The organism is Streptomyces phaeoluteigriseus (genome assembly GCF_001896135.2).
Lineage (GTDB): Bacteria > Actinomycetota > Actinomycetes > Streptomycetales > Streptomycetaceae > Streptomyces > Streptomyces phaeoluteigriseus.
Map to the genome: position 1 here is coordinate 148,082 of NZ_MPOH02000009.1, position 57,671 is coordinate 205,752.

Genomic DNA, 57,671 nt, shown 5'->3' on the forward strand with positions numbered 1-57,671 from the left:
CCGCCCACGCCCACCGCCCACCGGGTGCAGCCGTGGCAGTCGGGCGCGCCCCCGCGCAGGAGACCTCGCAAGGGTCACCGCACCTGCTCGCCCGCAGGGGCGGCAGACCCGAGTTCCGCGCCGAGGGCGTGGCCCGCCCATCGGTGGGCCGGGAGCGTCGGACCGACGGGCCCCACACGATGTGAAGGGCGTGCGTCCTCTCGGCGGGTTTGCGTGGGGATGTGGAGTGTCTGCGAGCAATCCGCAGGTCTGGGGGACGACTTCGCGGGCATACGGCGGTGGATCGGGAGGGTACACCCCCGGCCGCAAAGAACGCCGCGAGGCGCCGACCTGTGGGAGACCTCGATGCCGACCGCCGTGCCGGAGAGACCCACTCACCTGCCCGGTGAATCACCCGGGGCCCTCAGGCCTTCCCGCACCCGCGCCCTGCCTCGCGGCACCGTCCGGACCGCCGCGCGGATCGGTGCTCTGACGCTCTGCCAGGCCGCGTTCATGGTGGGTATCGGGTTGCTGATCACCGGTCCCGCGCGCGACGTGTGGCCGATGACCGTCGAGGACGACGCGAGCGAGGCCCTGGAGCGCCGTCGCACCGGCGCCCTCGACGCCCTCTCGTGGTTCGTGTCGGAGGCCGGCAACACCCTCACGGTGATCGCCATCGCGTTTGCGGCGTGCCTGGGGCTGATCCTCGTCCCCCGGCTGCCGATGTGGCGCCAGGCCGTCTTCCTCGGCGGCGCCCTCGTCCTCCAGGCGCTGGTCTTCCTCGTCGTCACGGAGTCGGTGGACCGTCACCGGCCGGAGGTGGACCGCCTCGACGCGTCCCCGCCCACCTCCAGCTACACCTCAGGGCACACCGGAGCGGCCACCGCGCTGTATGCCGGGCTGGCCGCGATCGCCCTGTCCCGCATCCGTGGTCCCTTGCGCAAGGTCGTCTGCGGGCTGTTGCTGCTCGTGCCGTTGATGGTGGCTCTCGCCCGTCTCTACCGGGGCATGCACCACCCCACCGACCTCGTGGGCGGCCTCGTCAACGGAGGCCTGTCGCTGCTGATCGTCGGCCGTGCCCTGTTCACCGACGGTACGGTGGCCGCCGTTCCCGCCATGCGACCCGCCCCGGCTGCCGACGTCGGCCGCGGTGCACCGACGGCCGGCCGCACCGTCGTGGTCTTCAACCCCACCGTGACGGACGAGAGCGCCTGCGCCGCACTGCGGGCCGTGCTCCGCCAACACGGTCGCACCTCGGCGGAGTTCGTCGAGACCACGGTCGACGACCCCGGAGGGGGCCAGGCCGCCCGAGCGATCCGTGCGGGCGCGACACTGGTGGTGGTCTGCGGTGGGGACGGCACCGTGCGCGCGGCGGCCCACGCCATGGCCGGCAGCGGTGTGCCCCTCGTCCTGGTGCCCAGCGGCACCGGCAACCTGCTCGCCCGCAACCTCCACCTTCCGCTGTCCCCCGTCGCCGCGCTCGACGCCGCGCTGCGCGGCGCCGTGCGACACATCGACCTCGGCCACATCGAGGGCGACGGCCTTGAGGCCACCCACTTCGCCGCCATGTCCGGGGCCGGACTCGACGCCGCGATCATGGAGAACACCGACGACCGGGCCAAGTCCCTGCTTGGTTGGCCCGCCTACGTACTGGCCGGCATCACCACTCTGCGCTCACCCCGGATGCGCGTGACGATCCGGCTCGACGGCGCGCCGGCCCTGCGCCGTACCGCCCGCATGGTCCTCCTCGCCAACGTCGGCTCCGTGCAGGGCGGTCTCACGCTCGTGCCCGCCGCCCGGCCCGACGACGGACGGCTCGACCTGCTGGTCCTCGACCCGCGCGGACCCGGTGGCTGGATCCGCGCTCTCGGAGCGCTGCTGCGTGGCGGCGCGAGGACAGCGCGGTCCACGTCCGCGGACACCCTCGCCGCCGACGACACCGGTACCGGCGTCCCGGTGGAGTTCTTCACCTTCCGGCGCGCCGAGTTCACCTTCGAGACCCAGCAGTTGCGCGAACTCGACGGGGATCCGGTCGCTCCGGGCCGGCGCCTCACCGCGGAGGTCCGTCCGGGCGCGCTGACGATGCTGCTGCCGTCCGGGGACGGGTGATGGGTACGGCGACCGAGTTCCCCGAGGCCAGGGACATGACCGGCGAGGAACTCTGCCCCGGCGAGGCGCTGGTGGCCCTGTGCCGTTACGGCCGCCGGCCGCTGCCGCGCGACGTCTTCGTACGTTTGCGCCACGCCGACGGCTTCACACCCTCCCGCGCGCTCGCCCTGCACACTGTGCTCTCGGTGCTCTCGATGCTCTCGGTGACGCGGTACGGAGCCACACGGCATGCCGTCGACGGCCGCACGGTGCCGGCGGGGATCCCGCCGGCGATCGCCTTCGTCGGGCTGCCCACCGCCCCGCACCCCGAGGACATCGGCAGACTCGCCGAGTTGGCGATCCACCGGCCGACAACGTCGGCCCGCCGCTCGGCGCGGAGTTCATCGTGATGGCGGCCGGGGCCGATCTGGCCTCCGTCGCCCTGTTCCTCGGACTGTCCGCCTTCGAGCAGTTGAAAGCCGTGCGGGTCATGCGCCCCGGCCCGACCCGCACCGACCCGGGAGTCTGAATGCCCCTACGGTTCACCACGCGCCGTTCCCGCGAGCGTCGCCGCCGGGAGGCCGACCACAGGTTCGGCGTGCGTCTGCTCGGCGCGGCCGTCGTGGCCGCGCTCGCGGCGGTGGCGTTCGGCCTGCTGGTGGTCCTTGTCGAAGGCCGGTGGCAGCCGCTGCGCCGACTGGACGCGAGCGCGGCGCGGCGACTGAACGAGACCGCGCTGGACCACCCGGCCTGGACCGGCACGCTGCGTCTCCTGTCCGACTGGGTCTGGGATCCGGTGACCCTGCGCGTCGTGGTCGCGCTGCTCACCCTCTGGCTGCTGCGCCGCGGGGCGTGGCGGCTCGCCGCCTGGTCCGCCGTGACGGCGGTGGCCGGCGGGCTGATCGGGGTGCTCGTCAAGGTGGTCGTCGAGCGGGCCAGGCCCACCTTGGAGGACCCGGTGGCGCACGCGCCGGGCTACTCGTTCCCCTCGGGCCACGCCATGACGGCCACCACGTCGTTCGCGATCCTGCTGCTGGTCCTGCTGCCCATAGTGCCGCGCGCGTGGCGGGCGGGGTGCTGGTGTTTCGCGGTGCTCTCGGTGCTCGGTGTCGGCTTCACCCGCGTCGCGTTGGGCGTGCACTGGTTCAGCGACGTGGTGGGGGGCTGGCTCCTCGGTCTCGTCGTCGTCGCCCTCACGGCCGGGGCCTTCGAGGCGTGGCGCGCTGACATCGGCCGTCGCACCACCGAGCTGGCCGACGGCCTGGAACCCGAACTGTCCGGCCCGCACCCCGAGCCCTCCGTGTTGTCCGCGCCGACACGGAGGCGTTCCGCGCCCGTGCCTGGCGGTCACCGCGCAGGCGGTCCAGCCTCGGGCGCGAGGGTGTTCCGACGCCACAGGTGATCCGCGCGATCACCCGGCTGTCCTCGCCGCGGCGCACCTGAAGCGATCTCGACACCGTGGTGAGGGTGTCGACGGGCGAGGTCGATGTGCGGTTCCGCTCCTGGCACTCACGTCAGGAATTGCAGCCAAGGACTGCAACCCCGTGCGGTCGATCTCCGGAAGAGGTGGTGGCGTGGTGCTGACGGCTCCGCGCATGATCACGTGTAATATTACTCAATCATTAAGATACTTTGTCAGTGACTTAGTTGACCACGAGGATGCTCGGAGTACCCATGAGAACCACCCCGCGCTGGGCCCGGTGGCTCGTCCCGCTCGTACTGCTCGTCGCATGGCTCGGAGTCGGAGGCACTCTCGGGCCGTACGCCGGCAAGCTCGGCGAGGTGGCCACCAACGACCAGGCCGCCTTCCTGCCACAGAGCGCGGAGTCCACGAAGGTCCTCAAGGCCCGCGAGGCGTTCGACCAGTCCGAAACCCTGCCCGCCATCGTCGTATGGACGGCGGACGACGGCCGCGTCACCGAAGCGCAGCGGTCTTCGGCCACCCGCGCGATCGACGGCCTCGCCGGACGGTCCGGAGTGGTCGGCGCCCCCTCGCCCGCTCTTCCCTCCGAGGACGGCAAGGCGTTGCAGGCGGTCGTCCAGCTGGAGCCCGATCTCGGCGACGGACTACCGGACGTCTTGAGCGAGGTGCGTGAGGCCGCTCGGAGCGTGCCGGGCGCCACCGCGCAGATCGCCGGCCCGGCGGCGAGTCAGGCAGATCTGTCGGACGCCTTCGCGGGCATCGACGGACTGCTGCTCGGAGTGGCGCTCGCCGCCGTTCTGCTGATCCTGCTGCTGGTCTACCGGAGCATCCTGCTGCCGTTCCTGATCATCCTCGGGTCCGTGTTCGCTCTCGGTCTGGCGTGCGGAATCGTCTACGTCCTGGCCGATCACGACGTGGTCCGCGTGGACGGGCAGGTACAAGGCATCCTCTCCATCCTCGTCATCGGCGCCGCGACGGACTACGCGCTGCTCCTGGCCGCGCGGTTCCGTGAGGAACTGGTCCTGCGGGAGGACCCGTCATCGGCCGCGCTGGCCGCCGTACGCCGGTCGTTCGGCGCGATCGCCGCGAGCGCGGCCACCGTGGCCCTCGCGCTGCTGGCTCTCCTCGCGAGCGACCTCACGAACAACCGTGCGCTCGGACCGGTCGGTGCCATCGGCATCGTGTGCGCGGCGCTCTCCAGCCTGACCTTCCTGCCCGCCGTGCTGGCCCTGCTGGGCAGGTCGGCGTACTGGCCGTCCCGGCCGAAGGCTTCCGACGCGTCCGACCGGGGACACGGGGTGTGGCGTCGCGTCGCCGCGCTCGTCGCCTCCCGGCCGCGACGCATCTGGGTGGTGACCGCGCTCGGCCTCGCCGTCTTCGCCGCCTTCTCCCCCTCGCTGTCGGCGAAGGGTGTGCCTCTCGACGAGATCTTCGTGAACGACGCGCCCTCGGTCGCCGCCCAGCAGACGCTCGGGGAGCACTTCCCCGGCGGCTCAGGCAATCCCGCCGTCATCATCGCCGACGCCGACCGCACCGCCCAGGTGACGGCAGCCGCCAGGGAGACCGAGGGGGTGGCATCGGCCGACGCGGTCTCCGCGTCGGGACGGCCGGGGGCGCGCGAGCCACTGGTGGCCGATGGACGTGTCCGCATCGACGCCACCCTCGAGGCCTCGGCGGACAGCGACGGCGCCAAGCAGACCGTGGAGCGCCTGCGTGCGAACCTGCACGCGGTGCCCGGAGCCGACGCACTCGTCGGCGGGTACACGGCGCAGCAGTACGACACCCAGCAGACGGCTGCCCGGGACCGTACGCTCATCGTGCCGGTCGTGCTCGTCATCATCCTGGTGATCCTCGTACTGTTGCTGCGCTCCCTGCTCGTACCACTCCTGCTGGTAGCGACCGTCGCCCTCAACTTCCTGGCGACTCTCGGAGTGTCGGCCCTGGTCTTCGAGCACCTCCTCGGCTTCAGCGGCACGGACGCCTCCGTGCCCCTGTACGGCTTCGTGTTCCTGGTCGCCCTCGGCGTGGACTACAACATCTTCCTCATGTCCCGGGTACGGGAGGAGGCGCTCGCACACGGCAATCGGCAGGGCGTGCTGCGCGGACTGACCACGACCGGAGGAGTGATCACCTCGGCCGGCGTGGTACTCGCCGCAACCTTCGCGGCCCTGATGGTGATCCCGCTGGCCTTCCTCGTCCAGATCGCGTTCATCGTGGCGTTCGGAGTCCTGCTCGACACCCTCGTGGTCCGTTCACTCCTGGTCCCGGCGCTGGTGCTCGACATCGGTCCCAGGGCCTGGTGGCCCAGCCACCTGGCGCACGAGGACACCGGACACGCCACTGGGCAGCAGCCGTCGACGTGAGAGCTGCCGGCACACCCACGGCGTCGACGGTGCTCACGGTGAGCAGGACGACCGTCGCCGCGGGGAAGGGGCCGTCGGACGCGGGTCGGCGAGAGTCGTCGATGGTGGCGAGAGAACGGACAGGGCCCGTCGACCGACTCCCCGTCCCGGGTACGAGGTGACCTTCCTGAGGCCGGTCCTCGGTCCCCGGCTGTCGGCGGACCTTTCGCCTCGCCTGCGGCGCACGTCCGTGGTGCGATGAAACAGGGGGTCGGGAAGGAGAGAGCGATGATCCCACCGGCAGAGGAGCGCAAGAGGGGCACGGGCCCCGTGTCGGTCCGCCCGCTGGGTGAGGCGGACCTGGATCGGGCCGACGAGATCTTCAGGGTCGCCTTCGGGACGTTCCTCGGGGCTCCCGAGCCGAAGACGTTCTTCGGGACCGCCGACTACGTTCGCACTCGCTGGGCGGCCGATCCCCACGCGGCCTTCGCAGCGACGGTCGAGGGCGAGGTCGTCGCGTCGAACTTCGCCGTCAACTGGGGCAGCGTCGGGTACTTCGGCCCGCTGACCGTACATCCGGACCTGTGGGACCAGGGCATCGGCAGGCGCCTCATGGAGCCGGTCATGGAATGCTTCGGGACCTGGGGGAACCGACACCTGGGCCTGTTCACCTTCTCGCACAGTGCGAAGCACCTCGAGCTCTACCGCCGGTACGGCTTCTGGCCCCGGTTCCTCACAGCCATCATGAAGAAGCAGATCGCGGGCAGTACGGCGGTCCCCGGCCGAGCGCTGTACGGCGAACTTCCCGCCGCCGAGCGGCTCGACGCCCTGAGCCTCTGTCGCACACTGACCGGGGCCGTCTTCGAGGGCTTGGACGTGGAACGCGAGATCGTGGCCACGCACGCGCAGGGACTCGGTGACACCATCCTGCTCCAGGGGGCCGGCTCCGACCTCGACGGCCTGGCCGTCTGCCACTGCGGACCCGGGTCGGAGGCCGGAGAGGACGTGTGCTTCGTCAAGTTCGGCGCCGTGCGCCCGGGCCCGGAGGCGGCCGACCGGTTCGAACGACTGCTCACCGCGTGCGAGCGGCTCGCCGCCGAGCGCGGCCTGGGCCAACTGGACGCCGGAATGAACCTGGCCCGCCAGGATGCCTACCGGCGAATGGTCGACCGCGGTTTCCGCACCTGGTTGCAGGGCGTGGCCATGCACAGGCCCAACGAACCCGGCTACAGCCACCCCGACGCCTACGTGATCGACGACTGGCGCTGAGACCGCGCCGCACTCGTCCCACGAGGAAGGCCCGGTGCTGCCCGAACCCGTGCACCTTTCGCGTCGGCGCCGACGGCCGGACACCTCCCGGCCCACTGCCGAAGTGCTGTCCTCGCTCATGGACATAGCCGGCATGGACGTAGTCGGCATGGACGTAGTCGGCGGGTCAAGCGCTCGCCGCCGGCGGTCCGTGAGTGCTCGGAGGGTCGGCGTCACGGACGACCGGGGGCACCGCCGGGTAACGCGCGGACATCCGCGCGGAGCGGGCCGGCGTCCGTGGTGCTCGCCAACGCGGGTGCGGCCGAGGGCGGCCCGTTGGCCGAGTCCGATCCCGCGGTGTGGCGCCGCGTGCGAAGTGAACCAGGTGGTGCCAGTGGCCTCGCCTCGGGTCGTGCACGATGCGGTTCGCCCGTGCGGAGCAGTCGGATCCACGTTTGCGACCACGCGGTTGTCCCGCCTGCGCTCCGCCACCCAGCGGCAGCGGCAGTCCGTGCCGGCCCGAAACCCGAGGTCCCATAGGCGCGGGCACCGCAGGGACGTCCAGCTGGCGTACCACGCAACCCCTCGCACCCCGTTCTTCCGCCCGCCCGGTCACCCGTCCGGCCCGCCCGCTCCCGCGGTACCGAAGGCCGGGAGACGGACGGCCCTGGCCCTGCTGGACTGCGGACTCACAGCGGGCCCCCGTGGCCCGAGTCGGCGTCGGCCTCCCGGCGCCGGTACCGGCGCCGGGAACCCGACGGAAGGTGGCGGCCGAGCCGAACGGCCTCCGCCTCCCCGTCACGGTCGCCGACCACGAGGGCGCGACAGGCACGGTCGCACTGCAGCAGCCATGATCGGACGGACGAGCGGGTTGGACCGCCCACGCGGAAGGAGCACTCGTGGCAGCCACTGATGGACAGCGGAACGGCGAACGGCTGCGCTGCCTGGTCACCGGGGCCTCCGGGTACATCGGCGGACGGCTGGTGCCTGAACTGCTCCAGGCCGGTCACCGGGTCCGGTGTCTGGCCCGCTCCCCCGGCAAGCTCCGCGACCATCCCTGGGCCCAGGACGCCGAAACCGTCCGCGGCGACGTCACGGACGCCGCCTCCGTCGCCAAGGCCATGCGCGGTGTCGACGTCGCCTACTACCTCGTGCACGCACTCGGAACCGGCTCCACCTTCGAGGACACCGACCGCCGCGCCGCCCGGATCTTCGCCGAGCAGGCGCACGCCGCCGGAGTACGACGGATCGTCTACCTCGGCGGACTCACCCCGAAAGGGGTGTCCGAGCGCTCCCTTTCCCCTCATCTGCGCTCCAGGGCGGAGGTCGGGCGCATCTTCCTCGACGCCCCGGTGCCCGCCACGGTGCTGCGGGCGGCCATCGTCATCGGCTCCGGGTCGGCGTCGTTCGAGATGCTGCGCTATCTCACCGAGCGGCTGCCCGTGATGGTGACCCCCAGTTGGGTGCACACACGGACGCAGCCGATCGGGGTCCACGACGTCCTGCGCTACCTCGTCGGCTCGGCCACCATGCCGCCCGACGTCGACCGGGCCTTCGACGTCGGCGGACCGGACGTTCTGACCTACCGGGAGATGATGCGCCGCTACGCCGTCATCGCGGGACTGCGGCGGCGGCTCATCGTGCCGGTACCGGTCCTCACCCCGCGGCTGTCGAGCCACTGGGTCGGCCTCGTCACCCCGGTGCCCGCGTCCATCGCCCGGCCGCTGACCGAATCCCTGCGCCACGAGGTCGTGTGCCACGAACACGACATCGCCCGGTACCTGCCCGATCCTCCGGGCCGGCCGCTGCCCTTCGACGAGGCCCTCGCCCTGGCCCTGCGCAGGGTTCGGGACGTCCAGGTAGCCGCCCGCTGGTCGTCCGACGTCGCGCCCGGCGCCCCCAGCGACCCGCTGCCCACCGACCCCGACTGGGCCGGCGGCAGCCTCTACGAGGACGACCGGCACCTGCCGGTCGACGCGTCCCGCGCGTCGCTGTGGAAGGTCGTCGAAGGCATCGGCGGCGACAACGGCTGGTACTCCTTCCCTCTCGCCTGGGCGGTCCGGGGCTGGCTCGACCGGTTCGTCGGCGGAGTCGGTCCGCGCCGCGGACGACGCGACGCCGAGCGCCTGCGGGTCGGTGACCCGCTGGACTTCTGGCGGGTCGAGGAGATCGAGCCGGGCCGTCTGCTGCGGCTGCGTGCCGAGATGCGACTGCCCGGACTCGCCTGGCTGGAGATGTACGTCGAAACGGACACCGCCGGCCGAACCCGGTACCGCCAGCGCACACTGTTCCATCCACGCGGACTGCTCGGCCACGCCTATTGGTGGGGTGTCGCACCGTTCCACGCCGTCGTCTTCGGCGGTATGGCCCGCAACATCGCGCAGGCCGCCGCCAAAGGCACGAGGGCACCCGGACGTGCACCGCGCACCGACCGCACCGGGCACGCCCGGTTCGTCAGGATCATTCGTCGCTAGGCCGCACGCAACCGTCTCACCCTCTCAGGAGCGACGACATGACCCGCGCGGTCGTCCTGTTCACCTCGGATCTTCGCCCGCACGACCATCCGACGCCGCGCCCCGTACCCACGGCGGCCGACGCGGAGGTCGCCCCCCACGTCCGCGCCCCCGGCGTACACACCGCGGGCTTCGACGCACCCAGCCGCGACATCTTCCCCACCGACTGCCTGCTCGACCCGGCCGCCGCGCCGCGACGACACGGGATCCGCAACCCGGTCGTTCAGCGCAAACGCCGCGACCCGTACGGAACTTCGTGCGCAGTTGGGCACCCGAACCGCTCGTGGAGGACCGGTTCCTCCACGAGCCCCGGCGCGCCCGCCTCGACCACCCCCAACCTGTGCTCGACCTCTCCGACGGGCCGGCGCGCCCCGCGCACGCCCGCGGTCGCTACTGAGAAGGGACACGCCGTGCACTGGCTCTTCGGCGACCAGCTCGGTCCTCACTTCCTCACCCCCGGCGACGGCGGCCCCGGCCGCGACACCCCGCTGCTCATGATCGAGGCGCGTTCGGTGTTCCGCCGCCGCCGCTTCCACCGGGCCAAGGCACACCTGATCCTCTCCGCCATGCGCCACCGGGCGGCCGAACTGGGCGAACGGATGACCTACGTGCGGGCCGACACCTACCGGCAAGGGCTTGAAGAGGCCGCCGGCGACCGTCCGGTCACCGTGCACCACCCGACCTCGTACGCGGCACTGCGGCTGGTCCGCTCACTCCCCCAGGTCACCCTGAGTCCCGCACGGGGCTTCCTGGTGCCGATGGACGACTTCGCGGCGTGGGCCGACGGACAGGGCGGCGAGCGGCTGCGGCAGGAGGACTTCTACCGGTGGGTGCGCAAAGGCCACGACCTCCTGATGGACGGCGACGCCCCGGCCGGCGACCGGTGGAACCTGGACCACGACAACCGGCAGCCCCCACCGCGCGCAGCCTCCACGCTCCAGGTTCCCGCACCGTTCCGGCCGCGGGAGGACGAGATCGACGACGAGGTCCGCCACGACCTGGACCGCTGGGAGAGGGACGGGGACGTCGCCTTCGTCGGACGGGACGCACCGCGCGCGTTCCCGGCGAGTCGCGCCGAGGCTCGGGCCGCCCTCAAACGCTTCCTCACCCACCGCCTCCCCACGTTCGGCCCCTACGAGGACGCCGTGCTCGCCGCCGACCCGGTGATGAGCCACAGCCTGCTGTCGTCCTCGCTCAACCTCGGCCTGCTCGACCCGGCCGAGTGCGTCGAGCGCGCGGAGGCGGAGTGGCGCGCCGGCCGGGCTCCTCTCAACAGCGTGGAGGGGTTCGTCCGGCAGATCGCCGGCTGGCGCGAGTACGTGTGGCAGCTCTACTGGTACTTCGGCGAGGACTACCGGCGCTCCAACGTCCTGCGCCACACCGCCGCGCTGCCGCACTGGTGGAGCGAGCTGGACGCGGACGCGGTGGAGGCGCGGTGCCTGCGCACGGTGCTGTCCCAGGTGCGCGACACGGGCTGGACCCACCACATCCCTCGGCTGATGATCCTCGGCAGTTACGCACTTCAGCGCGGCTGGGACCCCGCCGCGGTCACGGACTGGTTCCACCGCTGCTTCGTGGACGGATACGACTGGGTGATGGTGCCCAACGTCGTCGGCATGTCCCAGTACGCCGACGGCGGCCGGATGACGACCAAGCCGTACACGTCGGGCGGCGCCTACGTACACCGTATGAGCGATCTGTGCGGACCGTGCCGCTACCGGCCGGGGGACCGGACCGGGGAGCAGGCCTGCCCCTACACGGCCGGTTACTGGGCCTTCCTCGACAGGCACCGGGACCGGCTCGGCCGCAACCATCGCACCGCCCGACCGGTGCACCAGCTCGGTCGGCTGACCGATCTCCCCGAGGTACGCCGCCAGGAGCGCGACAGAGGTGACGCACCGCCATGACGAGGCGGAGGTTGGGCCGATGGAGTGGGCGTCAGCGGGACGACCCGCCAACCGGGCAGGAATCAGCGCATCCGTACAGGGCCACTCCGCCGAAGCAACGGTGTGCAGATGACCGGGAGTGAGAAGGAGTTGCGCATGCTGGGACTGCGGCCCACGGTGGCCGAACCGGTCGGGCGGGCCGACGGTCCGCTCACGGCCCGCGAGGGGGCCCGGGCCGCCGAGGCGGAACTCGGGCGCGTCCTCGACGATGTGCTGGGACGCGCCCGCGAGGCGGACCCGGTGTTCGCCCGTGACATCGCCGACCGCGTCGCCTCGTTGGTCCTGCGCGGCGGGAAGCGGCTGCGCACGGCGTTCGCGTGGTGCGGATGGCGGGCCGCCGGCGGAACCGGGGATGCGACGCCGGTCCTGCGCACCGGTGCGGCCCTCGAACTCGTCCAGGCCTGCGCCCTCATCCACGACGACCTGATGGACGGATCACCACTGCGTCGCGGCGCGCCGGCGGTACACGTGGACCTCGCCCGCATGCATGAGACCGCACGCATGACGGGCTCACCCGAAACGTTCGCGACCTCCGCGGCGGTCCTCGCCGGCGACCTCGCCCTGGCCTGGGCGGACGACCTGATGACGGAGACGGTGCTCGGCTCGCCGCACGGCCCACAACTGCACCGCGAGTGGCAGGCCATGCGCACCGAGATGGTCGCCGGACAGTACCGGGACATCCACGCGCAGGCCACCGGCGCGTCCGGCGTCGACGAGGCGGTGACCATCGCCACCCTCAAGAGCGCCCTGTACACGGTGGAGCGTCCGCTGGCGCTGGGCGCGTCCCTGGCCGGCGCCGATGCCACCGTCCTGGACGCGCTGCGCTCCGCCGGACGGTGCGCCGGCCTCGCGTTCCAGCTCCGCGACGACATCCTCGGTGCCTTCGGCGACCCGGCCGAGACGGGCAAGTCGTCCGAGGACGACCTCCGCACGCGCAAGCTCACCTATCTGCTCGCCGTCGGCTCCCGGCTCGCCGAGGCCTCCGGTGACCGGGAAGCCGCGGACGTACTGGCCCCGGGTGCGCCGTCCGTGTCCGACGACACCGTGCGCCGCATGCGGGCGGCACTGGAGCGCACGGGGGCGCGGGCCGTCGTCGAGTCGAAGGTCACCGAGCTGGCCGCGACGAGCCTGCGGCACTTCGACCGGACCGGCGCGGAGCCATCGGTGCGGCGCGAGTTCGCCGCGCTGGTCGGACGAGCGTCCGGAATGGCGCCCCACCGCACGGGGGAGGCCGCGTGAGGACGGTAGCGGGTCCCACGGACCACGTGGTCGTGGTGGGCGCCGGCCTGTCCGGCCTCGCCTGCGCGCTGCACCTTCTGGGCGCCGGTCGCCGAGTGACGGTCGTCGAACGGGACGACGGCCCCGGCGGCCGGGCGGGCCGCGTACGCCTGGGCGGCTACGAGATCGACACCGGACCCACCGTCCTCACCATGCCGCACCTGGCCGACGAAGCCTTCGCCGCCGTGGGCGACAGCCTCGACCGCCACGTCGAGCTGACGGCCCTGCACCCCGCGTACCGGGCCTGTTTCGCAGACGGCAGCTCCCTCGACGTGCACACCGACGGCGAGGCGATGGAGGCCGAGGTCAGACGGTTCGCGGGCCCGGCGGAGGCAGCCGGCTACCGCGAACTGCGGGACTGGCTGGAGCGGTTGTACCGGGCCCAGATGCGGCGGTTCATCGACACGAACTTCGACTCTCCCTTCCAACTGCTGCACCCGGACCTGGCACGTCTGGCGGCGCTGGGCGGATTCGGCCGGCTGGACCGTCGTATCGGCCGTTTCCTCGCCGACCCCCGGCTGCGCCGGGTCTTCTCCTTCCAGGCCCTGTACGCCGGTGTGGCCCCGGCCAGAGCCCTCGCGGCCTACGCGGTGATCGCCTACATGGACACCGTGGCCGGCGTCTGGTTCCCCAAGGGCGGCATGCACGCGCTGCCGCGCGGGATGGCGAACGCGGCGGCACAGACGGGCGCCGAGTTCCGCTGGTCGGCCGAGGCGACCATGCTGGAACGGTCGGGGGACCGGGTCCGTGCCGTGCGTCTGGCGTCGGGCGAGAGCATCCGTTGTGACGCCGTGGTGCTGACGTGCGAGCTGCCCGCCGCGCACCGGCTCCTGGGACGCGCTCCGAAGCGGCCGGTGCGGTTGCGTCACTCACCGTCCTCGGTCGTCCTGCACGCCGGAACCGACCGCACGTGGCCCGGTCTGGCCCACCACACGCTGTCTTTCGGCGCCGCCTGGGAACGCACCTTCGACCAGCTCACCCGCACGGGAGAGTTGATGAGCGACCCGTCCCTGCTGATCACCCGGCCGACCACGCACGACCCCGGCCTGGCTCCACCAGGCAGGCACCTGCACTACGTCCTGGCGCCCTGCCCGAACACCGACGTGGGACCTTCCGGGGCCGAGTGGCGTGATCTGGGGCCGCGCTACCGCGACTGCCTGGTCGCCGAGTTGGAGCGCCGGGGACTCGACGGGTTCGCGGACAGCGTCCAGGAGGAGCTGCTGGTGACGCCGCTGGACTGGACGGCGCAGGGACATGCCGCGGGCAGCCCCTTCTCGGTCTCGCACACCTTCGCCCAGACCGGCCCGTTCCGTCCACGCAACCTGGTGCGCGGCCTGGAGAACGTCGTGCTCGCGGGCTGCGGCACCACCCCCGGCGTCGGGGTGCCGACCGTGCTCATCAGCGGCAAGCTCGCCGCCGGCCGCGTGACCGGCGGACGTACCGGCATCCGTCACGTGCACACGCGTCCGGCACGGCGTGGCACCCGAGCCGTCGCACCGACCGCGGAAGGCGCCCATGACCCGTCGTGAGCTGGACGCCGCGGGCATCACCGACCCCGCCCTGCGTGCCGCCTACACCGAGTGCCGACGACTCAACGCCCGTCACGGCAAGAGCTACTTCCTGGCCACCCGCCTGCTGCCGGTGGAGCGGCGGTCCGCCGTGCACGCCCTGTACGGTTTCGCCCGCTGGGCGGACGACATCGTGGACGACCTCGACCGGCACCGGACACCCCGGGAACGCGACCGTCGGCTGATGCGTCTGGAGGACGACCTCGCACGCGGGCTGCGCACCGGGACGGGGGACGAGCCGGTGGTGCGGGCCGTCGCCGACACCGCTGAACGGTACGACATCGAGCACACGCTGTTCGCCGACTTCCTGGCCTCGATGCGCAGCGACCTGCACGTCACGGACTATCCCACCTACGCCGACCTGCGGACCTACATGCACGGCTCCGCCGCGGTGATGGGGCTGCAGATGCTGCCGGTACTCGGCACGGTCGTCCCCCGTGAGGAGGCGGCGCCGCACGCGGCGGCCCTCGGGGTGGCCTTCCAGCTCACCAACTTCCTGCGCGATGTCGGCGAGGACCTGGACCGGGGGCGCGTCTACCTGCCGGCCGACCTGCTCGCCGCCCACGGCGTGGACCGGCCCATGCTCGAGTGGAGCCGCCGCACGGGCCGCACCGACCCGCGCATCCGCGCGGCACTCGTCGCCGCCGAAGACCTGACGCGGAAGGTCTACCGGGCGGCGGAACCCGGCATCGCCATGCTCGACCCGCGGACCCGCCCCTGCATCCGGACCGCGTTCGCCCTCTACGGCGGCATCCTCGACGCGATCGCGGACCAGGGGTACACGGTGCTGCAGCGTCGTGCGGTGGTCTCCCGAGTCCGCCGCGCGGCCACGGCGACGGCCGGAGTCGTACAGATCGCCGGCGCGCGATGGCGTGCCGTCCGCACCGACCGTCGGGCGCCCCAGCCGGGCGTCACTCCGCTGCCGTGGAAGGGACCCGTGAAGTGAGTGACCGAGCGGACCGGACCCGTTGGACACCGCCGTTGCGGCGCGCCGCCGGTCGGACTGGGCGACCCAGACACCGACGTGGCGCGAGGCCCGCCCGGCTCTGATCGCCGACGCGCTCGAGCGGGCCTCCGCCCGTCCCTCCGGGAACTGGTTCGTCGTCGGGGCCTCCCGTGACGTTCGCGCCGGCGGCCGCCCCTACGGCAGGACGGTGGGCGGTGTGGAGGTCGTGCTGTGGCGGTCGGACACCGGTGACCTGCGCGCGGGCCCGGGCAGCTGCCCGCACCTCGGTGCGCCCCTGCGGGACAGCCGGGTGGTGTGCGGAACGCTGGTGTGCCACTGGCACGGACTGGCCCTGGACGACGGGGCGTTCGCAGGATGGCGTCCGTACCCGGTTCATGACGACGGCGTGCTGGTGTGGGTCCGGTTGGACGCGGTCGGCGGCGAGGAGCCGTCCGAGCGCCCCGTGGTGCCGGTGCGGCCGGCGGCGCGCAGCGGGGTGGACGCCGTCTTCACGGCCGTAGGGCGGTGCGAACCCCAGGACGTGGTCGCCAATCGGCTCGACCCGTGGCACGGGTCGTGGTTCCACCCGTACTCGTTCGTCGACCTGACGGTGGCCCGGCCACCACAGGGACCGGAGGACGACGTCTTCGTCGTCGACGTCTCCTTCCGGGTGACCGACCGTCTGGTGGTGCCGGTGCGGGCGGAGTTCACCGCTCCCGGGCCTCGTACGGTGGTCATGCGCATCACGGAGGGGGAAGGGTCCACGTCCGTGGTCGAGACCCATGCCACGCCGGTGACGGGCAAGTCGGCCCAACGGCCGCGGACGGCCGTCGTCGAGGCGGTCGTCGCCGCCTCGGACCGGCGCGGCTTCGCCCTGGCGCGGGCGGCGGCGCCCATGCTGCGCCCGTTGATGCGCCGGACAGCAGGCAGGCTGTGGCGCGACGACCTCGCGTACGCGGAGCGGCGCTGGGAGCTGCGCAGCAGCGGTCAGTTCCCGGGGTGATCACCAGAGCGGCGGAGAGAGGGCTCCGGCCTGCCCGGTCGGGGGCCGGCTCTCGTTGTGGGCCGGGATCTGTGCCCGAGCGTGAGGGGTGGCCCGCCCTCCCCCGCTTCGGCTGGAGAAGCCTGTTCGCCGGCGGCGGCATGCCGTCGGCGGGCAGTTCCTTGCCGGTGTCACTCCGCTCCCCGGCCGTCGGTGTTCGGCCCGGGTCTCCCCGGTTTCCGCGCGAACGGGGCGGAGCCGTCTGCGGGCCCTGCGAGCTGTTCGCCCCTGAGCGGGAGAACGGCGCTCAGCGGTTTCCCACGCGGCTGAGGGCGCGCAGCACCGTCGAACGGCCGGCGCGGGGAACCGTCCACAGCGTCTGTCCGCGTACTCCCCAGTCCGCGAGCAGGGCTCCGGCCGCCAGGAACCCGGTGGTGGCCGCGCGTTCCATCAAGGCCACGGGCAGGTCGCTGCGGATCGCGTCCCCGGCCAGTGTCACCCTCGGGTGAGGAGTGAGCACGGTGGGCCGTCGGGTGTGGGACCCGACCGGGAAGAAGGGACAGTCGGAGCGCCATGCGTGCCGGGCGTCCAGGATCCGTGCTTGCCGTGTCTCCGGGTACACGCGGTGGAGGCTGTCGATGAGGCGGTTCTGCACCGTCTGCGGTGCGGACCCCGCGGCGACGGCGTAAGCGTGCAGTTCCACCACGGAACCGCCGCTGCGGGCGGCCCAGCGTGCGGCCTCCCCCTCGTAGCGGTCGAGGACGCTGATGTTGTCGAGGCCGTCGAAGCCGCTGGTGCCGAGGAATCCCGGGCGGTCGGCGCGGACCGGCCGGTCGAGCCAGAGCCGGGAGACGAGGAAGGGCGGGGCGGTCGTCAGGGAGGCGATGTCGTCGCGCCAGACCGGAGTGCCGAGGCCGGGTGACGCGGCGACCACCTCACGCAGCGCTCCGGGGTCGAGGGCGAGGACCGCTGCTTCGTACCGGTCCAGGGCGTCGTCCGTCCGCACCTCCAATCCCCCGGCGTCGTCGGGGTGGACGCCGCGTACGGGTGTGCCGGTGCGGATGACGGCGCCGAGGCTCTGGAGGTAGTCACCGAGCGGCTCCCACAGGGCCTGGGGGAAGGGCTCGTCCGGTACGTCGAAGAGCAACCCCTCCGCCGAGCCCAGAAAGTAGATGTGGAACATCAGCAGCAGTTCCGCGGCGGACAGTTCGCGCGGGTCCGCGAAGAAGCTGCGGGAGAACACCTCGAAGGCCAGGTGGTGCGCGGCTTCGGGGAAGCGGACGCGTTCCAGGAACGCCGTGGCGCTCATGTCGTCGAAGCGTTCGTAGGCCTCGGGCACGCGGACGTCGAGGAGCGGCAGTGCCGCCCGGGCGTCCATGCCGGCGAGGTCGCGCCAGCCGAAGGTGGGGCTGAGGACGACGAACCCGAGCGCGCTGAACGGTGGGGTGCGCGGGACGCGTGCGAAGCTGTCGGTCAGTCCGCCGCTGTGCCGTAGCGGGTAGTCGGGCAGCGGGCGGAGGCGGTCGAGTCCGGGATCGGTGCGCCGCAGCAGGCCACGCAGGTTGTAGTACTGGCGGAAGAAGGCGTGGAAGCCGCGGCTCATGGTCGCCCGGGACCCGTCGGAGAGACGGGTGGGCCAACCCGTGAGACGTCCGCCGAGCGAGTCCTCGCGTTCGTAGAGGGTGACGCGGGCGCCTCGTTCGGCCAGCAGGGTGGCGGCGGCCAGGCCGGCGATGCCCGCGCCGACCACGGCGACCGACGGCGCGTCCTCGCGGTCGAATCGGTCGCGGCCCGGAGCGGGCATGATGATCTCCGCCTTGCGGTCGCGCCCCCGGCGGGTGGCCTGACGGCGGGCGCTCACCGGGCGTCCTCGGCGTATGGAGAGGCGTCGTCGCGGGAGGCCAGGAAGGTGTGCACGATGCCGGTCTGCCACCCTGCGACGGGCACGGCGCGTACGCCGGTGAAGCCGGCGTCCGACAGACGCGCGGTGAAGGCGGGCACGGTGTCGAACGCGAGGACGCTGCGCCACAGGTGCCGGTAGAGGGCGCGGTCGCCGCTCAGTGTGCCCGCGGGGATGATCACGGCCTGGCACACGGCAGTCCACAGGGCGCGGTGGACGGCGGAGCCGCTGAGGCTGTACTCGTGAACGGCGAGTCGGCCGCCCGGTCGCAGCAGCGAGCGGACGGCTGCGAGGACACCGTCCGGGTCGGTGACATTGCGGAACAGGTAGGCGGCGAACACCGCGTCGTAGGGCCCTTCCCCCGTCGTCACCACTTCTTCGGCGGTCAGGTGCTGGAACCGCACCTGAGCGGGCCACTGCTTGGCCAGCGCGCGCCGCAGCATCCCGGAGGAGGCGTCGACGGCCGTGATCCGGGCGCGCGGCGCGGCCCGCAGGAGAGCTCTGGTGGACGCGCCGGTGCCGCAGCCGAGGTCCAGCACGTGCAGACCGGCACCGGCCCTGGGCAACCTCAGGCGACGCGCCGAACGCAGCAGGTCGGTGCGGTAGCCGGGGTTGAGGGCCGTCAGGCGGTCGTAGGTGTGCGAGGCGTGGTCGAAGGCGCATGCCAGTTCGTGGTCGCGCAACAGTGTCATCGGTGGTCTTCTCCGGTGGGTGGGGCCGGCCGCGAACGGCGTGGCAGGAAGGGCAGTTCGACGGCGGTGCGCAGCATGGGGCCCACGGGGGTGCGCAGGCCGATGCTCCATTCCTCCCAGGGCGAGGTGTCGCCGTCGAGGAAGCGCAGGAGGCGTTCGGGCGGGACGCGGCGGAACAGGTCCGTGAAGAAGTCGGGGCCGTTGATCCGTCCTTCGTCCAGGGCCCGCAGCAGCACGGCGTCCATGGCGAGGGCCCGCCGCCCGTGTGGCGGGGGCACGACCACGTGGCCCGCGTGCAGAGCCGCGGCGATGGCCCGGCTCTGCCGCTGCACGGCGGCGAAGGTGTAGCCGGTCGCCGGCCGGGTGGCACCGCCCGCTGTCCCGATCCGGAAGACGGCCGGGCCGACCTGACGGGCGAAGCGCGCGTCGGTCATGGGAATCGCCCCCTGCTCCGCCGACTCGACCGTGAACGCGTCGAGCCGCAGAACGTCGCGGCAGTAGTGAGCCAGCGCCGTCTCGTACGCCTCTGTGGTCAGCGCGGTCCGGGAGAACTCGGTGTACTCGACGAGGGCGCGGTCCGGCGCCAGGGGCAGTACGTAGCCGAAGGCGAGGCCGTGGCGCGGTTGCGGTACCCGGAAGTCCATCAGGTCGGCGACTTCGGGATCGAACCGGTCCGTCCCCGTGTGCACGAACCAGCCGCGGAAGTGCTGCAACAGCCGCGTCCGGGCCGGTGGCAGCGCGCGCCTCGGCCGGGAGTCGAAGACGTGTCGCGCCCGGAGCCACAGCGTCCTGCCGTCGGGACCGGTGCAGCGCACCTCAGCGCCGTCGGCCGTGTTGCGCACGATGTCGGCCGTCGCGCGCAGGACGCGTACGCCGGGGGACGTGCTGAGCCGGTGATGGACCAGCCGTTCGAAGTCCGTCGACCGGAGCATGCGGTAGGTCAGCGGCGACGGGTGGACGGTGATCGCGCGGCCGTCGGTGCCGTGCACGCGCAGTCTGGTCCAGGAGGCGCTGACCGCTTCGTCGAGGTCGGCGGCGCCGCGGTCCCAGTAGCACCAGGTCCGTTCAGGAGGGCGCAGCGGTCCGTCGGGGGGCTCCACGAGGGTGACGGTGGGTGAGAAGGACGCGGTCAGCCGGTGGGCGAGGCTGAGTCCGGCCGCGCCACCGCCGACGATGACCACGTCGCACGGCCCTCCGGATGCGGGGGGTTGTCGGCTCACCTGGCGCGCCGTTCGACCACGGGTGTGCCGTCCGGGGCGGTGAACAGCAGTTCGGCGTCCGTCTCCATCGCGTCGGCGAGGGCCGCCACGACACGGTGCGGATCGCCTCCGGCCGGCATCGGTGGGGCGGTGCCCGCGACGGGGCGGTCGGCGAAGCCCGTGTCCAGGTGTCCGGGCCTGGCCTCCAGGACACGGATGCCGTTGGTCCGTACCTCGCGGCGCACCGCGCCGAGCCAGGCGCTCAGCGCCGCCTTGGACGCGCTGTAATCGGCCATGCCCGCCTGCGGGTGTTCCGCGACCACGCCGGTGAACGCGGCGATCACGGAACCGGGGCCCATGACGGTGAGCGCGGCGCGGAAGAGGGCGGCGGGCGCGAGGACGTTGACCGCGTACAGGTGCTCCGCGACCTCGTCACCCACCTCCGCCGCCCGTCCGAAGGCCACCGCGCCGAAGGCCGCCACCACGGCGTCCAGCCCGCCCAGAGCCGCCTTGGCGTCGTGCACCGCGCGGGCACAGGACGCGGGGTCGTACGCGTCGAACAGCACGGTCGGAGCCCCCGGACACGCCTGGGCGACCTGAGCGAGACGGGCCGGATCGCGTCCCGCGAGCGCGGGACACGCTCCACGGCCCGCCAGCTCGGCGGTGAGCGCACCGCCGAGGACACCGGTGGCGCCGGCCACCAACACGCGCGCGCCGCTGAGGTCCACACTCTTCTCCCACTCGCAGGAAGGTCACCGGCTCTCTGCCTCCATCGTCTGTTCCGTGCGGCGACCGCGTCCGGATGCAGCTCCCGCGATCCGCTCGGCTCTCACCCGGACGCCGGATCACCGAGCAGTTCCCGGGCAGCCCGGCTGCCCGAGGCCAACGCGCCCTGCACGCTGCCGGTCGCCCGGTGGTCCCCGCAGACGTACCGGCCCGCCGTCAGACGCGTGGTACGGCTCAGCGGCCACGGCGGCACCATGGCGGGCAGAGCCCCCTCGACGGTGTAGACGGCGACCTGCCGCCATTGGCTCGTGTCGGTGCCGTAGAGCGCGGTCAGGCGCCGCAGCACCGCTTCGCCCGCCCCGGGGCGGTCCCCTCCCAGCACGGACGTGGCGATCAGCGCGGTACCCGGCGGCGCGTACGTGGACGTCACCTCGGTCAGCACGCAGGTGTTGAGTACGTCGCCGGAGCTGTCCACCATCAGGGTGGGTTCGCTCAACGGTGGGCTCGCGGCTGCGTGGTAGTAGGTGGTGACCGTCCGGCCGGCGGGAGCGTCCAGCCCGGGGAGCAGACGTGCTGCGGTGGCCGCGTCCGTCGCCACCACGACGGACGCGGCCGGCAGCTCACGGCCGTCCGTCAGAAGCACTCCTTCGGGGGTGAGCATGTCGACGGGCGTCTCCAGCCGCAGAACGCCCTCGGGCAGACCGTCCGCCAACTGGGCGGGCACGGCGCCGACTCCGTGGGCAGGCAGACAGAGCGTCCCCCTGACCATGCTCCGCCAGACCAGGTGGAAGAAGCGGGCGGAGGTCTCCAGCCGGTCCTCCAGGAACACCCCGGACAGAAAGGGCCTCAAGATCTCGGAGACCGTTCGTTCCGACAGACCGGCTCGCGAGAGGGCCGCGGCGGTGGACCTGTCCGGGCCGTGCTTGAGGAGGGCGGCGGGCAGGAGGGCGTCCCTCGCCGTGAGCGCGCCCATGGCCGCCAGGTCCCCGGCCGGCAGGACACGTCCCGGTAGCAGTGATCTCGCCGCCCGCGGCTGCCGGGTCGGATCGGCCAGGCGTACGTCTCCCGTCGAGGTACGCGCGATGATGCCCGGCGTGAAGGGCCTCAACTGCAGGTTCCGGAGGTTCAAACGACGCTTTACCTGCGGATACGAGGTATTGAACACCTGAAAGCCGCGGTCCAGCAGGAAGCCGTCCCTGCGGTCCGTTCTCATCCGGCCGCCCACACCGTCGGACGCCTCGAGCAGCGCCACGCTCCGCCCGGCACGGCACAGGTCCAGCGCGCAGGCGAGACCGGCGAGGCCCGCTCCGACGACGACGGTGTCGGGGGTGCCGCGTTGTTGACTGCTCATGTTCCCTTTTCCTTCGGCGCCGGCCTTCGCGGAGCGAGAGGCGGGGTGGACTCGCTGAGGGTCCTGCGCTGCTCGTCGCACAGCACTCGGCCCGGCACGGGGTGCCCTCGTTGGTGCCGCGTCGTTCCAGGAGCGCAGAACGCCTGCTCACGTGTCCACCCGAACACGTTCTGCCCGGGGAGGGCGGGCGCCACGACCTGTGCGTACCCGATGAGCGGCGTCACCTCACCTGCGCACGGCGGACTCGACCGCGGCGACGGCCTCCGCCAGCCCGGGAGGGTGCGGCAATCCCGGTGTGGTCTGCCCGGCCCAGCCCGGGCCGAGCGTGAGGACGACCGGCTTCCTGCGGGCCCCGCGCACACCCCACTCGATCGCCGCGATGTGCTGGGCCAGTGGCCGGCTGGCGGTGGTACGGGACTGCGCCCACAGGCACACCGCGGCCGGTCCGGTCCTGCGCACCGCGGCCACGAGGGACTCCACGGGCAACGAGCCGCCGAACATACGTATGGGCAGGTTCCGTTCGGTCAACGCGGCGGCCAGCACCTCGAGGGGCAGGGTGTGGTTCTCCGCGGGCACGCAGGCGAGCACTGTGGTGGCACCGGGCCGGTCGGTCGGCACGGGAGGCGAGTGGCGCCGCAGCGCGCCGGAGACGTGCCAGGACAGGAAGTGCTCGACCTCGACGTACCGCTCCCCCGAGCTCTCCCACTTACGGCCGACCGCCTGCAGCGTCGGCATGATCACCTCCGTCCAGGCCGCGATCAGGCCGTGTTGCCCGATCGCGTCCTCCAGCAGCCCGTCGAGGGCGGTGGCGTCGAGGCGCAGGGCTGCGCGGGCGACCCCCTTGCACTCCTGGCGCACGTCGCCGAGGCGCAGACCCGTTCCGGCCCGGCTGCGCGAACGGGCCACCGACCGCGGGACAGGCGCGCTGTCCTCTTCTCGTGGGGGCGTGGCGGAACCCGTCTCGTCGAGGGCCAGTCGGGCGGCCTCGGCCGGTGGCAGGCCGGTTGCCGTCAGAGCGCACATCCGCTCCAGCCGAGCCAGGTCGGCGGCGGTCCAGCGGCGGTGCCGGCCACCGGTGTGCGCGGCGGGGCCGAGTCCGTAGCGGCGGTCCCATGAACGGACCGTCGTCGGCGCCACACCCAGACGCCTCGCCACCTCGCCGGTGGACATCCCGCCACCGCGTCGCACTTCCGCCCCGCCACCGTCGCCCTCGTCCATGTCCACCCTCCGACCTTACGACGCACAAGCGACGCATGTTGTCTGCGTCGTTTCCCTTCAGAAAACTGGCACGCGAGCCGACAACCGGAGCACACGCCGTTCCGGCCCGCTCCACGGGCGGCCTTCCGCCACGCACAGCACGGACGGCAGGAGGAACAAGGGCATGACCACGAACGCGCGACACACCGGCGTCCGCACTCCCGCCACGCAGGAGGCCCGGCACGAGGAGGAACTCGCCCGTGGTCTGCTCGCCGCCGACGAGAACGCGTTCGCAGCCGTGTACCGGCGTTGGGGCTCGCTCGTCCACACCATGGCCACGCGTTCACTCGGTGACACGTTCGAGGCCGAGGACGTGACCCAGCAGGTGTTCCTCGGCGCCTGGCGCGGACGGAACGGCTACCGCCCGGAGAAGGGGCCGCTCGGCGGTTGGCTCGTCGGTATCACCCGCCGCAAGATCGTCGACGCGCTCGCCGCCCGGACGAGGCGCCTCACCCTGATCGACACCGTCACCCACGACGCCGACGGGCGGCGACACGACGTAGGCGCGACGACGGACGGGGTCCTCGACCGCGTACTCCTGGTCGACGCGCTGTCCCGGCTCCCGCACGGCCAGCGGGAGGTGCTGTGCCTGGGCTTCTACCAGGACCTCACCCAGGCTCAGATCGCCGAACGCACCGGTATGCCCCTGGGCACGGTGAAGAGCCATACCCGACGTGGCCTTCACCGACTGCGCGAGGCAGTCGAACAGGGCCGCGCCGAGGAGAACACGGCGTAGGCGTAGGCGCCCTTCGATTCGTCCGCAAGGACGGCCGTCACGAGGCACATCCGATCGTCACCGCGGAGCCGGTCACCGGCGCCGCGGTGACCGGCTCGGACGGGGTGAGTGCATCCGGGGCCGCCACCACTCGGTACAGGTAGGGGCAGGTCACGCCTCACACGAAAAGGAGATGGCGGTGCCGCACATCGACCCGACGCGCATGGTGGAGCTGGCGCTGGGACACGACGCCTCGCACAGCGACGTCAGTGCCTGGCAGCACATCGGCGTGTGCGAGCGCTGCGAGGAGGAACTGCGCCTGACGACCTGGGTCATCACCGCCGCCCGCTCGGTGCAGGAGCCGGATCTCCTCGCATGCCCTCCGGAGCGAGTGTGGCAGCACATCGCACAAGAACTGGCAGAGCCATGCGAAGCCACCCCGCCACCCCCGGCGGCGTCGCTGTGCGGGCCTCCGGCAGTGTCGGCTGACGCCCGCCGCAGGCGTTCCCCGGGCACCGGGAGCCGAAGGACCCCGTTGGCGTGCGGCCTGCTCGCCGGCCTCCTGATCGTGTGGTGGCGCAGGCGGAAGCGATCGTTCAGGCCATCCGAATCGGCGAGCGATCACCCGCCCGTGTGAGAACCGGATCCCACTCGGCACCCGCCACCCAGCACTCGGCACTCGGCACTCGGCACTCGGCACTCGGCACTCGGAGCACGCGAACGCCACGGTGACGGGCCGCGTCACCTGAAGCAGCCGGTCAGCCGAGCCGGGCTCGTCCTGCGGGCGCAGGGGCAGGCGGGGGCCGTCCAGTTCCGCCGTCCCGGCTGGACCCGGGCCTCGGACGGGATCGACGCCGGCCTCCCGCATGGAGGTCGGCGTCGACAGGCGTCGTCGTGGGACTGGAACGGCGGGTCGTAGCAGCTGACCAAAGCAACGGACCGGACCCGTCGTCGGGATCGCGCCAATGACCGGCCACCCCATCCCTGACGGTCACCGGCCCGTGGACGCCGGCGGCACTCACGCCGAGGCGGTTTGCCTGGAGCCACCGAACGGCATCCACCGTGCCGGTGCCGCAGAGCCCGTCCGCCCCTCCGCCGGCGCGGATCCGATCGGCGGCAGGGGTGTGCCGTAGCGGCGAAGGATGGCCCTCCAGCGCCTTCACGGCGTCCGAGCTGCCACCAGAGGTACTCCGGGGTCGTCCGCGTACGACAGCGCTGTCGACATCGTCGCGTCCACCCGCGCCCTGGCCTCAGCGGACGTAGGCGTCACAGAGCCCCTTCACGGACGGCGGCACGGGCGCCTGGTGCGACAGTCCGCACAGGGACTTCAGGCCGTAGGTGGCGGTCGGCGGCTGTGCGGGGCGAGGCGGGACCACCCGGGGACGGGGCGCGGCCGGGGCCGCCGGCCGAGCCCGGGGACGGGCCGGCACGGGTGGCGCAGCCGTCCGCGGCCGCTCCGGTGCACGGGTCCGCGGCCGCTGTCGGGGAGTGGGGACCCTTGAGGAACGCTGCTCCTCCACTGCTGCGGCTTCGCGACCGCTGCCCCTCAGCATCGGGGTGGTGTCGGTCGTGACGAGGGCGGTGCGGGCGGACGGCTGGCTCGCGGCCGGCACCCGAGACGGCGTACGGGTGACAGCACGGCTGGGGGACGGCACGGGCGACGGCGTCCGAGCCGCGGCCGCCATCAGCGAAGGCGGGGGCTCAGGCGGGCCGACCGTGGGGACGGATACGCACCCCCCGACGCAGAGAGCGGCAGCCAGGGCGGGGATGAGGGCGAGCGGGTGACGCATGCCTTCAGGGTGGCTGTGCACCACACGGTGTGGGAGCAACCTCGCAGGTGATCACCGGGACGGGTGACGCCTGAGAGCCTCGCGCTCCGCTCACAGGACCGGCCAGGGGTCGCCGCCGTACCAGCCGCGGCGCGTGCGGACGGCGGCCGTCGCGTGTACGCCGGGCGAAGTCCCCCTCAGTCCCAGGGGGTCGGTCGTCGCCTTCACGTCCACTCCGATGTCGCCCTGTTCGTACCTGACGTCTTCCGGGGCCCAGGGCCACCGGCAACCGCGGCCTCTCGCACCCTGCTGCTCCCCTCACAGCCCTGGCGTCCGTACGGCCGAACGGCCCGCGCGTGTCCGATGCGATGCGTCCGTGCGCATGTCCTTCGGGGCCGCGGAAGGACGTCACCGGTCGAGACTGGTGGTTTACGCGGTCCCGGGCGCCGGACGGCTGACGAGACTTCGAGTCCGTTGTCGTCCTTCCGCACGGAGGTGCCGATGTCCGGTCCGCTTGCAAGACTTTCGACGACATGCCGTCGACGATGGCTCTCGCCCCGACGCCTGGTGGTGCCGGCGGTCGCCCTGCTGCTGTCGGCCACCGCGATGACCTCCGCGCCCGCCGCCGCGGCCGAGGGACCGATCGTCACGACCCGGTACGGCCAGGTCCAGGGGAAGGTGGGCGAGACCGCCACCTCCTACCTCGGCATTCCCTACGCCGCACCACCGACCGGGCCGTTGCGGTGGAGGCCGCCCGTCCCGCCCGCGCGATGGTCGGGAATCCGGGACGCCCGTACTCCGGGCAACCCCTGCGTGCAGCGCGTCCAGTCCAGCCCTTGGGGTGATCTCGCGGGACCCGGCACTCCGAGTGAGGACTGCCTGTACCTGAACGTCTACACACCCGCGCAGCGCTCCCTCCAGAAGCGACCGGTGATGGTGTGGATCCACGGCGGTGGCTTCACCGTCGGCTCCGGCACGTTCTACGACGGTGGCAACCTGGCGGCCAAGGGCGATGTGGTGGTCGTCAACCTCAACTACCGACTCGGCGCTTTCGGCTACCTCGCCCACCCGAGCCTGGCCAAGGAGTCGGCGCAGGGAATCTCCGGCACTACGGCCTGCTCGACCAGCAGGCCGCCCTGCGCTGGGTGCAGGACAACATCGTGGCGTTCGGCGGCGACCCCGACAACGTGACGATCTTCGGTGAGTCCGCGGGAGGCGGCAGCGTCTGCCAGAACCTGGTCTCGCCCCGCACGACCGGCCTGTTCGACCGGGCCATCGCCCAGTCCGGCTGCGGATTCCCCCTGCCCACCCAGGAGTCGCAGCAGAACAACGGGCAGGCCTGGGCCGACTCCCTGGGCTGTGCGGACGCGGCCTGCCTGCGAACCAGGACCGCGCAGGAACTGCTCACGGCCTCGGCCGCCCCCACCGCCCGCTGGACGCCCAACGTCGACGGCAAGGTCCTCCCCCTGCAGGTGCCGGCCGCCCTGGACATCGGACGCTTCCACCGCGTCCCCGTCCTTCAGGGCACCACCGCCGACGAAGGCCGGCTCACGGTGGCGACCACCTACGACCTGGCCGGCCGGCAGCTCACCGCCGCGGGCTACCCGGTGGCGGTCCGCGCGCTCCACGGTGAACGAGCCGACGAGATCCTGGCCCGCTACCCGCTGTCGGACTACGGCACGCCCGCGGAGGCTCTCGGCGCGGTCCTCACCGACTCCCAGTTCGCCTGCCTGCAATCCCGCACCGCGAGCCTGATGGCCGAGCACACCCGCTCCTACCAGTACGAGTTCGCGGACCGTCACGCCATGGACTACCTGAACATGCCGATCAGCTTCCCGATCGGCGCACCGCACGGCTCGGAGATCCGGTACGTCTTCGGCAGCGTCTCAGGCACACCCGCCCAGAACGCCCTGTCGGACAGCATGCTCGGCTACTGGACCAACTTCGCCAGGACCGGTGTCCCGTACGCCGCGAAAGCGCCTCGTTGGGACCTCTTCCCCAAGGTGCAGGTCCTCGCCCCGGAAGCGATCACCTCGGTGCTCACCTTCCCCGCGGACCACAAGTGCGACCTGTGGAGCCCGGCCACCGCCTGACGGCCGGCACCTTCGTGTGGCTCCGGCGGGGGGCGCGGACCGGTCGGCATCCACTGCCGAACCGGCTGGGTGACACCGGAGCCACCACCCTTGCGACACGGGACGTCCACGGGACCGAGCGACAGGTGCCGACCGATTCCGTTCGCACGTGTGCCCGATGGAAGATCACCTAAAGTACGCGGCATGACGCTGCAACTTGTTCAGGTGAACTTCAAGGCCCGGGACGACTCGGCGCTCGGCCGGTTCTGGGCGGAGGTGCTCGGCTGGGGTGTTTCCAGCGAAGGGCCCGGGGTCACCAACCTGGAACCCGTGGGCTTCGACTGGCCGGACCCGTCCGCCGTCTGCATCGATCTCGTCCGCGTGCCGGACCCGGAGACGGTGAAGTACCGCGTGCACATCGAACTCGCCACCACCTCCGACGCCCATCAGGCGGAGTTGGTCGCACGTCTGAAGGAACTCGGGGCGAAGCCCGCCGATGTGGGCCAGGGCGACACGCCGTGGACGGTGATGGCCGACCCGGAAGGCAACGTGTTCAGCGTCCTGGAACCCCGTGAGCTCTACCAGGACACCGGGCCGATAGCCGCCGTGGTCGTCGCCTGCGCCGACCCACGGGCCATGGTCCGGTTCTGGGGCGAGGCGATCGACTGGACCGTCCACGAGCTGACCGACGACCGGGCCCTGCTGCGCTCCGTCAAGGGCGTCGGGCCGTACCTCGAGTTCCGCCGTACGCCCGATGACGAGGTCGTATGGAACCGCCTCCATCTCGACGTGATGTCCGACCCGGTCGAGGATCAGGCGAGGGAGGTCGCCCGGCTCCAGAGCCTCGGCGCGGTACGGGCCGACGTGGGTCAGGGTGATGACGTCTCCTGGGTCGTTCTGGCCGACCCGGAGGGCAACGAGTTCTGCGTCCTGGGCCGGGGCTGACGCGGCACTCCGTCCGCGCCTCTTGGCGCGCGGCAGTGCGCGGTGCCCGGCCCAGCCCTCCCCGGGCACCGCGGATCGTCCACCGGCTGGCCCGGTGCTGTGACCCGGCATGCCGGGCGAGCGCGTTCAGGGCGTCACCGGTCGGAGTGAGCGGTAGCCGGTCCGTCCACAGCAGGCCCTGTGTGAGGCCATGGAACGCCTCCTCACCGGGCGACCGATCCGCACCGACGGCAAGCTCACTAGGACGATCTCCGGCACGAGGCCGGCCGCAGCCGGGCCGTTGAACGCCCGTGAACCACCCGGACCGTTGCGGCTCCGTCCCCGGCCACTGCATCTCGTGGTCCGGAGGTGTCCCGTCCGAGGACGGAATCTCGTCGCTCTCCAAGAATGCTGCTCGCGCCGCGCGGACAGCTTCCTCCACAGCGGGGTCGGCCGGTCGGAACGGCCGCCGCAGGAGGCGAACACGCCACCCGGCTCCAGCAGCGCGGCCATGCGGGTCCACCGGCCCTCCGGGTTCGTCCAATGCAGCGCCGCTGCCGCATGGACCAGCCCGTACCGTTCGCCCGGCCGCAAGTCCTCGAACGCAGCGTGCGCCGTCCTGACGCCGGCGGGCACGTGCTTGCGCAACTCGGCGAGCATGGACTCGTCGGGATCGGTCGCGGTCACCACGATCCCTCGTCGGGCGAACGGGCGGGTCGCCTTGCCCGTCCCAGCGCCGATCCCAAGGGCAGTCCGGACCGGATGGCCTGCGTATGCCATCACCATGTCGAACAGTGCCTCGGGATACTCCGGCCGAAACCGTTCGTAGGCTTCCACAACCACTCCGAAGCTCAGCGCGCGCCAGACATGCCGCGCATCCCGACACGAGCCGCGCTTTCGGTGGTTGTTCCGATTGCGGCCCGGCCACGAGCTGATGTCTGATCACACATCAGCGATCGGGAGAGGGATGATCGCGGACTGATCTGTCACAGCGTCAGTGGCGGTCTGCCACCAGAGGATTGCCAGGAAGCGGACTTGTCAACCTGACACATGTGAGGTTCACGGGACCCGGACCGCTTGTGAGGATGTTGCTCACGCAACCGGCGCGCCGACCAGTGACACCGCGCCGCCGGGTACTCGCAAACGAGGGGAAACCAATGCTCGACAAGATCAAGCGGACCGCCGCGGCACTGGCACTGGCCACCGGTGCCCTCGCCGCGACCGCTGCGACCGCGCAGGCCGGTACGCAGGCGCAGCAGGCGGACTACGCGGGCTGCCAGCTCGGCTATGTCTGCATGTACCAGAACGAGGCCGACTGGAACGCCGGCCGGCCCAGCCACAGCTGGTCCCAGTACGGCGCCCACAACCTCAACAACCAGTACGGCACGAAGTGGGTCTTCAACAACCAGCACTCCGGCGCGAAGGCCCAGCTGTGCTTCGGGTACAACGGTGCCAACTGCACCGGCCTGGTCATCAACAGCTACACCGTCGGCGTGGCCGACATCACGCCGATCAACAGCATCAGGCTCTACCCGTAGTCCGCTCCGGCGCGACCGGCCGGGTGACCTGACCCCGACCCGTCACGCCCACGTGCGGGGCATTCGACGCGGCCGCCCGCCTCCAGAGTGTTGGAGGCGGGCGGCCGCTGTGAGGTGGGTGGTGTGGGGCTTGTCAGGCGACCGGGTCGGCGGTGCCGTGGGCGCGGCGTCCATCCCCTTGTTGGACCTCCTACGCCCTCAACATCCGCCCGAGCAGGCGCGCCGTCCTCGCAGCCGCCGACGCCCTCCTGCGGGCGCCGGGTCGGGTCCACTTCGGCAGAGCCTTGAGCAGGTCAGGCGCTTGGTGAACCCAGCACCTTGGCCGACCGGCGCGGAACCCAGGCTGAATGGCGGTCCATGAAGGCGGCGTGGTCGACCTGTCATCGCAGCAGGCTCTGGTGCGCCGTGGTCGACGAGGCGCAGAGGCTGTGGGCCGGCATGTCGGAGGTGGCCAGTAGCCTCTGGAACCATGGGAATTGAGATCGATGTGGTGGTGGGTTACCCGATCAACGACGAGGTGGAGAGGGTGCTCGGTCTGGCCGAGGCGGTTGGCGAGCCCGTCACTGTCACGTTCCTATGGGAGGGGCGTGAAGAGGCGGAACGCGCCGTGCTGGTGCCCGCGGCCACGCTGGCGCTCTGGGAGCACTGGGCTCCCACGACCTACCCGAGGGCTGGCGCTGGGGACGAGAACCGGGCCGTGGAGGAGGCACCGGAACTGGCCCACCCAGCGGAGTTCGGCGCCTTCACGCTCTTTCGTCGTCGCGTGGGAGGGCGCACGGCGGTCGCTCGCGAAGGCGTGGTGGTCGCCGAGCTACTCGACCCCGACGAGGCGCACTGGCTCCAGGAGAAGGCCCGCAATGTCCGCCAGGGCTTCATGGATCCGAAGCAGAAGGCGGCGTTCGAGGAGTTCCTCGCCCGGCAGGCATCCCTCGGTGAGCAGTGACGCGCCGACTCGTGCTTCGTCCAGTCGGGTTCTGGCACGACTTCGCGCAGCGGGCAGCCGGAGGACCCGGCGCACGAGCGTGCCCGAAGCGCACTGACCGGAGGCCGAAGCAGGCTTCTCTGTCGGGGCGTTTCGGCGAGCGAGTGCCTCTCGCGCGCCGCTACTGCGCCGGCTCACGAGCCGCCAACGCCCTCCACGGAGGAACTCGCCGTCACGGCACCCACGGATCATGAGGAGCAGCCTCGACGTCTCTTCCCCGACGGCAGGCACCGTGCGCCCGGGGAACCGCCCGCACGTTCCGGCCGGGGTCGTTCAGCCCCACCCGCCGCCACGGACTCGGGCTGCTCCTCGCCACGGACCTCGGGCTGCTCCTCGGGGGGCGCGCCTCAAGTCGTCCTGGCCATGGCCGGCGGTCAGTCGCGCACGTGCAGCTGGAAACCCGTGCGTCCCGCCGACTCCAGTCCCTCCTTGAGGTGCAGCGAAGGGATCTCGTAGTCGCCGAAGTTCTGCCGCCGGAACGCGATCGGCTCGGTCGACTCCAGGGTGAGCAGGCGCTGCTCCCAGGCCTTGGCGACATCGGGGTAGTCCTCGCCCGTCATCCGGTCGCTGCCGTACAGCACGAACGGCGGCAGCACCTCGATGCCCGGGTAGTAGAGGATGCCGTGCTGGATCGGGAACAGCAGATCGTCGATGGGGCCGTTGATCCCGCGCGCGGCGTAGTGCGGCTCCGGGCCGCCCACGGTCACCGACAGCAGAGCCTTCCTGCCCGCGAGGGTGCCTTCGCCGAAGCGCTCCCCGTACCTGGTGTCGCTGTGCTCGCCGACGCCGTACGCGAAGTGGTAGGTGAACACCCGGTCCACCCAGCCTTTGAGGATCGCGGGCATCGTGTACCACCACAGCGGGAACTGGAAGATGATCGTGTCGGCCCACAGCAGCTTCTCCTGCTCGGCGAGGACGTCCGGGGTGAGCGCCCCGGCGTCGAAGGCCCGGCCCGAGTCGAGCGCGACCTTCAACGGGTCCGAGGCGTGGGGGCCGTAGTCCGCGGCGTCCACGACCGCCTTCCAGTTCATCGCGTACAGGTCGCTCACCCGTACCTCGTGCCCGGCGGTCTCCAAGGTGGACACCGCGAGGTCCTTCAGCGAGCCGTTGAGTGACTTCGGCTCCGGGTGGGCGTGGACGATCAGCGTCTTCATCGGAACTCCTTCGCATCGGGTGATCGGGTGCCTTCGATCCTGGGCGCCGAGACGCCCTGTGTTCAGGGGCGCCGCTTCCGTCGGACGGGACTTCCTGGTATTGACAGGACCACCTTCGCGGGCACCACCGAGCCCAATACTGGGAGGCATGGACGATCTTGCGGGTTTCCTGCGGACCCGGCGTTCCCGGGTCGACCCGGGGACCGTCGGCATCCCCACCGACAGCCGCCGCCGGGTCGAGGGGCTGCGTCGCGAAGAGGTCGCGCACCTGTCCGGAGTCAGCGTCGACTACTACGTACGCCTGGAGCAGGGCCGCGCGACCCAGCCCTCCGAGCAGGTTCTCGACGCGCTCGCCCGCGTCCTCGGTCTCGACGAGATCGAGCGCGGGCATCTGCACCGGCTCGCCCGACAGCGCCGCCGCCGCGCGAAGGCTCCCGGCGGACGGATCCGTCCGGAGCTGCTGCGCGTCCTCGACCTGGTCGCCGACGCACCGGCACTGATCATGGACCACCGCCTGGACGTGCTCGCCGGGAACCGCCTCGCCGGACTCCTCTACGGCCGGCCGATGCCCGGTCTGAACACCGCCCGGCACATCTTCCTCGAGGAGGCAGAGCGCGGCCTGTACGCGGACTGGGAGAAGTGCACCCTCGACGTGGTCGGGCACCTGCGCCTGGCCGCCGGCAAATACCCCGAGGACCCCCGCCTGGCCTCGCTCATCGGCGAGTTGGCCATGGGCAGCGAGCGCTTCCGCCGCCTCTGGGCCCGCGCGGACGTGCGCGCCCGCACCCATGGACGCAAGGCGTACCGGCACCCGTTGGTCGGACTGCTGGAGCTGCACCAGGAGAATTTCGCGCTGCCTGACGGATCGGGCGTGGAGCTACTGGTGCTGTCCGCGGCCCCCGGCAGCCCCACCGAGGACGGGCTGCGCCTGCTCGCGGGCCTGGGCGCGGACAGCGACGCGCATCCCACCGTGGAGGCTCGGGCCCGCGAGTGACTCGACAAGCCCACCACGGTTCGCTCCGGCAGGCTCGTGTGCCGGGCCCGGCCGGGTGCGGCGCCGGACGTGGGCGTGGGCGTGGGTGTGGCAGGGGGAGCGGCTCGGCCGGAGGGCGGGACCGGCGAGGAGGGCACGGCGTGGTCGGCCTCGTGGTTTCGCCGGGGGAAGGGCTGGGCGGCGGCGTGGAGACGGGGTCACCCGCGGCACGTTGCGCGACGACAGGGCTCGAAGCGTTTCCCGGAGTCCCAACGCGGGACGCTGGCGCGGCGCTGGAGGTGGGCGCGGCGCCGGAGATGGGCGCGGCGCCGGAGATGGGCGCGGCGCCGGAGATGGGCGCGGCGCCGGAGATGGGCGCGGCGCCGGAGGTGGGCAGCCGTCGAGACGAACCGCTCAGCGGTGTGAGCCGCTGCCGCGGGCGCCCAGGTGACGTTCCTTGCGACGCGTCACAGGTCGAGTACCGCGCGGAGTGCGTCGGACCCGAGCACCCTCTACCGGTACTTCGCGGGTCTGGACGGTCTGACCCGGGCCATCGGCGAGGAACTCATGGGGCGCGCCATGGACAGCTGGACGGCCATCGGTGCATGGCGCGCCGACCTGCGCGCCCTGGGCATGGCCATCCACACTTCCTACCTCTCCCACCCCCAGGCGGCCCTGCTGACCGCCAGCCGCGTCACCGGCCGCCCGAGGGAGATCGAGGTGGACGAGACGATCCTCGGCATCCTTCGCGGCGCGGGCTTCGGCGACGCGGACACCGTCGGCTTCCACCACGCGTTTCATCGACCTGGCCCTGGCCTTCGCCGCCCTGGACGCGGGCGCCTTCGCCATCAAGGACGAAGTGAGGGAGGCGGACGAGGACATATGGCTCTCCACCTACGCCCGGCTGCCCTCCGCAACCCACCCGCACATCGCCGCCACCGCACACCTGCTTGCGGACCGGATGGACCTCGGCGCGTATCCGGTCGTCCTGGACACGCTCCTGAACAGGGCGGAGGCGTAGCTGGCCCCACTCGAAACCGGGTCACCGGTACTGAGTGAGAACCCAAGGCCCGGGGTGTCACGCCGCCCGGGGCGGACCAGGCGGTCGCCTTTCGCCGCTCGGGGCGGACCAGGCGGTCGCTACCAGGCCCCTCTGCACGAGTCCGCCTGCGCTCTCCCCCGCACCCGAACCTGCGCCGTCCTGGGCGCGTTTCCTGTCACCGGCTGCTCCGTGGGGCGGAGGGCTGGAGGAGCTGGTCGACGGGTGCGTAGTCGTCGGTGAGCGGTCGGGCATCGCCGATCCACGAGGTGAGGTCGTCGCCCGTGGCGATCTTCCAGCCGGTTCCCCTGGCGTCCAGCGCCTTCTGGGTCGCGCCCGGGTCGACCGGTCGGTCGGAAGCGAGGAGCACCAGGTTGCCGCCTGCGGAGGTGGCGGTCGGGTCGAGGCCGATATCGGCGGGCCGGCCGACAAGCGCGACGTGCTCGAAGCTCTCGCTGAGGGTGGCCGCTTCGGCACGCGCGAAGGCCAGTTCGCCGTGATCGATGAGGTTGGCCACGTACAGACCGTCCTCGTCGAGCACCCGCCGTACGTCGGTCATCGCCTCCAGCGTGGTGAGGTGCCACGGCACGCTGACGCCCCCGAAGGCGTCGCCGACGACCAGGTCACGACTGTCGGTGTCCACTCGCCGCAGGCCGAGCCTGCCGTCCTCGACCCGTACGTCGATCCCGGCTGCGGATCTCAGACCGAGTTGTTCGCGGTCGATGCGCACGACCCCGCTGTCGATCTCGGACACGAGGCTGCGCGTCCCGGGCCGCGTGGCCGCGAGGTACCGGGGAAGGGTGAGCCCGCCGCCGCCCAGGTGGTGGGCCGTAAGTGGCTCACCTTCGGGAAAGGTGGCATCGACCACCGCGGCGATGGCGCGCACGTACGTGAACTCCAGGAAGGTCGGGTCCTCGAGGTCGACGTAGGAGTGCCGCACGCCGTCCAGGACGAGGGTGCGGCCGCCATCCCGGTCCGGGTCGGCGACGACCCGTGCGCAGTGGTACTTCGTCTCCGCGTCGCAGCCACCGGGCGCGCCCGTGGTGGCGAGACCGCCGGCAACGACCACGAGTGTGAGCGCCGGGGTACCGCTCCACCCGCGCGTTCGCCACTCGGCCAGCGCCGAGCCGGCCACCAGCAGTGTTCCGAGGCCGACCAGGATGCCGCTGACCGGCAACCGCGACACCAGGACGAAGCCGGTGAGGACGGTGCCGACGATGGCACCGAGGGTGCCGACGCCGGACAGCCGGCCGACGACCGTTCCGGTCTCGGCGAGGCTGGTCAGACGCAACTTGGTCACGATCGGCGTCACCGCGGAGAGCAACGCGCCCGGCACGAGGATGGTCAGCGACGCGATCAGCATGAGCAGCGCCGGCGCCCACTCCGCGGTGGTGCGCAGTACGGCGGGGGTGAGCGCCACGACCGCTCCCGAGATCCCGAGCGAGGGGCCGATGAGCCGGCGTGGACTGACCATGTCGGCGATGCGCCCACCCAGCCAGGAGCCCACGGCGATCGCCGTGAGGGCGATGCCGATCACCATGGTGCTGGTTTCGAGAGTGAGGCCGAGGTAGGGAGCCAGCAGCCGCAGCGCGACGATCTCGACCACCAGGACTGCGGCTGAAGAACCGAACACGAGGACGACAGCGGCACGGGGTCCCAGGCCGTGGTCGCGCGGCGTGCCCTCGCCGACAGGCGGGGAAGACGATGCGGTCACGGACGACATCCTTGCATGCGCCTCGACGACCGATCGACAGGGCGAAACGCGTCGACTTCCTCCCCTCGCGGAGGAGGGCGATTCGTACGGCTCACACCGTGGGGCTTTCCGCTTTCGCCGCCGACCGCCCGTCCGGAGTGCTCCGTTGAGGTCCTGCACCGGCTCCACGGACTGTCGCTGTCACCGCCGGCCCGAGCCGGTCCGGTCGACCGCGGTACGGGTGAACGGCCCCCGCGGACTCGAAGCCGACGGCTCCCGAGCCCGTACGCACGTACGCACCCCAGCGGCGCCGGCTCCACCATGGCAGAACCGGCGCGCCGCGGTCGGCGGCTACGGATTGACGCAGCCGATCGAGCCGACCGGGAAGTTGTTGCCGGTCGATGTAGCGGTGAACCCGAAGGTGACACTGCCGTCCGGCGGGACGGTCCGGTTGTAATCGAGGTTTCCGACCGTGACGGTGCCGTCGGGTGCGCTGGTCAGCGCACCGTTCCAGACACTACTGATCTTGGTGCCCGCGCCGGGCGTCCACTTCACGGCCCAGCCGTCGCGCGCTGCCGTGCCGTGGTTCATCACCTCGACCGAACCCTGGAAGCCGCCGCTCCAGGAGTTGGTGACGCTGTACACGGCCATGCACCCGGTGTGCGGGTCGGACGGCGTCGGGGTGGGTGTCGGATCCGGGTCGACTCCGGGCCCATCGACCTCGCCCCTCGCCCCTCGCCCCTCGCCCCTCGCCCCTGAGTCGACGACCGTCACCACTGCACGACAGGGCTCGGCCCCGCCAGTCCTGAACCGCCGCCGGATCGCGCACCCGCGAACCGCCGGCGCAGCCGCAGCGACGTCCTGGCCGCCTTGACCGGCCGATCCGGCGCGGGCGGTCTCAGGACCAGGCGATCTCGCCGTGGCGGGAGAGGAAGCGTCCGGTTCCTGCGCCGGGCCCCTCGGTGGCGAGGGCGACGATCGCGTCCGTGCCTTCGGTGACGGTCTGCGGCCCGCTGTGACCGTTGAGGTCGGTCGCGGTGTAGCCGGGATCGGCCGCGTTGACGCGGATGCCCCTGAGCCCCTTGGCGTACTGCGTGGTCAGCATCGTCAGCGCCGCCTTCGATGAGGTGTACAGCGGCGCGACGACCCGCGACTCGGGCCGGCCGGGGTCGTGGGTGAGGGCGAGGGAGCCCATGCCGCTGCTCACGTTGACGATCACAGGGTCGTCCGAACGGCGCAGCAGAGGCAGGAACGCGGTGGTGGTGCGGATGACGCCGATGACGTTGACGTCCAGGACGGCGAGGGCGTCGGCGGCGGTGAGGTCGCCGGGATCGCCGACGGCACCGTGCACACCGGCGTTGTTGATCAGGACGTCGATCCTGCCCTCGTGTTCGGCGACGTTCGCGGCCGCGGCGGCCACGGACGCGTCGTCGCTGACGTCGATGGGAACGTAGCGTGCGCCGAGCACGGCGGCGGCCTCCTCGCCCTGCTCACGGTCGCGGGCTCCGACGAGCACGGTGTGGCCGCACTCGATCAGGCGGCGGGCGGTCTCGCGGCCGAGACCCTTGTTGGCTCCGGTGATGAAGGTGATCGTCATGCCCTCGATGATTCGGCGGCGGAAAGACGCGCACCAGGGAGAGTTCGACGGTAGGAGGAGCAGTACCACCTTCGTGTCCGCCCTGACGGCCGGAAACACAGGAGGATGAGGAGCATGACGGCGAGACCCGGAACCGGACTGGACGCGATGATCCGCACGTGGCGCGACCGGCTGCCCCCGTCGGCCGCCGGGCTGCCGGCGGCGCCGGGGCGCCGCACGGCGGGGCTGCGGCGTGAGGAACTGGCCGATCTCGCCGGGGTGTCGGTCGACTACATCGTGCGCCTGGAGCAGGGACGCGCCACCACCCCCTCGGCGAGCGTGGTGGCAGCCCTGGCGCGCGCCCTGCACCTGACCACGGCCGAGCGAGACCACCTGTACCGGCTGGCCCACCTCGTCCCACCGGCGCACGGCGCGGTCTCCGACCACCTCCCGCCCGGCGTGCAGCGGGTGCTCGCCCGGCTCGGAGACGTCGCGGTCGCCGTCTTCGCGGCGGACTGGCAGCTGATCCGGTGGAATCAGGGGTGGGCCGCGCTACTGGGCGATCCCTCCGCCTCGCCGCCGCGACTGCGCAACTTCGCCCGCGACAGGTTCCCGGTGGACGAGAGCCCCGCCCGCCTCGCTCTGTGGCCGGTGGCCGAGGCGGACCGGGACGCCACCGACGCCGCCGTCGTCTCCGACCTGCGCCGCGCCACCGGCCGCTTCCCCGAGGACAGGCGCCTCGCCGCTCTGATCCGCGAACTGAAGGCGGGCAACGCCCGGTTCGCCGAGCTGTGGGCGACCGGAGTGGTGGCCGCACACCGCGAGGACCACAAGACGATCGACCACCCCTCGGTAGGACCTGTCACGGTGGACTGCGACACCCTGACCGACGGCGACGGCGAGCTGAAGATCGTGATCATGACCGCCGCGCCCGGCAGCGAGGACGAGACCAAGCTCCGACTGACGGCCATCGCCGGCCCACCGGTCACCACGTACAACTGATCCGACCCACGCGTCGATCGACCGGCCGCACGTCACGGCGAGCAGCACCGGTCGAACGTCTGCACCGTGCCGTTTCGCTGCCGGCGGTGGGCGGCCTCCAGCACGAAACGCATGGGGCCCCGACCGCCCGACCGCCCCATCGCCCGATCGCCGGAAGGAGTTGGCCTCGGTCCGCCCGGCGGACTGCCAAGAGCCACCACCGCTCACGGAACCCACCTCATTCCGCCCCGCACTTCACGACGTCAAACTTCAGGAAGCGGGGAACCAGGCCGACAGGCGCTTTGCGATGACCGGTACATCGACGTTGTCCTGCGCGACTTCCTCGACGAACGGGCCGGCAATGGAGACGGGCGGCGGGACGGTACTGGCGCTCACGCCGTTGAACCGCAGGAAGACACGCATGGCAAGCCAGGCGGTGCGCTTGTTGCCGTCGATCAGCGCGTGATTGCGGGCAACGGAGTGAAGCAATGCCGCCGCCTTCTCGTGCAACGTGGGATATAGCTCGGCCCCGAACACGTTGGTGCGTGGCCGTTCGATGGCTGACACCAAAAGTCCCATGTCACGCACGCTGTGCTCGGTACCGTTGACCGTGCGAGCGATGGCCAGGATCTCGTCGATCTGGATGTGGCGCACTTCGGTCACTTCAGGTAGTCCAGGATCTCCGCATCGCTGTCCAGAAGCTCGGCCAGGACGTCGTCGACCTTCAGCTCGGCCCGATTCTGTGCGTCACGGATGGCCTCAATGGCAAGTTCCTGCTTGCTGCGACCCTCCCGACGAGCCCGCTCGGTGAGCTTCGCGTCAAGATCGTCGGGGAGTCGGAGTGTCATCGCCATACAGTGATGATACCTGACTGGTATCTGCGCGGCGAGGCGTTACCAGACAGTCGAGACCCCGGACCACGGCGCGGCCCTCTGTGGCCCGGTCGGGCCACTCCCCCGGTTCCAAGGTGCGTGCGCCCGAGGTAGCAGCCCGAGCCGCCGAGGTGCAGTAGGACGCCCGAGCCGAAGTCCTTGCCTCCGTGCCGACGGCTCGGGCCGCAGAGATCCGTGAGAACCTCCGATTCGAGCGTCATCCGAGCGTCAAAATTCTGCGTTCCGTACCGCCACGTCGCCCCCGAGACCCGCGCCGCCCTCGAACCTGCGGCTCAGACCGTTCTGCTCGAGCGAACCTCACCCGACGCATTTCAGGAGCGAAACGAGTCGAATCGACCACCTGGAATACCGAGCAGCAGGTCAGACGCTCTTCGCGGCAGGCTCCAGAATCGCCACGCACTCCACGTGGTGCGTCATCGGAAAGATGTCGGCTTGAGCGGGTCTCGAAAAAGGCCAGGTCAGAGGCCGTTTCTCGGCTCGCTGTGCCGCCTGCGGGAGCCCAGAGCGTCAAACGAGCGTCACGGCTTACAGCACGTCCCTTCTCTCAGGCAAACCTGTGGGCTTTCGGGCTGACCAGCCGGCTCATCCGATGAAGCCCTGCCTCTGCACTCCATCGAGAACGCCAGGTTCTTCCAGGCCGGCGGCTGCTTGCAGAGGGACGGTGAGCCCTTGTCGGTTCGTGGGGCCGGCCTACCGGTGACTCGCCAACTCCGACGGCCGGTGGATCGGGCCGGTGATCTGGGTCAGTGGCCGGCCCGTGCCGTGGTTGGCCTGGGCGATGATCTCCGCGGTGATGGAAATGGCCGTCTCCTCGGGCGTGGAGGCTCCAAGATCGAGGCCGATGGGGGAACGCAGCCGGGCCAACTGCTTCTCCGTGACGCCCTGCTCGCGCAGGCGGCGCATGCGCTCGTCGTGGGTGCGCCGGGAGCCCATGGCCCCGACGTAGGCGACGGGCAGGTCGAGTGCCAGGCGAAGCAGCGGGATGTCGAACTTGGCGTCGTGCGTGAGGACACATACGGCGGTTCGCTCGTCCACCTCGGTGCGTTCCAGGTAGCGGTGGGGCCAGTCGACGACCACTTCGTCCGCGTGCGGGAAGCGGGCGGGAGTGGCGAAGACGGGGCGGGCGTCGCAGACGGTGACGTGGTAGCCCAGGAAGCGGCCGGCCTGACTGAGGGCCGCGGCGAAGTCGACGGCACCGAAGACCAGCAGGCGCGGCGGGGACGCATGGACATGAACGAGGACGGACAGCCGTTCGGGGCATTCGTCCGCCTGCCCGCCGAGGTCGATGCGGACGGTGCGTCCCGCCCGCAGCAGCGCCCTGGCCCTGTCGGCCACTGCCTGGTCGGCCAGGCCGCCGTCCACGCGCCCGCAGGCGACCTGGCCGCCGCCGAGCACGCTCAGCGTGGAGCCGAGGAGACGATCCGGGCCGTCCACGACCTGCGCCACGGCGACCGATCGCCCTTGAGCGATCTCGGAGAGGGCCGTGGACAGGTGCGGCTGGGCTGCGGGATCGATGCGCTGGACGAGGACGTCGAGTTCGCCGCCGCAGGTCAGACCGACGGCGAAGGCATCGTCGTCGGAGTAGCCGAATCGGGCCTGCTGCGGCGTGCCACGGTCATGGAGCATCTGCCGACACAGCTCGTAGACCGCTCCCTCGACGCAGCCGCCGGAGACGCTGCCGACGGCGTCGCCTTCGTCGTCCACCGCGACCGACGTACCGACCGGCAGAGGGGCACTGCCGTGCACGCCGACGACCGTGGCCAGGGCGAAGGGGCGTGCCTCGCGGCACCAGCGGTGCAGAGTGTCCGCGATGTTCAGCATGGCAGTTCTCCCTGTCTCCATGGCCGGACCAGGATCGGAAGGTGAACGGGCCGCCGCCACGACGCCAGGGAAACGTCACGCGGCGGCCCTCGGAAGTCCGGCAGCCGGACGGGGAGGAGCTGCCGGACGAACCGTGCGCACTCCGCCGGACCGAAGTGCCGGTGGGTCAGAGCAACGCCTCCGCGCTGATGGGCAGTTCGCGAACGCGGCGTCCGGTGGCGTTGAAGACCGCGTTGGCGATGGCGGGCGCCACCCCGATCATCACGAGTTCGCCGAGTCCCTTGACTCCGAGCGGGTCGGCCTCGCGGTCCTCGCCGTCCAGGTAGATCGCCTTGAGGTCGGGGACGTCGGCGTTGACGGGGACGAGGTAGTCGGCGAGGTTCGCGTTGACGATCCGCCCGTCGCGGTGGTCGGTGACCGTGTGCTCCAGCAGGGCCGTGCCGATGCCGCCGACCATGCCGCCGAGGGCCTGGCTGTCGGCCAGCTTGGGACTGATGATGCGGCCCGCGTCGTACACCCCGAGCACGCGCCGCACCCGCACCAGGCCCAGCGTCGCGTCGACGGCCACCTCGGCGAAGGTCGCGTTGTAGCCGTAGAAGGAGTGCCGCTCGGGTCCGGACGGCGGCGCGAAGGAGCCGTCCGCTTCCAGGTGGGTGCGGTCGTTGCGGGCCAGCAGCCGCCGGTACGTCTCCCCGCGCGTTGGATCGTTCTTCATGTGCAGTCGGCCGTTGCGTACCACGACATCGTCAGCCGCCACCCCGTGCAGCGGCGACTCGCGGTCCCCGACGGCCAGTTCGATTGCCTGACGGCGGACCTTGTTGCAGGCGTCGAGGGTGGCGGAGCCGACGCTGGCCATGGTCATCGAGCCACCGTGTGGTGGTGTCGGCGGGTAGAGGGAGTCCCCCAGCCGGAAGGTCACCGTGCGCACGGTCAACCCCAGTGCATCGGCGGCGACCTGAGTCTGGGAGGTGTACGTACCCGGGCCCATGTCGGTGGCGGCCGCCTCGACGAGCGCGGTGCCGTCGGCGTCCAGGCGGGCCCGGGCCTGGGCCGGCATGCGGGCGGTGTCGTAGACGCCGGCTGCCATGCCCCTGCCGATCAGCCAGTCCCCCTCACGCGTGGTGCGGGGCTTCGGGTTGCGGCGGTGCCAGCCGAACTCGCGGGCGCCGACCGTGTAGCACTCGCGTAGCCGACGCGTGGAGAACGGCAGGTTGGTCGACTCGTCCTCGTTCGGTTCGTTGCGTCGGCGCAGCTCGATCGGGTCGACGCCGAGCTTGTGGGCGAGTTCGTCCATGGCCGACTCGATGACGAAGGAGGCCGTCTGGAAGCCGGGGCCGCGCATGTAGAGCGGTGTGGGCAGGTCCAGCGGCACCGTCCGGTACCTCTGGGACACGTTGGGCATGCTGTAGAGCATCTGCCCGGCCGCCAGGATGGACTCGGTGAACTTCTCGTACGACGACGTCTCGGCGTCCAGCTCGTGCACCGCGGCGGTCAGACGGCCGCGCCGGTCGCTGCACAGGCGCAGGCGGTACTCGTACGAAGGCCGGAAACCGGTCCCGAGGTACATCTGCTTGCGACTGAGGACCAGCTTGACCGGGCGCTTCGTCTCGCGGGCGGCCAGCGCGGCGACGACCACGTGCGGCCAGCAGCGCAGCGCGGTGCCGAAACCGCCGCCGACGAACGGTGAGATGACGCGTACTGCGTCCGTCTCCAGGCCGAACACCGCCGCGAGTTCCGTCTGCGTGCCCACCACCCACTGGGTCTTGTCCCAGACGGTGAGCTTGTCGCCGTTCCAGCGGGCGATGGTGGCGTGCGGCTCCATCGGGTTGTGGTGGTTGCGCGCCGTACGGTACGTCAGGTCCAGTCGTACGGCCGCCGAGCGCAGGGCCGCTTCGGCGTCGCCGCGTGTGTAGCGGGTCGGCTCGTCCGGCTCGGCCTCGGTGAGGTCGGTCGAGGGCTGTTCGGCGTCGTAGCCGACCTTGACCAGGCTCGCGCCGTGCTGTGCGGCCTCCAGGGTGGTGGCGACCACGACGGCGACCGGCTGGCCGTGGAAGCGGACTCGGTCGTCCTGGAAGACACGCAGTCGCCGGCCCTCGGGGTTGTTCGACCCGCTGTTGTCGCGGTACGGCAGTTTCGGTGCGTTGCGGTGGTGGATCACCTTCAGTACGCCCGGAAGGGCTTCGGCGGCGCCGGTGTCGATCGAGGTGATGCGGCCGCGGCCGATGGCCGCGTCGACGATGACGGCGTGCACGGACCCGTCGACGTCGTGCTCCGCGGCGTACAACGCCTTACCCGTGACCTTCAGCCGGCCGTCCACCCGGGACAGCGGCGCACCCACGGCTGCCTGCGGCTGGGGGCTCACTTGGCACCTCCTACGACACGCAGCTGGCGTTCGACGGTCCGCTTCAGCAGCTCGACCTTGAACCGGTTGTGCTTGAGCGGGCGTGCCCCGTCCGCCGCCTTGGCGGCAGCGGCCGACCACAGGGCCCCCGAGGGGCGTTCACCGACGAGGTGCTGCTCGACGGCGGGCAGCTTCCAGGGCACCGTGCCCACTCCCCCGGCGGCGACCTTCGCCTCGCGGATCACCCCGCCGCGTACGTGCAGCGCGACGGCAGCCGAGGTCAGGGCGAACTCGTACGACTGCCGGTCACGCACCTTCAGATAGCCGGACCTGAGCGGGCGCGGAAGAGCGGGGATCTCCACCGCGGTGATCAGCTCACCCTTGCGCAGGGCATGTTCGCGTTGGGGGGTGCTGCCGGGCCGCAACAGGAAGTCGGCAAAGGGGACTTGGCGCGCCCCGTCCGGGCCCAGCAGGTGCACCCGGGCGTCCAGGGCGGCGAAGGCAACGGCGACGTCGGACGGGTGCGTTGCCACGCAGGCGTCAGAGGTGCCGAGGATGGCGTGGGTGCGGTTGACGCCGTTCCGCGCGGCACAACCGGAGCCGGGCTCACGCTTGTTGCAGTCTGCGGTCACGTCCCGGAAGTACGTGCAGCGGGTGCGCTGCATGATGTTGCCGCCGATGGTGGCCATGTTCCGCAACTGGGCCGAAGCGCTCAGTTCCAGCGCCTCGGAGACGACGGAATACAGCGTGCGCACCTTGGCGTGGGCGGCGGCCTCGGACATGGTCACCAGGGCGCCGATCCGCAGTCCCCCGCGCTCGGTCACCGTGACCTGGCGCAAGGGCAGGCCGCTGATGTCGACCAGGCTGTCGGGACGCTCGACGGTCTCGCGCATCAGGTCGACGAGGGTGGTGCCGCCGGCGATGTAACGGCCGCCGCGGCGGCGGCGTCGAGAGCCTCACCGGTGTCGGACGCCTTGGTGAAGGCAAAGGGATACATCGGGCCCTCACTTCCGGCCGGCGGTCTGCTCGACCGCCCGCACGATCTTCACGTAACAGCCGCAGCGGCAGATGTTGCCGCTCATCCACTCCCTGATCTCCTCCGGCGAACCGGTGTGACCCTCCTTGATGCAACCCACCCCGGAGACGATCTGACCCGGGGTGCAGTAGCCGCACTGGAAGGCGTCCTCGTCGATGAACGCCTGCTGCAAAGGGTGGAGTTCGCCGCCCTTGGCCAGGCCCTCGATCGTGGTGACCTCGGCGCTCTCCAGACGCACCGCGAGCGTCAGGCAGGCGTTGACCCGGTGGCCGTCGACCAGCACGGTGCACGCCCCGCAGGCCCCGGCGTTGCAGCCCTTCTTCGAGCCCGTCAGACCAAGATGCTCGCGGAGCAGGTCCAGCAGCGAGGTGCGGTTGTCGACCGTCACCGTCCGGCGGGTGCCGTTGACCGTCAAAGAGACACGGCTGGACGGCGGCCGCTCGGCGGCCGTCACCTCTTCCGCGCCGATGAGGGAGGTCCCTCCGACGACGCTCCCCGCGACGACCGCGCCGCCGACCACGGTACTCGTGGCGATGAAGGTGCGCCGAGTGGGCGCCGGGGAGGACTCGCCGGCTCCGGTGGGGGGTGGAGCGGCAGACTCGGGGAGTTCAGTGGACATACGTACGCCTTCGTATCGCGGACGGATCGGCCGTACACATCGGCGGGACGGGAAAGTGGATCGTCGTCACCGCGGGGAAGCCGGCAACCGCGCGCTCTGGCGGCGGCTGCCGGTCACTTGGGGAGTCTTGCACCACCGGCAACTTTCGTGGCAGGGAGACTTTCCTCCCCCCTTGAAGCTCCGTCAGAAGTGACTGACCGACGTCATCGGGGGCACTTGCGCGCGCAGCAAGGCAGGCGGCAGTCCCCGGGACGCCGTGACGTCCTGAGCGAGCCCCGGGTGCGCGTGGGATGGGCCGGGGCTACTGGTCGCGGGTGCGGCGGCCGTTGTACTGCTGGTCGGTGACCGGCTCGGCCCACGTGGTCTCGGGAGTGCCGTCGCCCGTGCCCTCCCACAGGGCGACGTGCTCCATGAAGCGGTCGGGGACGGCGCCGTGCCAGTGTTCCTCGTTCGGCGGGCACGCGACCGTCTCGCCGGGGTGGGCCTCGAAGACGGTGCCGTCCCGGGTGCCGATCAGGGCGATGCCGGAAACGACGTGCAGGGTCTGGCCCAGGGCGTGGGAGTGCCAGTTGGTGCGGGCGCCCGGCGAGAAGCGGACCAGATTGGCGCGCATCCGCGACGGCTCCTGGCCGGCCACGATGACGTCCCACCACACGTCGCCGGTGAACCAGTCCGCCGGGGCCTTGCTGCTGGGCTGCTGCTTGATGAATTCCATGGTGTCTCTCAGCTCCCTTTCATGCGTTGGCTGTCTTCAGCGAGCGACGTAGCCACCGTCCACGGGGAGGGCGACACCGACGACGAAACCCGCTCCAAGGCTGCACAGCCACAGGACCGCCTGGGCGATCTCCTCGGCGGTGCCGAGCCGGTTGATGGGCTGGTTGGCCTCGGCCTCGGCGCGGTCGAGTTCTCCCTTGGCGATCATGTCGCTGACCATGGGGGTGTCGATGGTGCCGGGGCAGACGGCGTTGATGCGGATGCCTCGGGGGGCGTATTCGAGTGCCGCGCTGCTCGTCAGGCCGATGACTCCGTGCTTGGAGGCGTGGTAGGAGGCGCGGCCGGGCAGGCCGACCAGGCCGCCCAGGGAGGAGCAGTTGACGATCGCGCCGCTGCCCTGGGCACGCATGTGCCGCAGCTCGTGCTTCATGCACGCCCAGACGCCGCGCAGGTTGATGGCGTTGACGCGGTCGAACCGCTCGGCGGGCTCGTCGGCGGCGTCGCTGGGCGGGATCTGGATGCCGGCGTTGTTGTAGGCCATGTCGAGGCGGCCGAAGGTCTCCACGGTGCGGTCGACGGCGGCGGCGACCTGGTCCTCGTCGCTGACGTCGCAGGTGAGGGCGAGGACTTGGTGGCCGGCGTCGGTGAGTTCCTTCGCGGCAGCGTTCAGGGCCGTCTCGTCGATGTCGGTGAGGGCGACGGCGGCTCCGGACGCGGCGAACGCGCGGGCGGTCGCCAGGCCCATACCGGCACCGGCGCCGGTGACGAGGGCGACCTGGCCGTTGAAGTCGTATGAGGGGTTCACGTGGTGTTGTCCCTTCAGGTGGGGAGATGTGGCGGCACGACTGATGTCAGGGATGCCTGAATGAACTGCGGCGGCACGAGTCCCTGCCGAGACGCCGTCAGACGGTCTGGCCGCCGTCGACGACCAGGGCGTGGCCGGTGGTGAAGGATGCGGCGTCCGAGCAGAGCCAGAGCACAGCGGCTGCGATCTCTTCCGGTGTGCCGAGGCGTCCGATCGGCTCGTCCGCGATCAGGGCGTCCCGTCCCCCGGGGGTGCTTTCGGCGAAGCGCTGGATCATCTCGGTGTCGATGATGCCGGGACAGACGGCGTTGACACGGATCCCGGATGCCGCGTAGTCGAGGGCGGTGGAGCGGGTCAGGCCGACGACGCCGTGCTTGGCCGCGGCGTAGGCCGCCTGTCCCTTGAAGCCCTTGACGCCGGCGCCGGAGGAGGCGTTGACGATCGCGCCGCCTCCGTTCTGAAGCATCAGGGGGATCTGGTGCTTCATGCACAGGAACATCCCGGTCAGGCTGACCCCGACGACACGGTCCCACTCGTCCTTCGCGATGTCCGCGGCCGGTTTGACCGGTTGCTCGACGCCGGCGTTGTTGAAGGCGACGTCCAGTCGTCCGAACGCCCGGATGGTGTCGTCCAGCGCGGATTTCACGTCGTCATCGCTGGTGACGTCACAGGCGAGGGCCAGAGCCTGTCCGCCCGCTTCCTCGACGAGCCGTGCGGTCTCCCGCAGACCGTCCGCGGACAGGTCGGCCAGGGCGACGCGGGCACCCGCGCGGGCGAAGGCGACGGCGGTGGTGCGGCCGATACCGGAGCCGGCTCCGGTCACGAAGGCCACCTTGCCAGTGAAGGCCGTGCTGCTCACAGTCATGTACGGAGTCCTCTCGCTTGCTGGTACGTCGTCGGCCGTACGCGGATCCAGGCTTGAGTCAGTGCTGCGACGACACCTGTGCGGCCTCGTCGCGTCGCCGCTGCGCGGGAGCGCTGCTCCGGGCCACGACCCGGCCCTTGCCGGATGAGCCGTGGACGGCGAGGGCGATCAGGGGCAGCAGCGTGAGGGCGGCGATGACGGTGCCGACCAGGGGCGGCCTGTCAGGCCGAGGGTGGAGTCCAGGGCCGTACCCGCGAGCGCCGATCCGGCGGCGATGCCGGTGTTGAAGGCGGAGGTGGTCAGCGCCGAGGTGAGGGTGGGGGCGTCGCCCGCGAAGCGCATGGCGAGCGCGGTGACCACCGGGTTGACGGTGAAGCCGGTCAGGCCCATGAGGAAGACCAGGAGGGTGGCCGTCACCGGGTTGCCGGACAGCGGGATCATCAGGAGCAGGACCAGGGCGGTGGCCGCGGCGGCCGTGATGGTGGCGGCCATCGGACGCCGGTCGCCCAGGCGGCCTCCCGTGGTGGTGCCGCCCAGGGCGCCGAAACCGAAGGCGATCAGGACGAGCGGTACGGCACCTGCGGGGATCCCTGCGCGGTCGGTCAGCAGCGGCGTGACATAGGTGTACGTCGCCAGGACACCGCCCATGATCAGCATCGCGGCGGCGAGCGCCAGCCACAGCCGGCCCTGGCGCAGAGCCCGGACCTCGGCCCGGAGGGACACCTCGACGCGCTGCTCATGGGCCGGAATGAAGCGACCGATGAACACGGCGGCGAGCCCGGACAGGACCGCCAGGGCCCAGAAGGGGCCACGCCAGCCGGTGAACTGACCGGCGAAGGAGCCGACCGGCACGCCGATGACGTTGGCCAGGGTCAGACCACCGATCATGACGCCCGTGGCGCGGGTGGCGTTGCGCGGCCCGGCAGCGGTGGTGGCGACGACGAAGCCGACGGACCAGAACGCTCCGGTGGCCAGGGCGGTGACGGCGCGGGCGGCGAGGACGATCGTGAAGGACGCGCTGAGGGCAGCGACCAGATGTCCGAGGCAGAACACGGACAGGGCCAGGATCAGCGTCCGGCGCTGGGGAAGGCGCAGGGTCGCCATGGCCATGGTCGCGCGCCGACGATCATGCCGATGGCGAAGGCGGTGATCAGCAGGCCGGCGTGGGAGACGCTGACCCCGAGGTCACCGGCCAGCTCCGGCAGCAGGCCGGCGACGACGAACTCGGTGGTCCCCATCAGGAACGTGCCGGCGGCGAGCACCCACACGACGAAGGGGAGCTTGCCGGGGGTGGTCCCGGATGCGGAAGGCATACGTGGGGTCTCTCCTTGCGTGGAAATCGAGGGATCATGGTGGCGGCTGAAGCCGTCGCGGCGGACAGTGGACAGCGCGGCCACGTCTTCGACGGTCCCGTGCAGTGAACCGGACGATAAGGGGAGAATCTCCTCCCCCTTCGTAGGAGCGAACGGTGGGGCGGGTCAGGGCGCGGCTTCAATGGTGATCTCGTCCGCGGTGGCGAGCCGCTCGGTGCCGCCGCCGGCCATGTGCCCGAGGATGACCAGGCCGGTCGCGTACGGGGCGTCGCGGTAGTAGGTGGCGAGCTGGTTCCAGGGGGCGTAGTACGCCAGGTCACCGACCTCGGGGTCGGCGCCTTCCGGGGCGCCGGAGGTGGACAGCTTCCGGGGCAGATCGGCGATCTTCTCGGCCTGGTTGAGGTCGCGCAGGGAGAGCGTCAGGGGGAGCTGGGCGACGAAGTCGCGGGCGGTGGGGCTGTCGTTCAGGGTGGCGGCGACGGGGTGGCCGTCGAGGGTGAGCCTGATGTTCATCGCGGTTGTCCTGCCGGTCGGTGTGGTGGCTGCCGGGGCTGTCGATGCCTGCGGCGACGCGGGCTCGGAGGAGGACGAGGAGGCGGAGGCAGGCGGGGAATCGTCGGTGCAGGCGGTCATGCCCAGCAGCAGGGCGGCGGCCGGGACCACGCGGGCGAGAGCGCGAAAGGGGGCGGGGTTCACGGGGGCGTCCTGTGGCTAGTCGGGCAGAGGCTCGGCGTGGTGGCGGAAGCCGTCCCGCTTGGTGTGGATGTCGTACAGGCGCTGGGCCAGGACGTCGGGGCTGCTGTGCTCGGCGTCGGGCCGGATGGCTCCAGGGATGATCAGCTGGGCGGCGTGGATGTTTTCCGGGGCGAGCGCGTCGTGGAGCATGTGGGCGTAGGCGCTCTCGGCGGCGAAGGCGATCGAGGTGCCGGCGACCTTCGGGTTGGGGTGTACGGCGCTGGAGCCGTTGACGAACAGCAAGGTGCCGCGGCCGAGTTCGCGCATTCCGGGCAGGACGGCGTTCACGCAGGTGACGGGGCCCTTGACGGAGAAAGCGAGCGGGGCGTCGAGGTCGTCGGCGCTGGTATCGAGAACCGGCTTCATGAAGTCGGCGCGGGGCACGGGGCTGTACTGGAGGACCTCGATGGGCCCCAGGTCGGCCGCGGCTGCGTACAGGGCCGCGGTCAGGGACTCGATGTCGAGGACGTCGGCCGTGTAGCCGTGCGCCTGGACGCCGTCACGGGCGAGGTCGGCTGCCAGGCCGTCCAGCTTCTCCGCGTCGCGGGCGATGAGGGCGACGGTGTGGCCGGCGACTCCGAAGCGGCGGGCAGTGGCCAGCCCGAGACCGGGGCCGGCGCCAACAAGGGCGAAGGTCGTCATGGTCAGTTCCTTGTGTGAGCGGGGGTGGTTGCCGGCCCGGGGCCGCACCGCCCCGGTGCGACCCCGGGTGTGGACGCGTCTGCGCTCAGGGCTTGAGCAGGGCCTTGACGGCGCGGCGCTCGTCCATCGCCCGGTAGCCCTCGGCGACCTGGTCCAGGGGCAGGGTGAGATCGAAGACCTTGCCCGGGTCGATGCGGCCGGTCAGCACGCGATCGATCAGATCGGGCAGGTAGCCACGCACGGGGGCGGGACCGCCGCGCAGACCGACGTGGGAGAAGAACAGCTCCTCGCCGTCGATGGCCACCTCGTGCGGGACGCCGACGAAGCCGACGTTGCCGCCGGGGCGGGCGGAGTGCAGGGCCTGCCGCATCGAATCCGCGGTGCCGACGCACTCCAGCACGCTGTCGGCGCCGATGCCGCCGGTGAGGTCCTTGACGCGGGCGATGCCTTCGTCGCCGCGCTCGGCCACGATGTCGGTGGCGCCGAATTCGAGGGCGAGCTTCTGCCGGGAGTCGTGCCGGGACATCGCGATGATCCGCTCCGCACCCAGTTCCTTCGCGGCGATGACACCGCACAGGCCGACCGCTCCGTCGCCGACCACGACGGCCGTCGAGCCTGGCCTCACCTCGGCGGCGAGGGCGGCGTACCAGCCGGTGCCCATCACGTCGGACACGGCGAGCAGGCTGGGAACCGTCTCGGCGCCCGGGTGCTCGTCCGTGGCGACCAGGGTGCCGTGGGCGTTGGGGATGCGCACGTAGTCGGCCTGGCAGGTGCTCATGAACTCGCGGTTCAGACAGGAGGACTGCCAGCCGTTCAGGCAGTTCACGCAGGTGTTGTCCGAGGTGGCGAAGGAACCGACCACGAACTGGCCCGGCTTGACGTTGGTGACCTCGCTGCCGGTCTCCTCGACGATGCCGACGTACTCGTGCCCCATCGGGTGCGGGTCGCCTACTGGCTCGAGACCGCGATACGGCCACAGGTCCGAGCCGCACACACAGGTGGCGACCGTACGGATCACCGCGTCGGTCGGCTCAATGATCTTCGGGTCGTCCAGGGTCTCGAAGCGCACATCGCCGGGGGCGTGAATGACTGCTCCGCGCATGGGGTGCTTCCTTCGGTGCGGGGATCGGTGAGCCGCAGTCGTCGTGAGGAACGACTGCTCACGATCGAGGCTCACACGTGAGGGCAGGCGCGGAAAAGCGGAGAAAAATATCCCAGGAGGGAAATATCCAGGGAGGAAACTCTCCCCCCTTACGCAGGTGCGATGGGTGTCATGCTGGGAAGCATGACCGCCAACGTTCCCCTCGATGAGCTGGGAGAATTCCTCAAGAAGCGCCGCTCCGAGCTGAGCCCGCGCACGGTCGGACTGCCCGAGAGCGACAGGCCCCGCCGGGTGGAGGGGCTGCGCCGCGAGGAGGTCGCCCAGCTCGCCAGCATCAGCACCGACTACTACACCCGCCTGGAACAAGGCCGTATGCAGGCGTCGGCGCCCGTGCTGGATGTCCTCGCCCGGGTGCTCCATCTGGACGACGACGAGCGGGGTTACCTCTTCCAGCTCGCCGGCAAGACCACCACCCGCACCCGGCGCCGCGGCCGGCAGAAGGTCCAGCCACAGTTGCAGAGGGTCCTGGACGACCTCACCGCCACTCCGGCCATCGTGCAGGGCCGGCGCGGGGACATTCTTGCCTGGAACGCGCTGGCCGCCGGCCTGGTCACCGACTTCTCCCGCCTCCCGGAGAAGCACCGCAACTACCCGCGGATCATCTTCACGGACCCCGCCATGCGCACCCTGTACGCAGACTGGGAGAGCTCCGCGCACATCGCCGTCGCCCAACTGCGCATGGAGGCCGCGAAGTATCCCGAAGACCCGCGCCTGATCGAGCTGGTCGGTGAACTGTCCATGCACGACAAGCAGTTCGCCCGCTGGTGGGGCGATCACCACGTCGCCGCCCGCACCGTGGGCACGAAGATCCTCAACCATCCGGTCGTCGGCGAACTCGTCCTGGACTGGGACACCCTCACCGCCAACACGGACCCCGACCAGCACCTCACCGTCTGGACCGCCGCGCCCGGCTCCCCCACCCACGAACGGCTGCGCATCCTGGCCTCCTGGGCCGCCGACCAGGACCTGCCGGCCTCCTCCCCCGTCATCTGACCGCGACGGGCCGCCGCCATGAGGGCGGCTGGAAGACTTGTTCCGAACGCTGACGGTGCTGTCCTGTGCAGCGGCTACCCGGAGCCCGGCCCCGCGCGACAGGCAGGTTCCTGGCAAGCCTTGAAGAGACGGCTGCACGGCCCGTACTACTGCTCGGGGTCCGCCGCGGGGAGAAGATGAGCCACGCCCTCATCGACGGCGTCAAACGATCCGTCGGGGGCGGATTCCTGTATGCCCGTGGACATCCACGGTCAGATCACGAGCCGCTGCACGTCCATCAAGCCGCGCTCTCCCGTGCGGTGTTCCGCCGGCAGGATGTACGTGCGCAGACCGCAGGCGGCCGCGCCCTCGTCCTGATCACGTTCGGCTCGCGGGGCGCCTGGGCCGTCGGCCGCGACGCCAACGTGCATGTGCCCGCTCCGGTGGTCGAGGTCGTCGACACGGTCGGAGCGGGCGACGCCTTCACCGCCGGGGCACTCGCCCACCCGCACCACGCCGACCGGCTCAACCGAGAAGGCGTCGACGCTCTCGGGGCCGGCGACCTCGCCCGGCTGCTGTCCTACGCCGTGGAGATCGCTGCCGACACCTGCACCCGCGCCGGCGCCCAGCCTCCGTACCGCGACGACGGTGTGCCGCCCCCCGGCTAGCGGCAGTGGCCGTGCCTGGATACCCGTCGATCCCTCATGTCGCCGGCTCGTCCGGCACTCACTCCGGAGCCTCGGGCGCGTCCAGACGGGCCCAGACCGGTCCGAGAGCCTCCAACGCCTCCCGGTACACCGCATAAGCCTCGTCGAGTACGGCGACCCGGTCGGGGCGGGGTTCGTGGCGGCTGAGTACGGCGGGGGTGGCGCGCGGGTCCGTCACGTCGTCGAGCAGTCCGACGGCGGTGGCGGCGAGAAGAGCCGCTCCCCGGGCGGCGCTCTCCGCCACGTCGCTCACCACGACCGGCCGCCGCAGAGCGTCGGCGAACATCTGAAGCCACCATCCACCGGGCCGATCGTCCCATGTAGCCGGTCGGCGCGCCCTGACCGTCATCCGTCCGACGGCGTTGCTCTTCTTCCTTCGATGCGCCTTGAATGGGCGTCATCTGAGCGTCAAGAGTTTTTGAGCGATGCCACGGCGCTCGGGCGACTCAGACCGCGCCCGGCTACAAAACCACAGATCAGCGTATGCATGACGCGCGAACCGTCCGCTCGACCCGCTGCATGAAGGAAAACAGGTCGAGCCGACGCCTGAGTCAGGAAACGGCAGGTCAGACGCTCTTCGCGGCAGGCTCCAGAATCGCCACGCACTCCACGTGGTGCGTCATCGGAAACAGATCGAACGCCCGCAGAGTCCGCACCCGGTACCCCCCATCCCGGAAGTACCCCAGGTCCCGTGCCAGCGCAGCGGGATCGCAGGCCACGTACGCGATCTTCCGTGCCTTCAGGGACGACAGGTGTTCGACCGTCTTGCGGCCCGCTCCCGCCCGCGGCGGGTCGAGGACGATGAGGTCGACCTCGCTGATCCCCGTACGCGGGAGGACACTCTCGACCTTGCCCTGCTCGATCCGTACGCGGTCGAAGCCGGCGAGGTTGTGCCGGGCGTCCTCGACGGCGCGCTTGCCGGACTCGATGCCGAGCACCGCGCCCTTGTCGCCGAGGCGGTCGGCGAGGGCGCCGGCGAAGAGGCCGACGCCGCAGTACAGGTCGAGCGCCATGTCGCCCTTGCGCGGCAGCAGGCCCTGCATGACCGCCTTGACGAGGGTGTCGGCGGCCTGCGGGTGGACCTGCCAGAAGCCGCCGCTGCCGACGCGGTACGTCCGGCCGTCGGCGCGCTCACGCACGAACGCGCGGCCGTGGACACGGTGGATGCCGCCGTCGTGCTCCTCGACCCGCATCACGGAGACGGGCCGGTCGAGTTCGACGAGGGGGAGGCGGGCGCCGGGACGGGGTTCGAGGATCACCATGCGGTCCTGGGAGCCCGTCGCCGCGATGGCGTCGACGGAGACCATGCCGCTCCAGTCCCGCTGCTCGATGCCCAGTTCACTGACGCCCTCGGCCGCGATCATGCAGTGCTCGATCGGCTCGACCTCGTGCGAGCGGTGGCGGCGCAGCCCGGCGTTGCCGTCGGCGTCGACCGCGTACTGCACGCGCGTGCGCCACTGCGGAACCTGGCCCGCCGGAAGCTTGTCGCCCTCGGCCGGCATCACGGTGCCGTCCCAGCCGGCCTCCTCGGGTGTGAGGCCCGCGAGCCGCTGGAGCTGCTCGGTGATCACCTCGCCCTTGAGACGGCGCTGGGCGCCCGGCTTGGCGTGCTGCCAGTCGCAGCCGCCACAGCGGCCGGGTCCGGCGTACGGACAGGGTGCCTCGACGCGGTCCTTGGACGGGTCCAGCACGCGTACCGCGTCCGCGCGCAGGAACCGCGCGCCTTCCTCGCCGTCCGTCACCCGGGCCACGACCCGCTCGCCGGGCAGCGTGTGCCGGACGAACAGCACCTGGCCCTCGTCGGTGCGGGCGATGCAGTGACCGCCGTGGGCGACGGGGCCGACCTCGACCTTGTACTCCTCGCCGACGAGCGACCTCGCCTGCGGGTCCGCCTGCGAGTTCTTCGGTTCTGCCTGCATGGCGGGGTGACTCCACTACTCGAACGAGGTACGGCCGGACAACAGCCCACCAGTCTACGTGGCTGTCGTCCGGCCGCTCACCATGATCGGGTCAGGCCTGCGGGCCCGGGGAGTCGGCGGAATCCGTGCCGGACGGCTCCTTCGGTCGCCCGTCGAGGGCGGGACCGCGCCGCACGGAACCCGGCGCGTTCCAGTCCTGCCGCCTGCGGGCCCGCTTCTTGGCCACCTCGGAGGACTGGAGCTGGTACGGCACCGAGGTCACCATCACGCCCGGCGTGAACAGCAGTCGGCCCTTCAGCCGGAGCGCGCTCTGGTTGTGCAACAGCTGCTCGTACCAGTGGCCGACCACGTACTCGGGGATGATCACCGACACGGCGTCCCGCGGCGACTCCCGGCGCAGGCTCTTGACGTACTCGATGACCGGCCGCGTGACCTCGCGGTAGGGCGAGTCGAGGACCTTCAGCGGTACGTCGATGCCGCGCCGTTCCCACTCCGCTCGCAGCGCCTTCGTCTCTGCCGGGTCGACGTTGACGGTGAGCGCCTCCAGGGTGTCGGAGCGCATCAGCTTGGCGTAGGCGAGGGCGCGCAGCGTGGGGCGGTGGATCTTGGAGATCAGCAGCACCGAGTGGACGCGCGAGGGGCGGACGCTGTCGTCGCTGGGTCCCTCGGGTGCGGCCAGTTCCGTGGAGACGCCGTCGTAGTGGCGGCGGATCGCGGACATCGTGCCGTAGAAGATCACCATGCCGAGCAGGGCGACCCAGGCGCCGTGGGTGAACTTGGTGACCAGGACGACCACCAGGACCAGGCCGGTGAAGAACGCGCCGAAGGTGTTGATCGCCCGGGAGCGGACCATGCGGCGGCGCCTGGCCGGGTCGGTCTCGGTCGCCAGGTGGCGGTTCCAGTGCCGGACCATGCCGGTCTGGCTGAGCGTGAAGGACACGAACACGCCGACGATGTAGAGCTGGATCAGCCGCGTGGAGTCGGCGCCGTACACGACGATCAGCAGAGTCGCCGCGCCCGCGAGGAGCACGATGCCGTTGGAGAACGCCAGGCGGTCGCCGCGGGTGTGCAGCTGGCGGGGCAGGTAGCGGTCCTGGGCGAGGATCGAGCCGAGCACCGGGAAGCCGTTGTAGGCGGTGTTGGCCGCCAGGAACAGCACCAGTGCGGTGGCCGAGGCGAGCACGACGAAGAGGAAGCTGCCCTTGCCGAAGACGGCCTCGGCGACCTGGCTGATCACCGGATTCTGGACGTAGTCGGAGCCGACCGCGACGCCGTTGTTCAGCAGGTCCACGGCCGGGTTCTCGGCCATGCGGACGTCGGTGACCAGGGCCAGCACGATGATCCCGCAGAACATGGTGACGGCCAGCAGCCCCATCGCGGCGAGGGTCGTCGCCGCGTTCTTGGACTTGGGCTTGCGGAAGGCGGGGACGCCGTTGGAGATGGCCTCCACGCCGGTGAGCGCCGCGCATCCGGAGGAGAACGCGCGCAGCATCAGGAAGAACAGGGCGAAGCCGGCCAGACCCTGGTGCTCGGGCTTGATCGTGTATTCGGCGGTGGGCGCCCGCATGGTGTCGCCCAGGACGAGGGCCCGGAAGGCGCCCCACGCGACCATGATGAAGACGCCCGCGACGAACACGTACGTCGGAATCGCGAAGAGCTTGCCGGACTCCTTGACTCCGCGCAGGTTCATCAGCGTCAGCAGCACGACGACGGCGGCCGCGCAGGCCACCTTGTGCTCGACGACGAACGGGATCGCGGAGCCGAGGTTCTCGATGCCGGAGGAGATGGAGACGGCGACGGTCAGGACGTAGTCGACGAGCAGGGCGCTCGCGACGGTGAGGCCGGCCTTGGCGCCGAGGTTGGTGTTGGCCACCTCGTAGTCACCGCCACCGCTCGGGTAGGCGTGGACGTTCTGCCGGTAGGAGGCGACCACCGTGAACATCAGTACGACGACCGCGAGGGCGATCCACGGGCTGAAGTGGTAGGCCGACAAGCCCGCGATGGACAGGACCAGCAGCACCTCCCCGGGCGCGTAGGCCACGGAGGACAGCGGGTCGGAAGCAAAGACGGGTAGGGCAATGCGCTTCGGCAGGAGCGTTTCTCCGAGCCGATCACTGCGCAGTGCGCGCCCGATCAGAATCCGTTTGGGCACGTCGGTCAGTTTGGACACAACAGAGCATCGTAGGCCTTCGAACACGAGGTCGCCCACCCTCCCCCGGGCTCAGTCGGGTGACGCTGCGCCCCGGTTCCCCCGCCGAGGCACTCCGTCTGCC

At 71.5% G+C, this 57,671-nt stretch carries 45 protein-coding genes and 6 pseudogenes; 24 read left to right on the top strand and 27 right to left on the bottom strand.

Features of this window, described 5'->3' with window-relative positions:
* The 13 genes and pseudogenes from BM536_RS41700 to BM536_RS08510 all read left to right on the top strand — a co-directional run.
* A partial coding sequence (locus BM536_RS41700) for a hypothetical protein (protein WP_211362848.1) occupies nt 1-185 on the top strand: 185 nt, incomplete at its 5' end.
* Nucleotides 186-345: 160 nt separating this feature from the next.
* Nucleotides 346-2,088, top strand: a complete 1,743-nt coding sequence (locus tag BM536_RS08455) for a bifunctional phosphatase PAP2/diacylglycerol kinase family protein (protein ID WP_094102762.1) — start codon at nt 346-348, stop codon at nt 2,086-2,088.
* Nucleotides 2,088-2,432, top strand: a pseudogene (locus BM536_RS08460) (hypothetical protein); the annotation flags it as partial. The gene BM536_RS08455 and the pseudogene BM536_RS08460, both read left to right, overlap by 1 nt.
* 41 nt (nt 2,433-2,473) lie before the next feature.
* Complete coding sequence (locus BM536_RS43925) at nt 2,474-2,596, top strand: hypothetical protein (protein WP_281258551.1); 123 nt, start codon at nt 2,474-2,476, stop codon at nt 2,594-2,596.
* Complete coding sequence (locus BM536_RS08465; RefSeq protein ID WP_079274946.1) at nt 2,597-3,469, top strand: phosphatase PAP2 family protein; 873 nt, start codon at nt 2,597-2,599, stop codon at nt 3,467-3,469.
* 272 nt (nt 3,470-3,741) lie between these two features.
* Complete coding sequence (locus tag BM536_RS08470; RefSeq protein WP_073492292.1) at nt 3,742-5,853, top strand: MMPL family transporter; 2,112 nt, start codon at nt 3,742-3,744, stop codon at nt 5,851-5,853.
* A gap of 267 nt (nt 5,854-6,120) precedes the next feature.
* On the top strand, nt 6,121-7,101 hold the full coding sequence (locus tag BM536_RS08475) for a GNAT family N-acetyltransferase (RefSeq protein ID WP_073492291.1): 981 nt from the start codon (nt 6,121-6,123) through the stop codon (nt 7,099-7,101).
* An 878-nt stretch (nt 7,102-7,979) separates the two neighbouring features.
* Nucleotides 7,980-9,554, top strand: a complete 1,575-nt coding sequence (locus tag BM536_RS08485; protein WP_094102763.1) for an SDR family oxidoreductase — start codon at nt 7,980-7,982, stop codon at nt 9,552-9,554.
* A gap of 449 nt (nt 9,555-10,003) precedes the next feature.
* Complete coding sequence (locus BM536_RS08490; protein ID WP_094102866.1) at nt 10,004-11,500, top strand: cryptochrome/photolyase family protein; 1,497 nt, start codon at nt 10,004-10,006, stop codon at nt 11,498-11,500.
* Between the two features lie 135 nt (nt 11,501-11,635).
* Complete coding sequence (locus BM536_RS08495; RefSeq protein ID WP_094102867.1) at nt 11,636-12,778, top strand: polyprenyl synthetase family protein; 1,143 nt, start codon at nt 11,636-11,638, stop codon at nt 12,776-12,778.
* Nucleotides 12,775-14,346 (top strand): phytoene desaturase, encoded by a 1,572-nt coding sequence (locus BM536_RS08500; protein WP_094102764.1) that lies wholly within the window; start codon nt 12,775-12,777, stop codon nt 14,344-14,346. The genes BM536_RS08495 and BM536_RS08500 overlap by 4 nt, the downstream gene beginning before the upstream one ends.
* A complete protein-coding gene (locus BM536_RS08505; protein ID WP_094102765.1) occupies nt 14,333-15,331 on the top strand; it encodes a phytoene/squalene synthase family protein in 999 nt (332 codons plus the stop codon). Before BM536_RS08500 ends, BM536_RS08505 begins: the two co-directional genes overlap by 14 nt.
* Nucleotides 15,328-16,334 (top strand): annotated as a pseudogene (locus BM536_RS08510) (DUF5914 domain-containing protein). Before BM536_RS08505 ends, BM536_RS08510 begins: the two are co-directional and overlap by 4 nt.
* Nucleotides 16,335-16,620: 286 nt before the next feature.
* On the opposite strand, the gene BM536_RS08515 reads toward BM536_RS08510, so the two are convergent.
* From BM536_RS08515 to BM536_RS08540, 6 genes are all read right to left on the bottom strand, one after another.
* Nucleotides 16,621-18,117 carry an FAD-dependent oxidoreductase gene (locus tag BM536_RS08515; RefSeq protein ID WP_425444617.1) on the bottom strand — a complete coding sequence of 499 codons (1,497 nt, stop codon included), beginning with the start codon at nt 18,115-18,117 and terminating at the stop codon, nt 16,621-16,623.
* 53 nt (nt 18,118-18,170) lie between these two features.
* Nucleotides 18,171-18,905 carry a methyltransferase domain-containing protein gene (locus BM536_RS08520; protein ID WP_073492283.1) on the bottom strand — a complete coding sequence of 245 codons (735 nt, stop codon included), beginning with the start codon at nt 18,903-18,905 and terminating at the stop codon, nt 18,171-18,173.
* On the bottom strand, nt 18,902-20,125 hold the full coding sequence (locus BM536_RS08525; protein WP_094102767.1) for a lycopene cyclase family protein: 1,224 nt from the start codon (nt 20,123-20,125) through the stop codon (nt 18,902-18,904). Before BM536_RS08525 ends, BM536_RS08520 begins: the two co-directional genes overlap by 4 nt.
* Nucleotides 20,122-20,832: an SDR family NAD(P)-dependent oxidoreductase gene (locus tag BM536_RS08530; RefSeq protein WP_094102768.1), complete on the bottom strand. Its 711-nt coding sequence runs from the start codon at nt 20,830-20,832 to the stop codon at nt 20,122-20,124. Before BM536_RS08530 ends, BM536_RS08525 begins: the two co-directional genes overlap by 4 nt.
* Nucleotides 20,833-20,933: 101 nt before the next feature.
* On the bottom strand, nt 20,934-22,181 hold the full coding sequence (locus tag BM536_RS08535) for an NAD(P)/FAD-dependent oxidoreductase (protein WP_094102769.1): 1,248 nt from the start codon (nt 22,179-22,181) through the stop codon (nt 20,934-20,936).
* A 225-nt stretch (nt 22,182-22,406) separates the two neighbouring features.
* Entirely contained in the window at nt 22,407-23,399 is a 993-nt protein-coding gene (locus BM536_RS08540) for a MerR family transcriptional regulator (RefSeq protein WP_073492278.1), read from the bottom strand.
* 163 nt (nt 23,400-23,562) lie between these two features.
* Here BM536_RS08540 and BM536_RS08545 point away from each other — a divergent pair, with 163 nt between their 5' ends.
* The 4 genes from BM536_RS08545 to BM536_RS08570 all read left to right on the top strand — a co-directional run bounded on the left by BM536_RS08545 (nt 23,563) and on the right by BM536_RS08570 (nt 28,939).
* Nucleotides 23,563-24,174 carry an RNA polymerase sigma factor gene (locus BM536_RS08545; RefSeq protein ID WP_073492276.1) on the top strand — a complete coding sequence of 204 codons (612 nt, stop codon included), beginning with the start codon at nt 23,563-23,565 and terminating at the stop codon, nt 24,172-24,174.
* A 2,249-nt stretch (nt 24,175-26,423) separates the two neighbouring features.
* Nucleotides 26,424-27,113, top strand: coding sequence for a carboxylesterase family protein (locus BM536_RS43930; protein WP_211362849.1), 690 nt, complete (start codon nt 26,424-26,426; stop codon nt 27,111-27,113).
* Nucleotides 27,068-28,015, top strand: a complete 948-nt coding sequence (locus BM536_RS43935) for a carboxylesterase family protein (protein WP_211362850.1) — start codon at nt 27,068-27,070, stop codon at nt 28,013-28,015. The genes BM536_RS43930 and BM536_RS43935 overlap by 46 nt, the downstream gene beginning before the upstream one ends.
* A gap of 183 nt (nt 28,016-28,198) precedes the next feature.
* The gene (locus tag BM536_RS08570; protein WP_073492268.1) at nt 28,199-28,939 is read left to right on the top strand and encodes a VOC family protein; all 741 of its coding nucleotides are present in this window, start codon (nt 28,199-28,201) and stop codon (nt 28,937-28,939) included.
* A 126-nt stretch (nt 28,940-29,065) separates the two neighbouring features.
* Here the strand turns inward: BM536_RS08570 and BM536_RS08575 are convergent, their stop codons facing one another.
* On the bottom strand, nt 29,066-29,704 hold the full coding sequence (locus tag BM536_RS08575) for a class I SAM-dependent methyltransferase (protein ID WP_342748794.1): 639 nt from the start codon (nt 29,702-29,704) through the stop codon (nt 29,066-29,068).
* A gap of 371 nt (nt 29,705-30,075) precedes the next feature.
* On the opposite strand from BM536_RS08575, the gene BM536_RS08580 reads away from it, so the two are divergent.
* Both BM536_RS08580 and BM536_RS08585 read left to right on the top strand, forming a co-directional pair.
* The gene (locus tag BM536_RS08580; protein ID WP_073492266.1) at nt 30,076-30,456 is read left to right on the top strand and encodes a hypothetical protein; all 381 of its coding nucleotides are present in this window, start codon (nt 30,076-30,078) and stop codon (nt 30,454-30,456) included.
* A 469-nt stretch (nt 30,457-30,925) separates the two neighbouring features.
* A complete protein-coding gene (locus BM536_RS08585; RefSeq protein WP_073492264.1) occupies nt 30,926-31,399 on the top strand; it encodes a hypothetical protein in 474 nt (157 codons plus the stop codon).
* 413 nt (nt 31,400-31,812) lie between these two features.
* On the opposite strand, the gene BM536_RS08590 is transcribed toward BM536_RS08585, so the two are convergent.
* Nucleotides 31,813-32,592, bottom strand: coding sequence for an NAD(P)H-dependent oxidoreductase (locus BM536_RS08590; protein ID WP_073492262.1), 780 nt, complete (start codon nt 32,590-32,592; stop codon nt 31,813-31,815).
* Nucleotides 32,593-32,740: 148 nt separating this feature from the next.
* On the opposite strand from BM536_RS08590, the gene BM536_RS08595 reads away from it, so the two are divergent.
* Nucleotides 32,741-33,586, top strand: a complete 846-nt coding sequence (locus BM536_RS08595) for a helix-turn-helix transcriptional regulator (protein ID WP_094102770.1) — start codon at nt 32,741-32,743, stop codon at nt 33,584-33,586.
* Nucleotides 33,587-34,048: 462 nt separating this feature from the next.
* Nucleotides 34,049-34,586 (top strand): annotated as a pseudogene (locus BM536_RS08600) (TetR/AcrR family transcriptional regulator C-terminal domain-containing protein); the annotation flags it as partial.
* A gap of 196 nt (nt 34,587-34,782) precedes the next feature.
* Here the strand turns inward: BM536_RS08600 and BM536_RS08605 are convergent.
* From BM536_RS08605 to BM536_RS08615, 3 genes and pseudogenes are all read right to left on the bottom strand, one after another.
* Nucleotides 34,783-36,327, bottom strand: a complete 1,545-nt coding sequence (locus BM536_RS08605) for a fused MFS/spermidine synthase (RefSeq protein WP_073492260.1) — start codon at nt 36,325-36,327, stop codon at nt 34,783-34,785.
* A gap of 321 nt (nt 36,328-36,648) precedes the next feature.
* Nucleotides 36,649-37,065: pseudogene (locus BM536_RS08610) on the bottom strand (cellulose binding domain-containing protein); the annotation flags it as partial.
* 130 nt (nt 37,066-37,195) lie between these two features.
* Nucleotides 37,196-37,894 carry an SDR family NAD(P)-dependent oxidoreductase gene (locus BM536_RS08615; protein WP_094102771.1) on the bottom strand — a complete coding sequence of 233 codons (699 nt, stop codon included), beginning with the start codon at nt 37,892-37,894 and terminating at the stop codon, nt 37,196-37,198.
* Between the two features lie 114 nt (nt 37,895-38,008).
* On the opposite strand from BM536_RS08615, the gene BM536_RS08620 reads away from it, so the two are divergent.
* The gene (locus BM536_RS08620) at nt 38,009-38,875 is read left to right on the top strand and encodes a helix-turn-helix transcriptional regulator (RefSeq protein ID WP_079274948.1); all 867 of its coding nucleotides are present in this window, start codon (nt 38,009-38,011) and stop codon (nt 38,873-38,875) included.
* 249 nt (nt 38,876-39,124) lie between these two features.
* Here BM536_RS08620 and BM536_RS08625 read toward each other — a convergent pair whose 3' ends face one another.
* The 13 genes and pseudogenes from BM536_RS08625 to BM536_RS08685 all read right to left on the bottom strand — a co-directional run bounded on the left by BM536_RS08625 (nt 39,125) and on the right by BM536_RS08685 (nt 51,740).
* Nucleotides 39,125-39,517: a type II toxin-antitoxin system death-on-curing family toxin gene (locus BM536_RS08625; protein WP_073492301.1), complete on the bottom strand. Its 393-nt coding sequence runs from the start codon at nt 39,515-39,517 to the stop codon at nt 39,125-39,127.
* Complete coding sequence (locus BM536_RS08630; RefSeq protein ID WP_073492303.1) at nt 39,514-39,708, bottom strand: ribbon-helix-helix protein, CopG family; 195 nt, start codon at nt 39,706-39,708, stop codon at nt 39,514-39,516. Before BM536_RS08630 ends, BM536_RS08625 begins: the two co-directional genes overlap by 4 nt.
* A 729-nt stretch (nt 39,709-40,437) precedes the next feature.
* On the bottom strand, nt 40,438-41,568 hold the full coding sequence (locus tag BM536_RS08635; RefSeq protein ID WP_073492305.1) for an XdhC family protein: 1,131 nt from the start codon (nt 41,566-41,568) through the stop codon (nt 40,438-40,440).
* Nucleotides 41,569-41,734: 166 nt separating this feature from the next.
* On the bottom strand, nt 41,735-43,930 hold the full coding sequence (locus BM536_RS08640) for a xanthine dehydrogenase family protein molybdopterin-binding subunit (RefSeq protein ID WP_073492306.1): 2,196 nt from the start codon (nt 43,928-43,930) through the stop codon (nt 41,735-41,737).
* Nucleotides 43,927-44,906: pseudogene (locus BM536_RS08645) on the bottom strand (FAD binding domain-containing protein). The gene BM536_RS08640 and the pseudogene BM536_RS08645 overlap by 4 nt, the downstream one beginning before the upstream one ends.
* 7 nt (nt 44,907-44,913) lie before the next feature.
* Complete coding sequence (locus tag BM536_RS08650) at nt 44,914-45,564, bottom strand: (2Fe-2S)-binding protein (RefSeq protein ID WP_073492308.1); 651 nt, start codon at nt 45,562-45,564, stop codon at nt 44,914-44,916.
* Nucleotides 45,565-45,865: 301 nt separating this feature from the next.
* Complete coding sequence (locus BM536_RS08655) at nt 45,866-46,279, bottom strand: (R)-mandelonitrile lyase (RefSeq protein WP_073492310.1); 414 nt, start codon at nt 46,277-46,279, stop codon at nt 45,866-45,868.
* A 36-nt stretch (nt 46,280-46,315) separates the two neighbouring features.
* Nucleotides 46,316-47,083 carry a glucose 1-dehydrogenase gene (locus BM536_RS08660; protein ID WP_073492312.1) on the bottom strand — a complete coding sequence of 256 codons (768 nt, stop codon included), beginning with the start codon at nt 47,081-47,083 and terminating at the stop codon, nt 46,316-46,318.
* A gap of 97 nt (nt 47,084-47,180) precedes the next feature.
* On the bottom strand, nt 47,181-47,948 hold the full coding sequence (locus tag BM536_RS08665; protein WP_073492313.1) for an SDR family oxidoreductase: 768 nt from the start codon (nt 47,946-47,948) through the stop codon (nt 47,181-47,183).
* A gap of 58 nt (nt 47,949-48,006) precedes the next feature.
* A pseudogene (locus tag BM536_RS08670) lies at nt 48,007-49,261 on the bottom strand (MFS transporter).
* 165 nt (nt 49,262-49,426) lie between these two features.
* The gene (locus BM536_RS08675; protein WP_245873331.1) at nt 49,427-49,957 is read right to left on the bottom strand and encodes a cyclophilin-like fold protein; all 531 of its coding nucleotides are present in this window, start codon (nt 49,955-49,957) and stop codon (nt 49,427-49,429) included.
* 15 nt (nt 49,958-49,972) lie between these two features.
* A complete protein-coding gene (locus tag BM536_RS08680) occupies nt 49,973-50,638 on the bottom strand; it encodes an SDR family NAD(P)-dependent oxidoreductase (protein WP_073492315.1) in 666 nt (221 codons plus the stop codon).
* A gap of 85 nt (nt 50,639-50,723) precedes the next feature.
* Nucleotides 50,724-51,740, bottom strand: a complete 1,017-nt coding sequence (locus BM536_RS08685) for a zinc-dependent alcohol dehydrogenase family protein (protein WP_073492317.1) — start codon at nt 51,738-51,740, stop codon at nt 50,724-50,726.
* A gap of 171 nt (nt 51,741-51,911) precedes the next feature.
* On the opposite strand from BM536_RS08685, the gene BM536_RS08690 reads away from it, so the two are divergent.
* Both BM536_RS08690 and BM536_RS43940 read left to right on the top strand, forming a co-directional pair.
* On the top strand, nt 51,912-52,793 hold the full coding sequence (locus BM536_RS08690) for a helix-turn-helix domain-containing protein (RefSeq protein WP_079274950.1): 882 nt from the start codon (nt 51,912-51,914) through the stop codon (nt 52,791-52,793).
* A 176-nt stretch (nt 52,794-52,969) separates the two neighbouring features.
* Entirely contained in the window at nt 52,970-53,440 is a 471-nt protein-coding gene (locus BM536_RS43940; RefSeq protein ID WP_079274949.1) for a PfkB family carbohydrate kinase, read from the top strand.
* A gap of 58 nt (nt 53,441-53,498) precedes the next feature.
* On the opposite strand, the gene BM536_RS08700 is transcribed toward BM536_RS43940, so the two are convergent.
* The 3 genes from BM536_RS08700 to BM536_RS08710 all read right to left on the bottom strand — a co-directional run bounded on the left by BM536_RS08700 (nt 53,499) and on the right by BM536_RS08710 (nt 57,568).
* Nucleotides 53,499-53,765: an FGGY-family carbohydrate kinase gene (locus BM536_RS08700; RefSeq protein ID WP_073492321.1), complete on the bottom strand. Its 267-nt coding sequence runs from the start codon at nt 53,763-53,765 to the stop codon at nt 53,499-53,501.
* Nucleotides 53,766-54,045: 280 nt separating this feature from the next.
* A complete protein-coding gene (locus BM536_RS08705) occupies nt 54,046-55,398 on the bottom strand; it encodes a class I SAM-dependent RNA methyltransferase (protein ID WP_094102772.1) in 1,353 nt (450 codons plus the stop codon).
* A gap of 91 nt (nt 55,399-55,489) precedes the next feature.
* Complete coding sequence (locus tag BM536_RS08710; protein ID WP_073492323.1) at nt 55,490-57,568, bottom strand: APC family permease; 2,079 nt, start codon at nt 57,566-57,568, stop codon at nt 55,490-55,492.
* Nucleotides 57,569-57,671: the final 103 nt, after the last annotated feature.

Coding starts and splice junctions, on each gene's coding strand:
- BM536_RS08505 (WP_094102765.1), top strand. CDS start 14,333: ATGACCCGTCGTGAGCTGGACGCCGCGGGCATCACCGACCCCGCCCTG.
- BM536_RS08690 (WP_079274950.1), top strand. CDS start 51,912: ATGCTGGGAAGCATGACCGCCAACGTTCCCCTCGATGAGCTGGGAGAA.
- BM536_RS08635 (WP_073492305.1), bottom strand. CDS start 41,568: ATGCTGAACATCGCGGACACTCTGCACCGCTGGTGCCGCGAGGCACGC.
- BM536_RS08470 (WP_073492292.1), top strand. CDS start 3,742: ATGAGAACCACCCCGCGCTGGGCCCGGTGGCTCGTCCCGCTCGTACTG.
- BM536_RS08585 (WP_073492264.1), top strand. CDS start 30,926: ATGGGAATTGAGATCGATGTGGTGGTGGGTTACCCGATCAACGACGAG.
- BM536_RS08575 (WP_342748794.1), bottom strand. CDS start 29,704: ATGGTGATGGCATACGCAGGCCATCCGGTCCGGACTGCCCTTGGGATC.
- BM536_RS08580 (WP_073492266.1), top strand. CDS start 30,076: ATGCTCGACAAGATCAAGCGGACCGCCGCGGCACTGGCACTGGCCACC.
- BM536_RS08620 (WP_079274948.1), top strand. CDS start 38,009: ATGACGGCGAGACCCGGAACCGGACTGGACGCGATGATCCGCACGTGG.
- BM536_RS08545 (WP_073492276.1), top strand. CDS start 23,563: ATGACCACGAACGCGCGACACACCGGCGTCCGCACTCCCGCCACGCAG.
- BM536_RS08705 (WP_094102772.1), bottom strand. CDS start 55,398: ATGCAGGCAGAACCGAAGAACTCGCAGGCGGACCCGCAGGCGAGGTCG.
- BM536_RS08630 (WP_073492303.1), bottom strand. CDS start 39,708: ATGGCGATGACACTCCGACTCCCCGACGATCTTGACGCGAAGCTCACC.
- BM536_RS08595 (WP_094102770.1), top strand. CDS start 32,741: ATGGACGATCTTGCGGGTTTCCTGCGGACCCGGCGTTCCCGGGTCGAC.
- BM536_RS08680 (WP_073492315.1), bottom strand. CDS start 50,638: ATGACGACCTTCGCCCTTGTTGGCGCCGGCCCCGGTCTCGGGCTGGCC.
- BM536_RS08475 (WP_073492291.1), top strand. CDS start 6,121: ATGATCCCACCGGCAGAGGAGCGCAAGAGGGGCACGGGCCCCGTGTCG.
- BM536_RS08540 (WP_073492278.1), bottom strand. CDS start 23,399: ATGGACGAGGGCGACGGTGGCGGGGCGGAAGTGCGACGCGGTGGCGGG.
- BM536_RS08570 (WP_073492268.1), top strand. CDS start 28,199: ATGACGCTGCAACTTGTTCAGGTGAACTTCAAGGCCCGGGACGACTCG.
- BM536_RS08700 (WP_073492321.1), bottom strand. CDS start 53,765: ATGTTCGCCGACGCTCTGCGGCGGCCGGTCGTGGTGAGCGACGTGGCG.
- BM536_RS43940 (WP_079274949.1), top strand. CDS start 52,970: ATGAGCCACGCCCTCATCGACGGCGTCAAACGATCCGTCGGGGGCGGA.
- BM536_RS08615 (WP_094102771.1), bottom strand. CDS start 37,894: ATGACGATCACCTTCATCACCGGAGCCAACAAGGGTCTCGGCCGCGAG.
- BM536_RS08685 (WP_073492317.1), bottom strand. CDS start 51,740: ATGCGCGGAGCAGTCATTCACGCCCCCGGCGATGTGCGCTTCGAGACC.
- BM536_RS08515 (WP_425444617.1), bottom strand. CDS start 18,117: ATGCCCGCTCCGGGCCGCGACCGATTCGACCGCGAGGACGCGCCGTCG.
- BM536_RS43930 (WP_211362849.1), top strand. CDS start 26,424: ATGTCCGGTCCGCTTGCAAGACTTTCGACGACATGCCGTCGACGATGG.
- BM536_RS08495 (WP_094102867.1), top strand. CDS start 11,636: ATGCTGGGACTGCGGCCCACGGTGGCCGAACCGGTCGGGCGGGCCGAC.
- BM536_RS08535 (WP_094102769.1), bottom strand. CDS start 22,181: ATGAGCAGTCAACAACGCGGCACCCCCGACACCGTCGTCGTCGGAGCG.
- BM536_RS08650 (WP_073492308.1), bottom strand. CDS start 45,564: ATGTCCACTGAACTCCCCGAGTCTGCCGCTCCACCCCCCACCGGAGCC.
- BM536_RS08605 (WP_073492260.1), bottom strand. CDS start 36,327: ATGTCGTCCGTGACCGCATCGTCTTCCCCGCCTGTCGGCGAGGGCACG.
- BM536_RS08665 (WP_073492313.1), bottom strand. CDS start 47,948: ATGACTGTGAGCAGCACGGCCTTCACTGGCAAGGTGGCCTTCGTGACC.
- BM536_RS08455 (WP_094102762.1), top strand. CDS start 346: ATGCCGACCGCCGTGCCGGAGAGACCCACTCACCTGCCCGGTGAATCA.
- BM536_RS08465 (WP_079274946.1), top strand. CDS start 2,597: ATGCCCCTACGGTTCACCACGCGCCGTTCCCGCGAGCGTCGCCGCCGG.
- BM536_RS08520 (WP_073492283.1), bottom strand. CDS start 18,905: ATGACACTGTTGCGCGACCACGAACTGGCATGCGCCTTCGACCACGCC.
- BM536_RS08590 (WP_073492262.1), bottom strand. CDS start 32,592: ATGAAGACGCTGATCGTCCACGCCCACCCGGAGCCGAAGTCACTCAAC.
- BM536_RS08655 (WP_073492310.1), bottom strand. CDS start 46,279: ATGGAATTCATCAAGCAGCAGCCCAGCAGCAAGGCCCCGGCGGACTGG.